Genomic DNA, 56,364 nt, shown 5'->3' with positions numbered 1-56,364 from the left:
TGTTCTCCTGGAGATCGACGATGACCTGGAAGGTGCCGTCGGCGGCCACGAAGCGCTCGAGGTCGCGCATGGACTCGAGAAGCACCGGCTGGCTGCGGTCGGTCGTCCGGTCGGAGAACGGATTGTCGAAGGTGGGCAGCACGTTGACGGCACGCAGCCCGAGGCAGGACGCGACCAGCAGCGCGAAGACGACCCCCACGAAGATCAGCAGCCGTGCGAACCCGCTGGGTCCGCGTTGCACGGCCGGATATTCGCTGGTGGGGTCGGGCTCGGGGTCAGGGGAGGAGGGGGCGGGCGAGTCGGCCATGTCTAAACGGTACGGAGCGGGTACGACATTCAGCGACCGGAGCACCCGCTCGGGCGGCTCAATGTGCGAAAGCGTTCAAACCGGTAAGTTTCTGGCCTATCGACAGCTGATGGATCTCCGAGGTCCCCTCGTAGGTCAGCACGCTCTCCAGGTTGCTGGCGTGCCGCATCACCGGGTACTCCGCGAGGATCCCGTTGCCGCCCATGATCGTCCGGCACTGCCGAGCGATCTTGATGGCCTCCCGCACGTTGTTCAGCTTTCCGACACTGATCTGCTCCGGCCGCAACGGCCCGTTCAGCCGGTCCCGCCGGCGACCCAGATGCAGCGCCAGAAGGAACCCTTTCTGCAGCTCCAGCGTCATGTCCGCGAGCTTCGCCTGAGTCAGCTGGAAACCCGCGATCGGCCGGCCGAACTGCTCCCGCGCGCCGGCGTAGTCGAGCGCGGTGTCCAGGCAGTCCCGGGCCGCCCCGAGCACACCCCAGATGATGCTGAGCCGGGCCTCGGTGAGGCAGGACAGCGGCGCCATCAGACTGCGGGCGCCGGGCAGCCGGGCGCTCTCCGGCAGGCGTACCCCGTCCAGGACGATCTCGCCGGTGCTGGACGCGCGCAGCGACATCTTGTGGTTGATCTCGTGGGCGGTGTAGCCGGCCACGTCGGTGGGGACCACGAATCCGGCCACCCCCTTGTCGGCCCGCGCCCAGATGATCGCCACGTCGGCGATGGGCGCGTTGAGGATCCAGGTCTTCACACCGTCGACGATCCAGTCGTCGCCGTCCTTGCGGGCTCTGGTGGACATGCCGGTCGGGTCGGAGCCGTGGTCGGGCTCGGCCAGCCCGAAGCAGCCGATCGCCCGGCCGGACGCCAGCGCCGGCAGCCAGGCGAGTTTCTGCTCCTCCGAGCCGTAGCGCCAGATCGCGTACATGACCAGGGAACCCTGCACCGAGACCAGCGAGCGGATCCCGGAGTCGGCGGCTTCCAGTTCCATGCAGGCCAGACCGAGGGCGACCATCGACGCGCCGGCGCAGCCGTACCCGGTCAGGTGCATCCCGAACAGGCCGGACTTGCCGAACTCGACGGCCAGGTCACGGATCGGGGCATCGCCGTTCTCATACCACTCGGCCACGGCCGGACGCACGTGATCGTCGGCGACGCGGCGGGCCAGAGCGCGGGCGTCGCGCTCGTCGTCACTCAGCAAATCGTCAAGATCCAGCAGGTCAAGCGGTCGAACACCCATGTGGCCAAGCTAACCGGCGGGCGTCCAACATCGACAGAGCCGGATGCGATCAGCTCTCCAGGACCAGCACTCGCGCGTGAATCTCCTTGCGCTGCTGCAGGGCCGCGCGCAGCGCGCGGTGCAGGCCGTCCTCCAGGTAGAAGGCGCCCTGATACTCCACGACGTGCGGGAAGAGGTCGCCGTAGAAGGTGGAGTCCTCGGCGAGCAGTTTGTCCAGCGCCAGCTCGCGCTTGGTGGTGATGAGGTCGGCCAGCCAGACCTTGCGCGGCGGAATCTCCGCCCACTCCTTGAGAGTGGTCTGGTGATCGGGGTACGGGGCTCCGTCCCGGACCGCTTTGAAGATCACGGCGGCTGCCCTTTCCGTGAGAACCGTATGCCAGCGTAACCCCGGGCCGGTCAGACCTCGCCCGCCGAAGCCCATCGGCCATGATGCACCACGGAGTCCACCGGGCGGTGCCCACGCCGTAGTGACGGTGACCTCTTGTCCGCGCCCCGGTAGCCGATCGTGAGCGCCCCGATCGGGCGATACTCCGGCGGAACCCCGAACTCCTGCTTGAAGGTGTCCACCCGGGCGGCGGGCAGGCCGATGAAGCAGGATCCGAGGTCCTCGTTGACCGCGGTGAGGTGCATGAGCAGGGCGGCGAACCCGGTGTCGATGTCCCAGAACGGGGCCGGCCAGCGCGACTCGTCCCGATCCGTCCAGCCTTTGTCGGGCTGAGCGTAACGCTCCAGATAGGCCGATTTGTTGGAGAGCGCCACGATGATCAGCGGGGCCGTCCGCATCCGCGCCAGCCAGCCCTCGGCCGGGCCTCCGGTCTCGGCGGTCGCCGCCCAGAACCGCTCCCGGTCGGCCGGCTCGGTGAGCACGAGGAAGCCCCAGCCTTGCGAGAAACCGGCCGACGGCGCCCGCAGCCCGTGCCGGACGATCTTGTCGACCAGCTCGGGCGGAATCGGGCGATCCGGGTCGTAACCGCGCATCATCCGTCGGCGGCGGACGACCTCGTCGAACTCCATCAGGCGACGGTGGGCCGGATGCCCCAGGACGTCTCCCAGGTCTCGCCCGGCGCGAGGACGACCAGGTCACGGCCGGTCCGGAAGGCGTCCGGCGGGCACGTCATCGGCTCCACCGCGACGGACCGGCGGAACCGTTCGCCGTGCAGGGTGTCGGCGGTGAAGACCTGCCAGTAGCGGTACTTGGCGTCGGCCCAGACCACGATCTTGCGGTCGGAGGCCGGGTCGGCCAGGGTGACGGCGGTGATCCCGTCGGCGTCGAAGTCGATGTCCCCGAACGTGGTGTCCAGCACCAGGTCACCGATCCGGCGCGGTTCACTGAAGTCGAACTCGGTCCCGGCGATCTTGGAGGCGCCGATCGGCAGCAGCCGGTTGTCGGCCAGCAGCCGCGACTTGGCCGGCACGTGGAGCACGGTGTCCTCCACGGTCACGCCGGGCAGCCGAAGGTACGGGTGCACCGAGTAACCCCACGGGGCGTCCGACTCCGAGGTGTTCACCACCTCCTGCACCGCCCGGAGACCGTCGGCCGACACCGACCAGCGGTTGCGCAGCCGCAGCGTCCACGGGTAGCCGACCTGGGCGGGCACCTCGTACTCCACGGTGACGGCGTCGGCGCTCTGCTCGACCGCGTGCCAGCGGGACCAGTTGACCAGGCCGTGGATGGCGTTGTGCCGGGCCGGCTCGGTGAGCGCGAGCTGGTACGACCGCCCCTCGAACTCGTACTTCCCGTCCCGGATCCGGTTGGGCCAGGGCGCGAGGATCTGTCCGGCCGAGCCGGGCGCGATCTCGTCCTCGCCGAAGCCGTCCAGCAGTTCGGCGCCGTCGACGGAATACGACCGCAGCGTGCCACCGACCTCGGTGACGACGGCACGGTGGCCCGCCGCCTCGATCGACCACTGGATCCCGGACTTCGCGGCTGACTCTGCGCTCATACCCGCGACACTATCCGGCGCCTGTCCGGGCTGTTTCAGGCCGGTAGCGGATCAGCGCGGGCGAGGCGCACGCCAGCACGACGGCGAGCACGGCGGACACGAATCCGCCGCCCACCCAGGAGACGCCGACACCGGTCAGGTCGGCGGTGACCCCGGCCCGCAGGTCGCCGAGGCGCGGTCCGCCGGCCACCACCACGGTGAACACGCCCTGCAAGCGGCCGCGCAGCCGGTCCGGCGCGAAGGTCTGCATGATGGTCTGCCGGTAGACGGCGCTGACCAGGTCGGCCGCGCCGGCCAGAGCGAGCAGCGGCACCATCACCCACAGGCTGTCGGCCAGCCCGGAGAGCCCGATCGCCACACCCCAGCAGACCACCGCGACCACCAGGGCCAGCCCCTGCCGGCGGACCCGGCTGATCCAGCCCGAGGTGAGGCCGCCGATCATCGAGCCGATCGCGATGGCGCTGTACAGCCAGCCGACCGCCGAGCCGCCACCGAACTCGACGGCGACCGCCGGGAACAGCGCCCGGGGCATGGCGAACACCATGGCGATCAGGTCGATGACGAAGGAGAGCAGCAGCACCGGCTGGGTGACCAGGAACCGCAGGCCGGCGAGGATGCCACGCAGGCCGGCACTCGGCTTCTCGTCGTCCTCGCCCCGGGCGGCCGGTGGGATGGCCGGCAGTTTCCAGGTGGCCCAGAAGGTGACGGTGAAGAGCAGGACGTCCACCGCGTACGCCACGATCACGCCGCTGCCGGTCGACCAGACGCCCATGATCAGGCCCGCGGTGAGCGGCCCGAGCACCCCGCCGGCCGTGATGGTCGTGTAGTTGAGCGTGTTGGCCGCCGGGACCAGCCGCTCCGGGACGATCCGCGGCACGATCGCCTGCCGGGCCGGGGAGCTGACCGCGAAGCCCGCCGACTGCACCGCGGTGAGCGCCAGCAGCAGGTGGCCGTTGCGGGCCCCGAGCACGGCCTGGGCCAACAGCGCCAGCGTGGCGGCCCAGGTGATCACCGAGCTGCACAGCAGCAGCTTGCGCCGGTCCACCACGTCGGCGACCGCGCCGCCCCACAACCCGAAGATCAACAACGGGACCAGCCCGGCCACCCCGAGCAGGCCCACCCAGGTGGTCGATCCGGTGACGGCGAACATCTGCACCGGTACGGCCACCGCGGTGAACTGGAAGCCGAAGTACGACGCGCCGTTGCCGATCCAGGTGCGCCGGAACGTCGGCAGGCCCAGCGGCCGCGTGTCGATCATCCAGGACCGCGGCTCCCGGGTCGTCTGGCTCAAGGCGCCAGCCTCTCCACCACCCAGCCGTGATCGGCCGCCCGGTAACGGAGCCGATCGTGCAACCGGCTGCTCCGGCCCTGCCAGAACTCCACGGCGTCCGGCCGCACCAGCAGGCCACCCCAGTGCGGCGGCGCCGGCACCGGCCCGTCACCGAACCGCTCGGCCGCCGCGGCCAGGCGCTCGTCCAGCGCCTCCGGGCCGGGCAGCACCGACGACTGCGGGCTGGCCCAGGCGCCGAGCTGGGAGCCACGCGGCCGGGACGCGAAATACTCCTCGGTCTCGTCGCGTGACACCCGCTCGACCGGCCCGGTCACGATCACCTGGCGCTGCATCGGAAACCACGGGAAGACCAGGCTCGCGTACGGGTTCAGCTCCAGCTCCCGGCCCTTCCGTGACGCGTAGTTGGTGAAGAAGACGAAACCGCGTACGTCGTACCCCTTGAGGAGAACGGTCCGCGCCGAGGGACGCGCCCCGGAGTCCGCGGTGGCCAGGATCATCGCGTTGGGCTCCGGCAGGCCGAAGGCCGCCGCGTCGGCGAACCAGAGCGCGAACTGCTCCGGCCAGGTCGCGGCCATGGCGGTCTCGGCCAGCGGCGGCCACTCCCGGTAGTCACGGCGCATCCCGGCGGGTGACGGTGTTTCGGCGCCCATCCAGGCCCCCTCGCTCTCGGCGCATCCCCCCGGCGCAAACTACTGAGGTGACCCCGGAGATGTGAAACGACCGTAAGTCGCCCGCCGCGAAACGTCAGTTGAACCAGGATGGGTGTCATCGAGAGCACAACCGCGATGGGTCGACCATGCCGTTACCCGGCGGGCAAGATGAATCACCCACCGCAGTTCGGTTCCACAGGGAGTGCCGTGACCGACTTCAAGCCGGGGCTCGAGGGCGTCATCGCGTTCGAGACCGAGATCGCCGAGCCCGACCGGGACGGTGGCGCCCTGCGGTATCGCGGCGTCGACATCGAGGACCTGATCGGCCAGGTGTCCTACGGCAACGTCTGGGGCCTGCTGGTCGACGGGAAGTTCGGGCCGGGGCTGCCACCGGCCGAGCCGTTCCCGGTTCCCGTGCACTCCGGCGACATCCGGGTGGACGTGCAGTCCGCGGTGGCGATGCTGGCGCCCTACTGGGGTCTGTCGCAGATGCTCGACATCAGCGACGAGCAGGCCCGCCGTGACCTGGCCCGGGTGTCGGTGACCGCGCTGTCCTTCGTCGCCCAGGCGGCCCGCGGGCTGGGCCTGCCGGCCGTCCCGCAGAAGGACATCGACAAGGCCGAGACCATCGTGGAGCGGTTCATGCGCCGGTGGCGTGGCGACCCGGACCCACGGCACATCAAGGCCGTCGACGCGTACTTCATCTCCTCCTGTGAGCATGGTCTCAACGCGTCCACGTTCACCACCCGGATCGTCGCCTCCACCGGCGCCGACGCGGCCGCCTGCATCTCCTCAGGCATCGGCGCGCTGTCCGGCCCGCTGCACGGTGGGGCGCCCACCCGGGTGCTGCACATGATCGAGGCGGTCGAGCGCAGCGGCGATGCCGCCGGTTATGTGAAGGAGCTGCTGGACCGCGGTGAGCGCCTGATGGGCTTCGGCCACCGGGTCTACCGCGCCGAGGACCCGCGTGCCCGCGTGCTGCGCCGGATCGCCAAGGACCTGGGCGCCCCGCGCTACGAGGTGGCCGAGGCGCTGGAGCGGGCCGCCCTCGCCGAGCTGCACGAGCGCAAGCCGCAGCAGGAGCTGTGGACGAACGTGGAGTTCTGGGCCGCCGTGGTGCTCGACTTCGCCGAGGTCCCGGCGCACATGTTCACCTCGATGTTCACCTGTGCCCGGGTGGCCGGGTGGAGCGCGCACATCCTGGAGCAGAAGAGGCTGGGCCGGATCCTGCGGCCGAGTCTGCGCTATGTGGGACCTGAGCCACGCAAGCCGCAGGAGGTCGAGGGCTGGGATCAGCTGCTACCGCATAATGTGTGATCGTGGCTGACATCCGGATCCCTGACGCGATCAAACCCGTCGACGGCCGTTTCGGCTCGGGCCCGAGCAAGGTCCGTCCCGAGGGTGTCGAGGCGCTCTCCGCGGTGTCCCGCACCTTCATGGGCACCTCCCACCGGCAGGGCACGGTGAAGGACCAGGTGGCCCGGCTGCGCCGCGGCCTGGCCGAGTTCTTCTCGATCCCGGAGGGCTACGAGGTGGTCCTCGCCAACGGCGGGACCAGCGCGTTCTGGGAGGTCGCCACGTTCGGCCTGGTCCGGGAGAAGGCTCAGTTCGCCGAGTTCGGCGAGTTCGGCGCCAAGTTCGTGCAGGCCGTGACGGACGCGCCGTTCCTGGCCGAGCCGACCGTGCACCGCGCGCCCGGCGGGCAGGCCGCCTACCTGACCGCCGAAGCCGGCGCCGACGTCTACGCCACCGTGCACAACGAGACTTCCACCGGCGTGGCCGTCCCGGTCCGCCGGGTCGAGGGCGCCGACCCGGGCGCGCTCCTGCTCGTCGACGCCACCTCGGGCGGCGGCAGCCTCGACATCGACGTCCGGGAGACCGACGTCTACTACCTGGCCCCGCAGAAGGCGCTCGGGTCGGACGGCGGGATCTGGCTGGCCCTGATGTCGCCGGCCGCGATCGAGCGGGCCCACCAGATCAAGGCCTCCGGGCGGTACATTCCGCAGTTCCTGGACCTGGTCACCGCGATCGAGCAGTCCCGGCTGGAGCAGACCTACAACACTCCGGCGCTGGCCACCGTCTTCCTCGCCGCCGAGCAGGTCGACTGGATGAACGCGCAGGGCGGCCTGTCCTGGGCGGTCAAGCGCAGCGCGGAGAGCGCGGCGGCGATCTACGGCTGGGCCGACAGTTCACCCTTCGCGCAGCCGTTCGTCACCGATCCGGCGCTGCGCTCGACCGCGGTGGCCACCGTCGACTTCGAGGGTGTGGACGCGGCGGCCATCGCCAAGGTGCTGCGCGCCAACGACGTGGTGGACACCGAGCCGTACCGGAAGTTGGGCCGCAATCAGCTCCGCGTCGCCCTCTACCCGACCGTCGACCCGTCCGATGTGACGGCACTCACCGCGTGCATCGACTACGTGGTCGAGCGGCTCGTTTGACCCGATCATCCGGTGGGGGTAATGACGGGCTTCACTGCTGTTGACGGCGCTTCATGCGTACCGATAAGGGTTGAATGGAGGCCTTCGGTGCAGCAGGAAGATCATCTGCGCTGGTCAGCAGTTTGACGGCGTGGCATACCCCCATTGGGTGACCGATGGGCGTACCGTGTTCCGAAACGCGCCCGGGTGAATGACTCTCGGGAGCACAGGCCAACGCGACGAGACGGAGGCAACGCATGCGGCCGGTACGCTTCGTCGCCCTCTCTGAAGACGGTCAGGCTCTCGTGCTCGCCGACGAGGTCGGGCGCCTGCTGGCTCTGCCGATCGACGAGCGGGTGTCCGGTGTCCTCACCGAGGGCCCCGCGGCGCCGGGCACGGCCGTGGCGGTGCTCACCGCCGAGTCGGCGCCCTCGCTCTCCCCGCGCGACATCCAGGCCCGCATCCGGTCCGGCGAGTCCGCCGAGGATGTGGCCCGCATCGCCGGTGTGCCGGTCGACCGGGTCCTGCGCTATGCCGGCCCGGTGCTGCAGGAGCGCGCCATGCTGGCCCAGCACGCCCGCCGCACCCGGCTGAAGACGTCTGATTCGGGTCAGCCGCTGGCCGAGGTGGTCGACGGCCGTCTCGCGCAGCACGGCATCGACACCGAGAAGATCTCGTGGGACGCGTTCCGTAAGGACGACGGCACCTGGCGCATCGTCGCCACCTGGCCGTCGGGCAAGGCCACCGCCCAGGCCATCTGGGACATGGACAAGGGCCGTCAGGTGGTGTCGCCCCACGACGACATGGCTCAGTACCTGTGCGCCGAGCGCCCCACCCAGATCCTCGGGCAGGAGCCCGCTCCCGAGCGTGGCGGGCACGGCCTGCCCGGTCCGGCCCGGAGCGGCGAGCCGAGCCGCGGCGGCCACGGCCTGCCCAGCTCCGACTCCGCCCCGGCCCGCTCCCACCGTGATCCGATCCGTGCCGGCCGTGACGCTCTGCTGGCCTCGCTGGACCGGCCGCTGGAGAGCTCGTCCGGCCGCGGCCTGGATTCGCCCGGCCGCCGCCCGGTCGCCGGTGGCGCCGCGGCGCTGCTCGGCGGTGGTTCGGGTTCCGCCTTCGACGACGACGCGGACCTGCCGAAGGAGGTGCCGGCCGTGCCGTCCCTGGCGGTGCTGCGCCCGCGCCGCACGGTGGGTCAGGCCGCCCCGGCCAACAACGAGTCGGAAGAGAGCAACAAGCCGCGCAAGCGGCTCCCGAGCTGGGATGACGTGCTCTTCGGCGGCGGCCCGGCGGCCCGCGAGTCGTCCTGACCGGCACGCGTCTGTTCGTTGCGGTCTTCCCCTCCGAGGAGGCCCGCGATCACCTGCGCCGTCGTCTGCCGGCGCAGGCCGCCCGCCGCCCGGACAAGTGGCATGTGACGCTGGCGTTCCTCGGTGACGTGCCGGAGGCGCCGGTGGTGGAGACGCTGTCGGCGGTTCCGGCGCCCGGACCGTTGACTCTGCGCGTCGCCGGGAGCGGGCGGTTCGGCTCGGTCGTCTGGGCCGGTCTCGTCGGTGATCTGGAGCCGCTGCTGGCCTTCCGCGAGCATGTCCGGGTCGCGCTGGCCGGCGCCGGTTTCCCGATCGACGGGCGGCCGTTCCAGCCCCATCTGACGATCTCCTACCGCTTCGATCGCCGGGTGTCGGCCGCGCTCGCCGACTACGCCGGACCGTCCTGGCAGGTCAGTGAGTTCTCCCTGGTCGGCAGCGTGGACGGGGAGTACCACCGGCGCTGGTCCGGTCTCCTCTGACTACGGGCGGTGTTGCGCGGCTCACTTAAGATCTTGACCGCAGCGGGAACCGCTATGGAGGAGGATCCATGCCCCGAGGAATCTGGTTCGCTCGCGCCGGGGCGGCACTGCTCGCCTCGACGGCAGCGGTCACCACACTCGCCGCTCCGGCGAACGCCGCGTCGGTCGGCACCGTCCGGGTGGCCGAGTTCGACGCCGTCGACCGGGTCGAGTTCCGGGCCGGCAGCGGCAAGGCCAACCGGCTGGTGATCACCTGGTCCGGCAACAAGATCACCCTCGACGACCGGTACCGGATCAAGCCCGGCAAGGGCTGCAGGACGGTCAAGGGCGACTCGACCAAGGTGCGCTGCACCGTGACCGAACCGGCGGACGATTCCGAGGAGAACTACCTCTACGCCGTCCTCGGTGACAAGAACGACGTGTTCCACAACAAGAGCGACAAGCATGCGATCGCCTACGGCGGCAAGGGCGACGACGTGCTGTACGGCGGATCCGTCCAGGACGCTTTCAGCGGTGGTTCCGGCGCCGACAAGCTGTTCGGCGGCACCGGCGACGACTACATGGCCGGTGAGAGCGGCAACGACGTGCTCCGCGGCGGCCTCGGCGACGACGTGACCGAGGGCGGCACCGGCCGCGACTACCTCAACGGCGGCGAGGGCGGCGATCTGATCTTTCCGGACGGCGGCAATGACAACGTCTACGCCGGTGACGGTGACGACCGGGTCTTCGAGAGCACCGGCAACGACACGGTCGACGCCGGTCTCGGTGACGACACCGTCGAGGGCGGCCCGGGCGACGACGTCGCTTACGGTGACGCCGGCGCCGACAAGCTGTACGGCGGGCTCGGCCGTGACAAGCTCTACGGCGACGACGGCGACGACCTGCTGAACGGCTCCCGCGCCCGGATGAACGGCACCGTCTACGACACCGTGGCGGACCTGCTCGACGGCGGCGCCCACACGGCCGGAGACACCGCCGAGATCGTCTCCGGCGACACCACGGCCGGCTGCGAGAAGATCGTCACGGTCGGCTGACGGACCGGCTTCGTGCCGGGGTGATCCGCCGGTCAGGAGCCGGCCGGCCGCCGGATGATCAGTCCGGCCAGCTCCAGCTCGGCCTCGACCCGGGCCCGTTCGCGGTCCAGGGCCGCGCCGGTCAGCGACTGGAGCCGCTCCGGCACGTTCAGGCGACGGCACGCCAGTCCCAGATAGGTGTCGTAGGCGAGCATGACGGCGGCGTAGAGCGCGTCCGACTGCAACGCGATGCCGCCGCGCCGCTGCTGGTCGAGACGGCGCAGCTCGTACGCGATCCGTTCGATCGGCGGCAGGCGCAAGGCGGCCAGGCGGCTCTGGTCCCAGCTCTTCATGCCGCGTTCGAGGCGCCGCAGGATGGCCCGGTCGTCGCGGCCTCGCGGGCCCCGGTCGGCCCGGCGGCGGACCCGGCGGGCCAGGTGGCGGCTGCCGCCGTGGTCGCGGCCGTTGCGGTCGCGCAGTTCGCGGCGACCGCGGCGGGTGAACATGCGGCGCAGGTCCGAGGTCGTGCCGCTGAGCATGATGGTGGCGGCACACGGCAGGATGAGCAGCGCCGACAGCGCCGCCGAAAGCACAGCAAGGTGCGCAATCGCCACGGTTAGACGCTAGGCCCTGACCGGCCGGGCCGGAATACCCGTTTGGCTGAGCGGGTCTGCCTACCTTGCGCGGATCCCGGAATTTTCCGGGATCCGCGGGATTCGTCAGACGCCCACGCCGGATCCGGAGCGCGCGAGCGGTTCGGCGTGCGGGCGCGACGAGTTGCGCGGCTGCTCCGGCACCGCAACCGGGGCGGCGGCCGCCGGGCTCTCCAGCCGGATCCGCGGGCGCGGCCGCACCTCGACCCGCAGCTTCTCGCCGCTGGCCCGCAGTTGCCAGATCAGCGCGCCGACCGCCGCCGCGAAGCTGACCAGCCCGGCCGCCCAGATGCTCGACGGCACCCCGAAGTGCTCGCCCCACCAGCCGGACAGCGTCGCCCCGATCGGTGTCGTCCCGAGGAAGACCAGCACGTACAGGGCCATGACCCGGCCACGGAACTCCGGATCGACGCCCATCTGCACCCGGTGGTTCGCCCCCTGGGCCAGGTAGATCGAGAAGAATCCGGTGGGCACCAGCAGCAGCGCCGCCACCGCGAAGTTGGGCGCGAACCCGACGGTGAACTCGAACACCCCGAAGAGCAGCGCCGCGCCGATCACCTTGTAGACGCCGGGACGGGTGCGGCGGCGGGTGCCGGCCAGCGCGCCGCCCAGTGAGCCGATGGCAAGACATGTGGTGAGCAGGCCGAACGACGACGGCCCGGCGTGGAACTCGATCTTCGCGAGGGAAGCCAGGGTGACCGGGAAGTTGAAGCCGATCATGCCGATCACGGCCATCATGCCGATCGGCAGCAGCAGGTCGTGCCGCTTGCCGACGTAGCGCAGACCGTCGATCACGCGGGCGCTGCCGCCGGCCCGGCGGTCGGTCCGGTGCAGGTCGGCGGGCCGCATCCGCAGGTAGGTGAAGACCGGCGCGACCGACAGCACCGTGGAGATCAGGAACACGCCCGGCGTGGAGAGCACCGCGAGCAGCACGCCGGCCAGCGCCGGACCGCTGATCCGGGCGCAGTTGAAGGTGGCCGCGGAGAGCGCCAGGGCGTTCGGCAGCAGCCGCAACTCGACCAGCTCGGAGACGAACGCCTGCCGGACCGGCGTCTCGACCGCGTTCGCGATGCCGAGGATCAGCGCCGCCACGAAGACGTGCCACAGTTCGACCACCCCGGCCGCGACCAGCAGCGCGAAGAGGACGGCGAAGACGGCGAACGCGGCGTTCGCCGCGATGAGCAACTTGCGCTTGTCGTACCGGTCGGCCAGGCGGCCGCTCCAGAGGGTCAGCACCATCACCGGTACGAACTGAAGCGCCGTGACCATGCCCAGCGCCCCGGGCGAGTTGCCGGAGAGTTCGAGCACCAGCCAGTCCTGGGCGGTGAACATCATCCACACTCCGACCAGCTTCACCAGCTGCCCGGTGGCGAACAGGCGGTAGTTCGGAACCCGCAGGGATCGGAAGGTGGTGTTCAGCACTGCCCGCACGCGGTATGCGCCCCCTCAGTCGTCGTACGCGTCATCGTCACGTGACGAAGCGGAACGACCCGGGGGCCGGGTAGGTCAGCCCCGGGCGACTCGCTGCAGGATCTCCGCAGCGCGCACCAGGGTGTCCCGTTCCTCGGGAGTGAGCCGGTCCAGTTGGGCGGCGAGCCACTCGTTACGGGCCCGCTCATGCTGCGCGTAGACCGCCCGGCCCTCGTCCGTGGCGGCCAGGATCACCTGGCGCCCGTCGGTCGGATGCGGTGTACGCGCGACGAGCCCGCGCTCCTCCAGTTTCCCCACGATCTTCGTCATCGTCGGGGGCTGGACGCGCTCCACGTCGGCGAGCTCACGCGGAGTCAGCGCGCCGGCCAGTTGGAGGCTGGTCAGCGCGGAGAGCTGACTGAACGTCAGGTCACCCACCGGGCGTGCCTGCCGGACCCGTCGGCTGAACCGGATGATCGCATCCCGCAGCGTCTTGGCCAGCGATTCCGCTGTCGTGCGCTCCGTCGTCACCACCCGCTCCATCACGATACTTAGCCTAGCTAATGAGCATGGCTAACGACATTGATTACCCGTATGACAGCCGTCACCGGGCACGCTAGCGCACCCGGTGACGGACGAGAATCCTCTACAGGAGCCAGGACTCCAGCGGCCCCCTGGTGAAGTACAGGACGAACAGGGCGGCGATCCCGTACATCAGCGGGTGGATCTCCCGCGCCCGGCCGGTGAACACCTTCAGCACCACGTAGGTGATGATCCCGGCCCCGATGCCGTTGGAGATCGAGTAGGTGAACGGCATCAGCGTGACCGTCAGGAACGCCGGAATCGCGATCGTGTAGTCCGACCAGTCGATCTGCCGAACCGTGGTGATCATCAGGAAGCCCACCACCACCAGCGCGGTCGACGCCGCCTCGAACGGCACCACCTTCACCAGCGGCGCGAAGAACATCGCCACCAGGAACAGCACACCGGTGACCACGCTCGCCACACCGGTACGGGCGCCTTCGCCGACGCCGGAGGCGCTCTCCACGTACGACGTGTTGCTGGACACACTGGCCGCGCCGCCGGCCGCCGCGGCGACCGAGTCGACGAGCAGGATCTGCGTGGTCCGGGGCGGCATGCCCTCGCTGTCGAGCAGCTCACCCTCCTGGCCGACCGCGACCATCGTGCCCATGGTGTCGAAGAAGTCCGTCACCAGCAGCGTGAAGACGAACATCAGCGCCACCAGAGGACCGGCCGTCGACCACGAGTCGAGCACGTTGAACTCGCCGATCAGCGACAGATCCGGCGTGTCGATGATCTGCTCGGGCAGCTTCGGCACGTTCAGCGACCAGCCGCCCGGCTTGACCACCGCCGGGCCGAGGTTCGCGATCGCCTCCACGATGATCGCGATCGCCGTGGTGCTCAGGATGCCGATCAGGATCGCGCCCTTGACCTTGCGGACGAACAGCACCAACGTGATCATCAGGCCGATCACGAAGACGAACGTGGGCCAGGTCACCAGCTTGCCGCCCAGGCCCAGCTCGACCGGGACGGTGGTGTTCGCGGCATCCGGCACGCGGTGCACGAACCCGGCGTCCACCAGACCGATGATCATCAGGAACAGGCCGATGCCCACCCCGATCGCGGTCTTCAGCTGCGTCGGCACCGCCTTGAACACCGCGGTGCGCAGCCCGGTCAGCACCAGGACCCCGATCAGCAGGCCCTCGACCACCACGAGGCCCATCGCGTCGGCCCAGGTCATCTCCGGCGCGATCTCGAACGCCACCAGAGCGTTCACGCCGAGGCCGGCGGCCAGCGCGAGCGGGAACCGGGCGACCACACCCATCAGGATGGTCATCACGCCGGCGACCAGCGCGGTACCGGCCGCGAGAGCCGCGATCGGCAGCTTCGCGCCGGTCTCGTCGGCGCCTCCGGCCAGGATCAGCGGGTTGAGCACCACGATGTAGGCCATCGTGAAGAAGGTGACGATGCCGCCACGGATCTCTCGGCTCAGCGTCGAGCCACGCTTGGATATCTCGAAGAACCGGTCGACGGCGCTCTTCGCCGTGCCGTTGGCCGGTTCGGCCTCTACAGACATGGGACCTTCCGAAAGATGGCTAACGAGTGAACGCGCGCATGCTTTCAGATGCGACTACCTCGGTAAAAGCGGTGCGATGTTACAACTCTCACGCGCTGCGCCGATGCGATCCGTTATGGCCGTACCCTGACGGAGTGAGTGATCTGTCTCCCGCCACGCACACCGGCGACCCGTTGCCGGTTCTCACCGTGGTGACCGGGACGAAACCGCGGCCCGCGCCACTCGACCCACCGATGATTCCCTTCGCCCTGGCCGGCGTCGCCGCCTTCGCAGTCGCGACATTGGTCACATGGCTCGCCGAGGTGCCCGACCTGTGGTTCCAGACCAGTCTGGCCGGCCTGCTGTGGGGCATTCCGGGCACCCTGACCATGGTCGTGCACGACCGGAACAGGCGACGCCGCCGGGCGCTGACCCACCCGGAGTTCACCGTCGACGGCTGACCTAGCTGTGGCCGTAATCCTCGGCCGGCTCGCCCGACTCCACCGAGCCGTGCCCGCGGCTGACCGCCACTGCCTCGACCTCGCTGTCGTCATACACCGTCGGCAGTTCGTCGACCGGCTGCTCGGCCGCGCTGAGCAGCGCCTCCGAGTGCGCGCCGCAACCGTGGTCGGCGCTGACCGCCCGGCCGTCGTCAGGCGCATACAGGTTTCCGCAGACGCCGAACATCTGCCGCAGCGTGCCGGCCAGCGGAAGGTAGAAGCCGCAGGTGCCGCAACGGGCGTTCCGCGGGGCGGCCGCCGAGATCGGCGCCTCCGGGCCTCCGTCCCCGTCATACCACCGCTGGGCCGTCTCCATCCGGCCGTCCTTGGACATCACCCGGGAACGGCCCAGGCCCAGCTCCCAGGAAACCTCCTCGACGGCGGCGTCGTCACTCAGCACGTAGCCCGGGGTGAGGCGCTCGTCGTCCGGCGCGGTCGGCATCAGATCGCCGACACCCAGATCGCCGGGCTGCACCCGCTCGTTCCACGGCACCCAGCCGGGGGCGAGCAGCGCATCCGGCCCCGGCAGCAACACCGTCTCGCAGACCGTGACGTGCCGGCTGCGCGGGACGCGGGTCACCGTCACCGCCCAGCGCCAGCCCTTGTAGCCGGACAGATGACTTTCGAAGAAGTGAGTCACGACACGGTCGCCCTCGGCGATCGCTTCGAGATGCTCGCCGATGTCGTCGGGGTCCACTTCGGTGATGGCACCACGGGCCACCCCGACGGCATCGGCACAGACCTGGTCGAGTCGGGCGGCGCGGGTGGTGGTCCTGGAGGTCACCCGCCCATTGTTGCCTACCGAACCCGGTGGTCCGCAACGACTCCCCAGATAGACCGGCGCGGAACGGGACGCGGGTCGCCCACATCAGTCAGGATGGTTCCCATGCCGCTGCTTCCCACACTCGGACGCACCGTCGGCACCGGCGTCAAAGCCGCCCGATTGCTGGTGCGTGGTTCGGTGCGCGGCGGCGCCTGGGCCACCCGCCGTGTCGGCTCGGCCCGCGCCCGCGGAGCGGCCAACGAGGTCGGCATGATCCGGCTCTTCGACCTGCACGCCGTCTCGTGCGCAGGCGACGCGCTCATCGCCATCGGCCTGGCCGGCACCATCTTCAGCGTTCCGCTCGGCGAGGCGCGCAGCAAGGTCGGGCTCTACCTGCTCATCACCATGGTTCCGTTCGCACTGCTGGCGCCGGTCGTCGGGCCGCTGCTCGACCACTTCCGCCACGGCCGGCGTTACGCGCTGGCCGCCACCTTCCTCGGCCGCGCCTTCCTGGCCTACGTCATGGCCGACAACCTGCTCGGCTGGGGTCTCTATCCGGCGGCTTTCGGGGTGCTCGCGCTGTCCCGGGCGTATGGTGTGGCCCGCTCCGCGGCCGTGCCACGTCTCCTGCCGGAAGGCGTCGGACTGTCCCAGGTGGGCGCACGGGCCAGCGTCTACGGCACCTTCGCGGGCATCCTGGTGGCGCCGATCGGCCTGCTGGCCTTCAAGTTCGGGCCACAGTGGCCGCTGCGGGTCGCCACGCTCATCTTCCTCATCGGCATGGTCATCTCGCTGCGCCTGCCGCCACGCGCCGACTCCGACCCGCCCGAGGAACTCCCCCGAGCCTGGCACACCGTGCTGCGCATGGGCCGCGGCCCGGAACGCCCGCTCTCCGGCCCGCTGGTCGTCGCCACCCTGATCGGCAGCACCAGCCTGCGCCTGCTCTACGGCTTCCTGCTGCTCTTCCTCACCTTCGCGATCATGGGCGGCCAACTGACCACCTCGGTCCTCGGCACGGAACTCAGCCGCGGCGCAGCGGTCGGCCTGGTCGGCGCCGCCCTGGCCCTCGGCACCTTCATCTCCACGGCCGCCGGCACCGGCCTGCGCATCCGGCGGCCCCTCGCCCTGCAGTCCAGCGGCCTGATCATCACAGCCGGTGTGGCGGTGCTCACCACGATCTTCTACAACCTCGCGATGGTCACCCTGCTGGCGCTGCTCACCGCGATCTTCAGCGGCATCGCCAAACTGGCCGTCGACGCCAGCATCCAGGAGCGTGTCCCGGAACGGCAGCGGGCCACCGCCTTCGCCCACTCGGAGACGGCCCTCATGCTGGCCTGGGTGGCCGGCGGCGGTCTCGGCATCATCCCGTTCGACGGTCGCCTCGGCATCGGCTTCGCCGCCCTGCTGGCCGTCCTGGCCGCGGTCCGGGCCGCCTGGTCCGCCGCCCGGCTGCACAACGAGCGCCTCCTCGGCCGCCCGGACGCCCTCTCCCCGGACAACCCGGACGCCGCCGGTTCTCCCGACTCTTCCGGTTCTCCCGGTTCTCCCGGCTCCCCGGGTGCCCCCGGCTTCCCCGACGACGAAGCCACCACCCGCCTCGACCCCGATGCCGCCCGGACCGGCCCGGGCACCCGCCGCCCTTCACCGAGCGCCGATCCAGGCACCCGCGGGTCCGCCCGCCACGCCGACCCGGATGCCCACCGGAACTTCGGGGCCGCCACCCGGGACACCGATCCGGACCCGCTGTGGACAGCCTTCGACGCCGACGAGCAGACGTCCTCCCGGCCGCGGCGCCCCAACCCGGCCGCGCCCGCCGCCGACCCGAGCCGCCGTCCCGGCTCGAAGCCACCACGCACCAGCAGCAGCCCGACGTCCCGCACCCGGAAGGTCGCCCCGTCCACCCCCACCCCGCGCCGCTCCACCGACGCCCAGGACGGCGACACTCAGCGCCTCGACCCCGCGCCGGCAGACCGCCGATGGTGGGGTGGCAAACGCAAGACCACACCACCGAACCCCGCCCCCGAACCGGACCGGACCGCCCCACCACCGGCCCGCTCCGAGAACTGGGACGACAGCATCCTCGAGGACTGGAACGACCAGCCCCCGCCCCGCCGCCCGGCCGCTCCCCCCGGCTTCCACGTCTACCGACCGTCCTCCGCCGAACACGACGACGACCCGGATTCCTGAGCTCTCTCCCCGATGCTGACGACGGACGGCCGCAAGCCGCGCCCATCGCCCGACGCCGGTCCGGCGAAGTCGCGGCGGCCCCCGGCACCCGGCACCCGGCACCCGGCACCCGGCACCCGGCAAAGCCTGACGGATGGCGGCAAGCCGCACGCACGAGCGCGGGCACCCGGCAACAGCCTGACGGATGGCGGCGAACCGCACGAACGAGCTCGGGCACCGAAGAACCAGTGATGAGGAACCGTGACCGAATACCCGCTCTTGATCGTCACCGCGGTGACCGCTGAGGCCGATGCCTTTCGCGCCCGGCTCGATCCGGGTCGCACCGTCGTCGAAGCGGTCGGCGTCGGCCCGGCAGCAGCAGCCGCCGGCACCGCCCGCCTGCTGGCCACCGGTCACTACCGGGCGGTGATCAGCGCGGGCATCGCGGGCGGTTTCCCCGGCCGGGCCCCGGTCGGCAGCCTGGTGATCGCGACCCGCAGCATCGCCGCCGATCTGGGCGCCGAATCCCCAGACGGCTTCCTGCCGATCGAGGAGCTCGGTTTCGGCAGCAGCCTCCTCGACACCGACCCGGCGCTGCTCAAGGCGCTGCGAACCGCCCTTCCCGAGGCGATCATCGGTGATGTCCTCACGCTCGCCACGGTCACCGGCACGGCGGAGACCGCCGAACGCCTGGCCACCCGCTTCCCGGAGGCCGCCGCCGAGGCGATGGAGGGTCACGGTGTGGCCGTCGCCGCCTCCGGCGCCGGCCTACCGTTCGCGGAACTGCGCGCCATCTCCAACCCGATCGGCCCCCGCGACCGCGCCGCGTGGCGCCTGGCCGATGCTTTCGCCGCGCTCGGATCCACGGCCCCAGCCCTCGACACGCTTCCCTGACCAAGGCATTTTCCGGTACGCGTGACACCGTGCCGCATTTCCGGGTCGTCCCGCCCAGCCGGCGCGATCTCGCTGCCCACTCCCGCCCGTGCCGCACCCGCCGGGCTGAGATCGGTGGTCCCGCACGGAACGGCGATCCACTCCGGCCGGCCCCAAGCCCTGACCCTGCTGGCCGAATCGCCCGCCCGCCTGGCGCCCCGCCGCCCTGCCACCCTGCCACCCTGCCACCCTGGCGTCCTGGCGTCCTGGCGTCCTGGCGTCCTGGCGTCCTGGCGTCCTGCCGTCCTGGCGTCCTGCCGTCCTGGCGTCCTGGCGTCCTGGCGTCCTGCCGTCCTGCCGTCCTGCCGTCCTGCCGTCCTGCCGTCCTGGCGTCCGGTGGGCGGAGGGCCGGCGTGCGGGGCGATGTGTGCTCGGAGAACGTGACACCCGTAGTGGGTGTGACGACACCCGTTGCGGGTGTCACGTCTGCGGAACACCGATGGCCGAGATCCGAGTCCCGTCTCCCCGGACGGGGATCCGTTCCTGCGTGCGCTGCCAGCCGGGGAACGTGGCGGTGGTTCCGTGTGGCGGCCGGCCGGTGCCGCACGGTGAAGTTCACGTCAGCGGCGGTCGCCGAGGAGCCATCACCGGCCGGGCCGGGTCGCTTCGCCGGTCTTGCTCAGCGACGAGCGCACCGTTCACGCAATGCCGTCTACATGCGCAACCGCCGCAGCGGACGGGTCTTCACCGGTCCTGGACCGCCGATCACCGGCGGGCCGTCTACATGCGCAACCGCCGCAGCGGACGGGTCTTCACCGGTCTTGGACCGCCGATCACCGGCGGCAGGTGCGGGTGGCCGTCGGCCGGGCCGGCCCGGGTGACCACCGACCTCAGCCCGGCGGGCGCGGCACGGGCCGGCGCCGGCAGCGGGGTCGCGCCGACCGGACGGGACGGCACCGAAGGAACGGGACGGGGTCACGCGTACCGGAGACGGGCAACGGCCGGGAGGGGGCAGGCGCTCGCGGGGTGGCCTGCGAGGGCGAGGTGGTTTGCGGTGGAAGCGGCCTGATCGCGGGTTTTCACGCATCCTGATCATGAAGTCGGCCGAGTGGATCGTTTACACGGAAGCTGTTGCTGTCGGCGACCGTGCGCGGCATGCTGCGCTGAACAGGCATGTGACCGGGACCATACCGTCGGCAGCGAAGCGAGGATCGATGGACGACGTCACCATGTCGGCGGGGGCGCGGGCCCGGTTGATCGGCGCCGGTTATGCCGCGCAGGGTCTCGGGTACGCGACCGTGGTGACGGCGTTGCCGGCGTTCAAGGACCGGCAGGGCATCGACGACGGGTTCGTCTCGGCGATCCTGTTGCTGGTGTGTGTGGCGGCGGCGGGTGGCTCGGTGCTGGCGGACCGGATCGCCGCCCGGTGGGGCAGCCGGTACGCGCTCGCCACCGGCCTTCTGATCGTCGGGCTGGGCCTGGCGGGGACCACGTTCCGGTCGCCGAACGCGGTGTTCGCGGCGATCCTGCTCGCCTACGGTGTGGGGCTCGGGGCGGTGGACGCGTCGCTGAGCATGCAGGGCGTGCTGGTGCAGGCCCGTCTCGGCCGCAGTGTGATGAGCCGGTTGTTCGCCGCCTACACGGCCGCGGCGATCGCGGCGGCGCTGCTGATGTCGGCGGTGCTGGCCGGTGGCGCGGGGGCCGCGGTGGCGGTGACGGTGGCGGCGGTGTTCGCGATCCTGGTCGGGCTGGTGGGCTGGCGGCTGTTCGAGCCGGGGCGGACGCTGCGGTCGGACGTCGCCCACGCCGGGGGCGGGCGCAGCGTACGCCCGGTCGTTCTGGTCTGCGGGATGTTGATCTTCACGGCGTTCCTGGTGGACTCGGCGGTCAGCACGTGGAGTTCGGTCTACCTGAGTGATTCGCTGGCCGCGGCCGCCTCGGTGGCGCCGCTGGGCTACGCCGCCTATCAGGGTGCGGTGCTGGTGAGCCGTCTGGTCGCGGATCACATGACGCCGCGGGCCGGGCGGGTGCCACTCGCGGTCGGTTCGCTGGTGGTGTGCGGCATCGGCTGTGGACTGGTGGTTCTGCTGCCTGCCGTGGGGGCCGCGGTGACCGGGTTCGCGATCGCCGGTATCGGGGTCGGGGTGCTGGTTCCGCTGGCGTTCAGCGCGGCCGGCGAGGCGGCGATGGCCAGCAGCGACGAGGTGATCGCCAAGGTGAACCTGTTCAACTACGGCGGTGCGCTGGGTGGTGCCGTGCTGCTGGGGGCGCTGTCCGAGCCGATCGGGTTGCGGTGGGCGTTCCTGATCCCGGTGGTGGCGGTGATCGCTACTCTCCCGCTGGCGCGGCGGCTGCGGAATCTGACAGTGGCCGAACCGGCGGTCGACAAAGCGGAGGCATAAGCTTTGGCCGTGCCGAAGCTGGTGGATCACGACCTGAGACGGGCGGAGCTGCTGGCGGCCACCTGGCGGGTGGTCCGGTCCCGCGGGGTCGAGGGCACCACCACCCGGGCGATCGCCGACGAGGCGCGCTGCTCGCTCAGCGTGCTGGCCCATTTCCTGGGCGGCAAGGACGACATCCTGGTGGCCGCGCAGAGGGCGGTCTACGACCGGATCGTGGAGCGGGCCTTCCGGATCGGCGGCGATCTGTACGGTCTGGACGCGCTGCGCGCCGCCTTGGAGGCGGTGTTGCCGATCGACGAGGAGCGGGCCGCCGACGCGCATGTGAACGTGGCTTTCGCCGGGGCGGCGCTCTCCCATCCGCGGCTGGCCGATTCGCGCCGCGCGTCGCACCGGGAGATCCGCGGCCATCTGCGGACGTGTCTGCGCGAGGCGCGGGAGCTGGGCGAGCTGCGGGCGGGTGTCGACGACGAGGCCGTGATCGACGATTTCATCATCCTGGTGGAGGGCAGCACCCTGCTGAGCCTGGTGGACGGCTGGGCGGAGGAGGGACGCGCCGAACGGCTGTCCCGCCTCGCCGCCGGTTTCATCGATCAGCTGCGTGGCTGAGCCGCGATCAGATCCCGATACCAGAACCAAGAATCCTTTTTCGTACGCTCGAGCGTCGCAAAATCAACGTAGATGAGCCCGAATCGCTCGTCGTATCCGGCTGCCCACTCGAAGTTGTCGATCGCGGACCACACGTAGTACCCGTCGACCCGTACCCCGGCGGCGATCGCGTCGCCGACCGCCCGCAGGTGGGCGTCCAGATAGGAGATCCGCCGCTCGTCGGGTACCCGCCCGTCCGCACCGGGCGGCGCGTCGTGGAACGACGCCCCGTTCTCGGTGATGATCACCGGGGGCAGCGCCGGATACCGGTCACGAAGGGTCACCAGGATCTCGGTGAGCCCGGCGGGCACGATCGCCCACCCGAAGTCGGTCCGCTCGTCGCTCTTGACCGGCACCGGCGAGAACGGCATGCCGGACGGAATGTCCACTTCGAGCACGCCGGAGTAGTCCTTCCCGGCCCGCGGCGCCTCGATCATCGTCGGCTCGTAGTAGTTGACCCCGTAGAAGTCGAGCCGTGCCTTGATCAGCTCGAGGTCCCGGTCGAGCTGGGCGTCCGGCACTGCGACGGCGGCCCGGATCAGCTCGTCCGGGTAGTCGCCGAGCAGGATCGGGTCGGAGAAGGTCCAGTTGGTGAGCGTGGAGAAGACGGTGGCCGCCTCGATGTCGGCCGGGTCGTCGCTTGCCGCCGAGACCGGGAAGTGCTGCCCGGCGACGCCTACCGAACCGGCCCCGTGCTCACGCAGGACCCGCACCGCCAGCCCGTGTGCGAGCAGTTGGTGGTGTGCCGCCGGCAGGGCCCCGAGTCCGAGTCCGCGGGCCGGGGCGTGGTCGGTGAGCGCGTACCCGTAGAGGGTGTGCACGTTCATCTCGTTCATGGTGATCCAGTCCCGGACCCGGTCGCCGAGGCGTGACACGACGGTGCCGGTGTAGTCGGCGAGCCGGTGGGCGGTGTCCCGGTTCATCCAGCCGCCCGCGTCCTCGAACTGCTGCGGAAGGTCCCAGTGGTAGAGCGTCGGCACCGGCCGTACCCCGGTGCTGAGCAGCTTGTCCACGAGCCGGTCGTAGAAGTCGAGGTCGCCGGCGAGGACTCGGGTCCAGGAGAGGGAGAACCGGTAGTCGTGCACCCCGGCTTCGGCGATCAGGTCGATGTCGGAGGCGTACCGGTGGTAGTGGTCGATCGCCACCCGGGCGTCCTGGCCGTGCCGGACGGTGCCGGGCCGGGCGGTGAAGGTGTCCCAGATGCTCGGGCCTTTGCCGCCCGCGTCGGCCGCGCCCTCGATCTGGTACGCCGAGGTGGACATGCCGAACCGGAAACCGGGTGGGAACTGGGGGTACAAGGTGGTCCTTTCAGCGCAGCGCCCGCAGGCGGGGCAGGAGGGCCAGCGCGACCAGCGCGACGGCCGTGGTGAGCAGGTAGAGGGTGGGGTAACCGCCGAGCGCCGTGACGACGGGCGCGGCGAGGACCGGGGCGATCAGTTGCGGCAGGGTTCCGGCGATGTTGGCGACGCCGAGCATGGTGGCCCGGGTCTCGGCGTCCGGCAGGACGTGGGTCATCACCGCCATGTCGACCGCGATGTACGCCCCCCAGCCGACCCCGACCAGCACCGACGCCCCGATGACCACTGCCACGACGGGCACCATGGCCATCAGCGCGGTGCCGAGGGCGAGCAGGATCGCCCCGGCCGCCACGAACACCTTGCGCCGTTCCCAGCGGTCGGACAGCACTCCCCCGGCGAATCCGGCGACGCCCGCGAAGAGCACGTTGACGACCGTCACGACGAGCACCCAGGTGGCCGCGTCGGCGACTTTCACCTGGTCCGACAGGTAGTAGAGCAGGTACACCAGGACCAGCGCGTTGACCAGGTTGAGCAGGAAGCGGATCAGCCACGCCCAGGCGAACTGCCCACCCGGCCACACCCAGTGGAACCTCGCGCGGGCCGTCACGACCGGCGCCTCCCGGTGGATGAGCAGCAGCGCTCCGCCGAGCGCCGGGACGGCGATCGCCACCGCGACGTAACCCCAGGATCCGGCGCCGACGGCCACCGCGATGGCGGTGCCGAGGACCACGCCGACGATCTGCGCCACCCCGAAGAGGGCGCCGACCGTGCCGCGCTGGTTCTCCGGCACCCGGTCGCCGATCATCGCGGCCAGCGCGGCGAGTGGTCCGTTCAACCCGGCCTGGACGAGGATCCAGCCGGCGACCATGATCGCGGTGGTGTCCGCACCGGAGAGGACGAGCAGTCCGGCGATCCCGGTGACGGTTCCGGCCAGGAAGACCGGGCGCCGTGCCCGCAGCCGGTCGGAGAGGATTCCCCACAGCGGGTTGGCGACCATGGAGACGGCCGCTCCCCAGGCGGTGACCAGGGCGAGCAGCGCCTCCTTGCCGTCGTCACCGGCGAGGCGGGCGGCCTGTTCGGGCAGCAGGATCTGGATCGGCCCGAACCAGCCGGCCGCGATCCCGATCATGGCGAGCGCGTAGGCCGTCATCCAGCGACGGCCCACGCGTTCCTGGACCAGGGTCACGCACGGGCCCCTTCCCACATCACCGTGTACGCCTCGGCGCCGCGCAGCAGCTGCGACCTGAGCAGCGGACCGTCGGCTCCGGCCTGGTTGATCAGGTCGGTGACCCAGTCGGCGTACAGGCCGTACTGGGCGACGCCGTCGGTGTTGAGGTCGAAGGTGCGGCTGCCGTAGACCTGTCTGGTGACGGTGGTGCCGTTGATCGCGGTGAACGGGTAGGTGAGCGGGCTGGATCCGGCGTTCAGGCGGGGGGCGGCTTGCGGTCCCAGCCCGTTCACGTCGGTGCCCACCCCGTACCCGGTGATCTTCGATCCGTTGGCGAGGGCCCGGTGTGCGCGCCATTCGCCGAGGAAGGTGCCGGTGTCCTGGCCGTCGTCGGTGGCCGAGAACGCGTAGCTGGCGACGAACCCGCCGAGCCCGAGCAGGCGGTTGATCATGGCGGGATCGGACCAGGTGTGCACCGAGGTGACACCGGGGTAGCCGGCCTGCTCGGCGAGGTCGAGGACCGCCGACGCGGTCTTCACCCCCATGTGGTCGATGTGGATGATCATGCCGCGGGCCATCATCGCTTTGACGAGGTACGTGCCGAGCTCGGTCAATCCGCGCGTGTTGCAGATCTTCCCGCTCGGGTAGACCGGCAGGACCGTCCCGGCCGGCAGGCTGACCCCGAGTTCCAGCAGCTTGGCGATGTCGTCGCTGACCAGCGGCTGCTCGTTGTCGGACGGCCCGGTGCAGCTGGTGGCCTGCCACCAGTGCCCGGTGGAGATCAGGTTGCCGACGTTGACGGCCGCGCCGGTGACGCCCTCGTCGAAGCGGGTGCCGCCGAACGCGTTGTCGAACTTGTGCACCGGGTAGAAGCTGCTGACGCCCATGCTCTCCAGCTCGTCGAGCCCGGCGTCGATGTCGGCGGTGGTGCACTGCGGCACACCCTTGATCTCCCGGCAGCCGAAGATCTCCGAGTTCTCCACGCCGATGGTGACCGCGAGTTTGCCCTGGGCGGCGATCTGCCGAACCTGCTGCGGCGTGGTGGCCAGCCGGAACCAGCCCTTGCCGGGGCCACCGCTGCGGGCGTCCACATAGTCCTGCATCTTCCGCAGGTAGGTGGACTGGGCCCGGATCTGGTCCATCTCGTCGCAGGAGGTGTGCTCGGGCGTCAGCTCGCAGATCACCCGGTTGGCCACCAGCAGCACGTTGTGCACCCGCTGCCCGGACTTCCAGGCGCGCTCCAGGCTGCGGAAGTAGGACGCCTCGTGGAGCATCGTGTCGTGCTGTGGCCAGTCCCCGAAGGTGGGCCAGCCGTCCTCGGCCGAGTTGATCGGGTCGGTGCCCGCGATGATCGCCTCGAGCAGGGCGCCCCAGCCGAGGGTGGCGTGCGAGGCGCAGCCCTTGAGCGCGACCGGGGCGCCACCGGGGGCGTACGCGTCCCCGCAGTGCAGGGCCCCGCCGAACGCCTCGGCCGCGGTGATGTGGGAGTGCGCGTCGATCCAGCCGACCAGCCGGCCCTGCGCGTCGACGCCGGCGGCCGGGGTGCCGCTCACCCCGGTGGCGATGTCCGGGATCGGGGCGCAGCCGGTGGCCGGGGTGAACGTGAAGGTGCCGCTGCCGGCGCCGAGGCCGCCCAGGTGGTTGCCCATCTGCTGACCGGTGGCCGTGGCGACCAGCCGGTACTGGCCGTCGGCGGCGCTGACCGTCCAGTCGGCGCGGTCGCCGTACTCGGAGCCGGCCCAGACCCAGCCGAGAACGCTCTGGTAGATCGGCGCGCCGGTCGAGTCCCGCACCTGGTAGCGGCCGAGTTGGGTGGCTTCGAAGCGGAATTTCTCGGCGTTCGACGCGGTGCTGGTGAACCCGTACCCGACGCTGTCCTTGAAGACGTATTTGCTGGAGGTCTTGAGGGTGACGCAGGCACCCTCCAGATCGTTTGCCGGCGCCCAGTTCGCGGCTCCGTAGGCGGGGGCGGGCAGCCCACCGACGAGGCCGAGCACCAGGACGCCCGCGACCAGGGAACGAGTCACGCGGCACCCCCTTGGTAGATCAATTGATCCGACAAGGCGGAGTGTAAGAACGGTCACACCTCAGAGGCCAGAGGGATACGTGAATATTTTTCTCTGGCGGCAGATGAGAAGTAGCGTGGTGGACGTGGCGCTCTCTCTGGCGGTCTCCCCGTGCCCCAACGACACGTTCGTCTTCCACGCCCTGATCCACGGGCTGGTGTCCGGCGCCCCGCCGATCGATCTGACCTTCGCCGACGTCGACGTCACCAACACGGCCGCGCTCGACGGCGCCTTCGACCTGGTCAAGGTGAGCTACGCGGCGCTGCCCTGGCTGCTCGGCGACTACGAGCTGCTGCCCTGCGGGGGCGCGCTCGGGCGGGGCTGCGGCCCGCTGGTGCTGACCCGGGACCGCGCCGACCTCAGCGGCGCGACCGTGGCGGTGCCCGGCGACCGCACCACCGCCTACCTGCTGTTCCGTCTCTGGGCCGCCGATCAGCGGCCGGCCCGGATCGAGGTCGTCCCGTTCCACCAGATCATGCCGGGGGTCGCCGAGGGCCGCTTCGACGCCGGCCTGGTGATCCACGAGGCCCGCTTCACCTATCCGAGGTACGGTCTGTCCGCCCTCGTCGACCTCGGCGAGTGGTGGGAACGCGACACCGGCCTGCCGATCCCGCTCGGCGCCATCCTCGCCAAACGCGGGACCGTCGACCCGGCCGCCGCCACCGGCTGGATCCGCGACTCGCTACGGCACGGCTGGCGCGACCCGGCCGCCAGTCAGGACTTCGTCCTCGCCAACGCGCAGGAGATGGAGCCGACCGTGGTGAAACAGCACATCGAGCTCTACGTCAACGAATTCACCCTGGAACTGGGCGAAGACGGACTCGCCGCCGCCGACACCCTGCTCGGGCGCGCGGCGGCGGCGGGTCTGACGCCTGCGGTGCCGTCCTTCCGGTAAGCGCGTTGCCTAGATCTCGAACTCGCGGGCGACCGCGTGCACCAGCTGCGCGATCTTCAGCGAGGTCTTCTTGTCGGGGTAGCGCCCACGCTGCAACGACGGCTGCACCGTGCTCTCCAGCACCTTGATCATGTCTTCGATCATGCTGGCCAGCTCGTCCGCCGGGCGGCGGCGCAACTCGGCCAGCGAAGGCGGGGCGTCCAGCAGCTTCACGCCGAGAGCCTGCGCGCCCTTACGGCTGTCGACGACGCCGAACTCGATCCGCTGGCCCGTCTTCAACTCGGTGACGCCAGACGGAAGCGCGCCCTTGGGCAGGAACACGTCACCACCCTCGTCACTGGTGACGAAACCGAATCCCTTCGTCGCGTCGTACCACTTCACTCGACCCGTGGGCACCGCTGACCTCAACTTCACTCAATGGACACAACCGCTCACGGCTAGGCTATCCACAGGAGCGCTCGGACCCAACTGCAATCTCACTCAGCAACGCCGGAAACGCGGTGAGATCGGACAGCACGTGAGACGCCCCGGCCTCCCACAGCTCCCGCTCGGAGCACGGGCCGGTGACCAGCCCGACCCCGGGGACGCCGGCGGTCCGGGCGGCCACCATGTCGGCCACGTGGTCACCCACATACCACCGCACCCCGTGCTCCACCAGCGCGGCCGCCTTGCCCTCGGCGAACAGGTCGCCGGCCAGCTCGTCGGCCCGCAGACCCAGGTGGTCAAGGTGCAGACGGGCCAGCCGGCCCAGCTTCGAGGTCACCACCACCACCCGCAGCCCGGCCGCCCGCACCGCCGCGAGCGCCTCGACGGCGCCCGGCATCGGCAGGCTCGGGGCCACGGCGTGGTCCGGGTACAGACTCCGGAACGTGGTGACCGCGTCCTCGACCGACTCCTCGGGGAACCAGTACCGCAGCTCGGTCCGCAGCGGCGGACCGAGCCGGGACACGGCCAGGTCGGCGTCGACGTGCACGCCGGTCGCGAGGGTGAGCGCCCGGTACGTCTCCCGGATACCGGGCCGGGAGTCGATCAGGGTCATGTCCAGATCGAACCCGACCGCGGCCCTCACGGGTGGCGGCTGGCGGCGCGGTAGCTCAGGCTCTCCACCGGCAGCGGGAAGGTCAGGTCGTCACCGAACGGGGACGGGGCGGCGGCACGGTCGGAGATGAGCTCGGACACGTGCATCTTGCCCGACATGTCCACACCACGCGCGCCGGCGACCTCGTTCGCCGGTGTCGACGTCCCCGCCGTCTTGGCCTTCGCCACTTTCGGTCCTCCTCGCAATCGAGGTCCGGCCACGCCCGGACCGGACACCATCGTCCCATGAACGTTAGCGTTGAAGACGATGGCCACCACATTCGCCGATCAACTCCGGTCGCTGCCCGACGAAGCGCTGGGCGCGCTCATACAGCTGCGCCCCGACCTCGTCGTGCCGGTGCCCGCCGACATCTCGGCCCTCGCCGTACGCGCACAGTCCCGTAACTCGGTCGCCCGCTGCCTGGACGGCCTCGACGAGTTCACCCTCGCCGTCCTCGACGCGGCCCGCCTGAGCCGGGCCGACGACACCGCCCTGACCTCGGTGGACGCGATCCTCGCACTGGTCGCGAGCGTCCCGGAGGAGGACGCCCGCCTCGCGGTCGACCGGCTGCGGGTCCGCTTCCTGCTGCACGGCCCGCCCGAGGCGCTGCAGGTCGTCGGCGCGGTCGACGAGGTCACCTCCCCGTACCCCGCCGGGCTCGGCCGGCCCGCCGACTACCTGGACGCGCGGGCCGCCGCGCTCTGCGCCGACCGGGCGAAGCTGCGCCGTACCGTGCTGGCCGCGCCGCCCGGCGCCCGCGCCGTGCTGGACCGGCTCGCCGCGGGTCCCCCGATCGGGGCGCTCAGCCGGGACTCCGTGGCCGAGCCGGTGAAATGGCTCGTCGAGCAGCACGTGCTGGTCCCGGTCTCGGAGGCGGGCCGCGCCCCGCACCCGGACGGCGACCTCGTCGAGTTGCCCCGCGAGGTGGGCATGCTGCTGCGCCGCGACACCGGGCCGCTCGGCCCCCTGCGGCCGGGCGCGCCCGTCCCGGACGGCCCGTCCCGCGACCCGCGGGCCACCGACTCGGCCGGCGCCGGGCAGACCATGGAGGCGGTCCGCGCCACCGAGGCGATCCTCGAGGCCCTCGCCGCCGAACCGGCCGCCGTGCTGCGCGCCGGCGGCCTCGGCGTACGCGACCTGAAACGGCTGGCCAAGGCGGCCGGCATCGACGAGGCAGGCGCCGCGCTGCTGATCGAGACGGCGTACGCGGCCGGCCTGCTCGGCGAGTCCGAGGTCGCCCCCGCCCGGGCCACCACGCCGGCACAGGACGTGTTCCTGCCCACCGGGGCGTACGACCTGTGGCGTGCCACCGGAGTCGCCCACCGCTGGGCCGCCCTGGCCCGCGCCTGGCTCGCCATGACCCGGCAGCCCGGACTCGTCGGCCGCCGCGACGAACGGGACCGGCCGGTCAACGCCCTCGCCCCGGACACCGAACGAGCCGGCGCCCCACAGGCCCGCCGGGAAGCCCTCGGCACCCTCGCCGACCTCGCGCCCGGCGCCGCGCCGGGCGTCGACGACCTGCTCGGGCTGCTGTCCTGGCAGGCCCCACGGCGGGCCCGCGGGCGGGAGGCGGCACACCGGGACGCGTACACCGGCGCCGCGCTGCTGGGGATCACCGGATTGGGGGCGCTCACGTCGTACGCCCGGGTGCTGCTCGCCGACGGGGAGACGGACGGTGGTGACCCGCTCGGGGTGCATCCGGAGGATGCGCACGCCGACGCCGTGCGCGCGCTGGACCGGCTGCTGCCCGCCCCGGTCGATCATGTCCTGGTGCAGGCCGACCTGACCGTCGTGGTGCCCGGCCCGCCCGAGCCGGAGCTGGCCGCCGAACTGGACGTGCTCGCCGAGCCGGAGTCGGCCGGCGGGGCGAGCGTCTTCCGGGTCACCCCGGCCAGTGTCCGGCGCGCCCTCGACATCGGCTATCAGGCCGCCGACCTGCACGAGTTGTTCCGCCGCCGGTCCCGGACCCCGGTGCCGCAGACGCTGACCTACCTGATCGACGACGCGGCCCGCCGGCACGGCGGCCTGCGCAGCGGTTCGGCCGGCTCCTACCTGCGCAGCGACGACGAGGCGCTGCTCGCCGAAGTGTCCGGCGACAAACGGCTCGGCACCCTCGACCTGCGCCGCATCGCGCCGACCGTGCTGGTCAGCCCGCGCCCGGTGGCCCGGCTGCTGGGCGCCCTCCGCGAGGCCGGGTACGCCCCGGTCGCCGAGGACGCCGGCGGCGCGACCGTGCTGACCCGGCCGAAGGCTCGCCGGGCGCCCACCCGCACCGCCCGGGTTCCGGAGCAGTCCGGCCCGGTGCTGGTCGGCCCGCGTCTCGCCGGAGTGGTGGAGCAACTGCGGCGCGGCGACATCGCCACCCGTGCCGCCCGCCGCGCCCCCGTCACGGTGCGCGCCGCGCACGGCCAGGCGGTGCCCGGTCTGACGGCCGTGCAGCAGCACACGCAGGCCATGGCGGTGCTCCAGCAGGCGGTCCGCGACAGGGCCCGCGTCTGGGTGGGGTACGTCGACTCGCACGGCGCCACCCTGTCCCGCCTGGTCCGCCCGGTCTCCCTCTCGGCCGGCTACCTACGGGCCGAGGACGAACGAGGCGAGAGCCTGCACACCTTCGCCCTGCACCGCATAACCGCCGCCGTCACCGAGGAGTAACCCTTCCGAGGGATTGGCAACAGACAAGCTGCTTGGCGACACTAGTCGCCAAGCAGCTTGTCGTAACGGCCAAGGGGAGGGCAGCGCAATCACACGGGCAGCCAACCAGTACGACACCACGTCCAAACGCATCGTCAACACCGACCCCACCCTCTTCGGGCGGGTCTTCGACATCGATGTGCCACCGGGCGCGCAACCCGGCGCCACCGAGCTCAACCTCGCCCGCGTTCACGCCGACCGACGCAACGCCGATCTGGTGCTGACCGGCGACGACCGGGTCGTCCACCTCGAATTCCAGCGCCGTGCCGATCCCACGATGGCGGACCGCATGTTGATCTACCGCAGCCTGCTGCGTGTCGAACCGGGCTGTACGGGCAAGCCGATCCAGCAGCATGTCGTCGTCCTGGATCGCGGCACGTCGCCGAGCCGTATCGACGAGCCCGGGTTGACCTTCGAGTTCGATACCCACTACGCCCGCGACATCGATCCGGTGAGGGCGCTGGCCGAGCCGTTGACCGCGCCGTGGGCGATCCTCGCCGCGGCCCGCGACGACGACGAACGAAAGGCCCGTCTCGCGACGGTGCTCATGGCCGTGGCGTCCGCCGGATCGGAGTCACTCGCCCGGGAACTGACCCGGGCCGCACTCACCTTTGCCGCCATCGCGATGAGGCGGGAAGATATCAAGGACGTTCTGAGGGAGGCCGCGATGCCAGCCGACATGATCCGGGACACCGAGTTCGCGCAGGAACTCATCGACGAGGGCCACGCCGAAGGGCGGCTCGAAGGCCGGCTCGAAGGTCGACGTGAGGGGCAGCGGCAGGCAACAGAGATGCACATCGTCAAGGTGCTCGAACACCGGGGCGTCGGTCCCCGGATGGCGAAATTGATCGCCGAGGTGCTCATCGCGCGGGATGAGACCACGTCGGTCGAGCGGGCAGCCTTCGAAGAGTTGGACGAACTCATCGCCCTAGCGGCGGCACGGTGACTTCTGCCGGGTCGTGCGCCCCCGTATTGCGCACGACCCGGCACCAGTAACACGCTCCAGGGCCACAAAATGTTGCAATCGATTTCGGTCAACCGGTAAAGCTTGTGTCGTGCCTGGTCAGGCCCTCGCCGCAGGTGTCGCCACGGACGCGTGGCACACTGGAGGGTCGGTTTTTCCCAGGTTCGAAAGGCGTACGCGTGAGCGGCGGACCACTGATCGTGCAGTCGGACAAGACCCTGCTCCTGGAGGTGGACCATCCGGACGCGCAGGCCTGCCGGATGGCGATCGCGCCGTTCGCCGAGCTGGAGCGGTCCCCGGAGCACGTGCACACGTACCGGTTGACCCCGCTGGGCCTGTGGAACAGCCGGGCCGCCGGGCACGACGCGGAGAGCGTGGTCGACGCGCTGATCAAGTTCTCCCGTTACCCGGTTCCGCACGCGCTGCTGGTCGACGTCGCCGAGACGATGGACCGCTACGGCCGCCTCCAGTTGCTGAACGATCCGGTCCACGGTCTCGTGCTGCGCGGTCTCGACAGGTTCGTGCTGATCGAGGTGGCGAAGTCGAAGAAGCTGGCCGGCATGCTCGGCGAGCGGATCGACGACGAGACCATCGCGGTGCACGGCTCCGAGCGCGGCCGTCTCAAGCAGGCGCTGCTCAAGCTCGGCTGGCCGGCCGAGGACCTGGCCGGTTACGTCGACGGCGAGGCGCACCCGATCGAGTTGGCGCAGGACGGCTGGACGCTCCGGTCGTACCAGCAGGAGGCTGTCGACGGTTTCTGGGCCGGCGGCTCCGGGGTGGTGGTTCTGCCCTGTGGCGCCGGTAAGACGCTGGTGGGCGCGGCCGCGATGGCGACGGCGAAAGCGACCACGCTGATCCTGGTGACGAACACGGTGGCGGGCCGGCAGTGGAAACGGGAGCTGCTGGCCCGCACCACCCTGACCGAGGAGGAGATCGGCGAGTACAGCGGGGAGCGCAAGGAGATCCGCCCGGTCACCATCGCGACGTACCAGGTGCTCACGTCCCGTCGCGGCGGCGCTTTCACCCACCTCGACCTGTTCGGCGCTCGTGACTGGGGCCTGGTCGTCTACGACGAGGTGCACCTGCTGCCCGCGCCGATCTTCCGCTTCACCGCGGACCTCCAGGCCCGGCGTCGTCTCGGCCTCACCGCGACTCTGGTACGCGAGGACGGTCGCGAGGGTGACGTGTTCTCGCTGATCGGCCCGAAACGCTACGACGCCCCGTGGAAGGACATCGAGGCGCAGGGCTGGATCGCCCCGGCCGAGTGTGTCGAGGTCCGCGTGACCCTCACCGAGGCCGAACGGATGGCGTATGCGGTGACCGAGGCCGAGGAGCGTTACCGGGCCGCGGCCACCGCCCGTACCAAACTGCCGGTGGTGAAGGCCCTGGTCGACAAGCATCCCGGTGAGCAGGTGCTGGTCATCGGGGGTTTCCTGGACCAGTTGCACCAGCTGGGCGAGTTCCTGGACGCCCCGATCGTGCAGGGCGCCACCACGAACAAGGAGCGGGAGCGGCTGTTCGACGCGTTCCGGGACGGAACGCTTCGGACCCTGGTGCTGTCGAAGGTCGGCAACTTCTCGATCGATCTGCCGGAAGCGGCGGTGGCGATCCAGGTGTCCGGCACGTTCGGCTCCCGTCAGGAGGAGGCCCAGCGTCTGGGCCGGGTGCTGCGCCCGAAGGGTGACGGCCGTCAGGCCCACTTCTACACGGTCGTCTCCCGCGACACCATCGACACCGAGTACGCCGCCCATCGTCAGCGTTTCCTGGCCGAGCAGGGGTACGCGTACACGATCGTCGACGCCGACGACGTCCTCGGCCCGCCGCTGCCCAAGATCGACTGAGGCGGCCCGGTCAGACGGAGATGATCGGTCCGGGGTGGAGCATCCCGGCGAGCAGGTCGCCGTGCTGCTCGACGCGGTCCAGGGTCTCGGCGGCGCCGCACTGCCAGGAGGGCATCTCGCCGGTGGCCATGGCCATCACCTCGTCCCAGGTGAGCGGGGTCGAGGCGGTGGGTGAGGCCCCGGCCCGCAGCGAGTAGGGCGCGACCGTGGTCTTGAACGCGTTGTTCTGGCTCCAGTCGATGAAGATCTTCCCGGGGCGCAACTGCTTGGCCATCTTCGCGGTGATCGAGCCGGGCACCATCTTCGCCAGTTCCTCGGCGACCCGCCGGGCATAGTCCGACACCACCGAGGAGGACTGGGTTCCGGAGATCGGGCAGCACAGTTGCATGCCCTTCTTCCCGGAGGTCTTCGGATAGGCGGTGATGCCGTCGGCGCCCAGCCGGTCGCGCATCAGCATGGCCACCGCACAGCATTCACGCAGACCGGCGGGCGCGCCCGGGTCGAGGTCGACGACGAGCAGGTCCGGGTCGGCGCCGATCCGCCACTGCGGGGTGTGCAGTTCGATGGCGGCCAGGTTGGCGAGCCACACCAGGGTGGGCAGGTCGTCGACGACCACGAAGTCGATGGTTTCCCGGCCTTTCGTGGAACCGGGTACGGGCAGTCTTTCCAGGCGTACCCAATCCGGGGTTCCGCCGGGTTTGTTCTTCTCGAAGAAGTGCGCCTCGTCGACGCCGTCGGGGTAGCGGATCCGGGTGACCGCCCGGTCCCGCAGGTGGGGCAGCAGGACCGGCGCGACGCGCGTGTAGTAGTCGATGACCTCGCCCTTGGTGAAGCCGGCCGCCGGGTACATGACCTTGTCCAGGTTCGAGAGCTCGACGTCGCAGCCGTCGATGTGCACCAGGAACCGGTCACGAGGCATCGTCAGCGCACTCCCCGGGTCTCTTGTCGTCGCGCAGCCGCAGGAAGCGGGGGAAGCGCAGGCGACGGTCGGGCGTCAGGTTGCCGTAGCGGATCTCGGCCACGAGCTCCGGTCGTACCCAATGGGCGCCTTTGGAATCCTCTCGTGGCACCGCGCCGTCGGCGAAGGGTGAGTCGGTGGCGGCGAGCGGCGCCAGCCGGGAGAGGAGGTCCTTCTCGGCGGCCGCGCCGATGCCGCCGCCGACCCGGCCGCGGAAGGCCAGGCCGCCGGGGGTGGGTACGCCGACGAGCAGCCCGCCGAGTTTGCGGGCGCCGGGCCGCCAGCCGCCGATGACGTAGTCGCCGGTCCGGTCGAATTTGACCTTCACCCAGTCCGCGGAGCGCTGCCCGGGCAGGTAGACGGAGTCGGAGCGTTTGGCCATCACGCCTTCGAGCTGGTTCTCCCGGGCGGCGGCCTCGGTGGCCGGGCCGTCGCCGAACGACGGCGGCACCATCCAGCGCGCCCCGGCCAGGTCGAGTTCCTCGAGACGTTCGCGACGGGCCAGGTACGGCAGGCCGGTGTAGTCCATGCCGTCGAGGTACAGCAGGTCGAAGATGAGGTAGGTGACCGGGTGGGTGGCCGCGAGCCGGGCCGCGCGGTTGCGGTCGCGGACGTGCATGCGTTCGGCCAGCGCGGTGAACGAGGGCCGTCCGGCGCCGTCGAAGACCACCATCTCGCCGTCGAGGAGGGTGCCCTCCGGCAGGTGCAGGTCGGCGATCTCCGGGTAGGCGGCGGTGACGAGCGCTCCGGACCGCGCGTAGAGGGCCGGCGGGCCGCCGCTGAAGAGCGCGAGCACGCGTACGCCGTCCCACTTGAACTCGTAGCTCCAGTCCGGGCCCACCGGCAGCCGGCCCGCGGTCGCGAGCATCGGGGTGAGCGGTGATCCGGACACCCGATCACCATAGGCAAAAGCGTTCACCTTACGCAGGCGTCCCAGTGATGCCATTCTGAGAACATGCGAGCGATCTGGAAAGGCGCTGTCTCGTTCGGCCTGGTGTCGATCGCGGTCAAGCTGTATTCGGCGACCGAGGAGAAGGACATCCGCTTCCACCAGGTGCATCGCACCGACGGCGGGCGGATCAAGTACCAGCGCACATGCTCGGTGGACGGCGAGGTGGTCAGCTATGACGACATCGCCAAAGGGTATGACATCGGCGGCGGCGAAATGGTGATCTTGACGGATGAGGATTTCGCCGATCTTCCGCTGAGCACGTCCCGGGCCATTGACGTCCTGGAATTCGTTCCGGCCGAGCAGATCGACCCGATCCTGTTCGCCAAGGCGTACTACCTGGAGCCGGAGGGACAGGCCGCGAAACCGTACGTGCTGCTGCGCGACGCCCTGCGCGACGCCGACCGGGTCGCCATCGTCAAGATCGCGATCCGGCAGCGGGAGCAGCTCGCCACCCTGCGGGTCCGCGACGACGTGCTGGTCCTCAACACCATGATGTGGCCGGACGAGGTACGCACCCCCGAGTTCGGGTTTCTCGACGACGACATCGAGACCCGCCCGGCCGAGCTGGCGATGGCGAGCTCGCTGATCGACTCGATGGCCGGCAGCTTCGAACCGGCCGAGTTCACCGACAACTACCGGGCCGCGTTGCAGGAGGTCATCGACGCCAAGGTGGAGGGCCGCGAGGTGGTCCAGCCGGAGGAGGCCGAGGAGGCGCCGGCCGCGGCGATCGACCTGATGGCGGCGCTCAAGGCCTCCGTCGAGCGCGCACGCCAGGCGCGCGGCGAAAACCCCTCCGAGGGTACGGACGACGCGCCCCCACCCGCGAAGAAAGCGGCCACGCCCCGGAAGAAGGCCGCTCCCGCCAAGAAGGCCACTCAGGCGAAGAGCACCACGGCGAGGAAGACCACGCCCGCAACGAAGGCCACGAAGAAGTCGGCATGACTACTCTTCCTCCATGGGTTTTGCATGCGGGGTGGCTCGATGGCGCTGACGTGGGCGGAGTCTTACCTGGGCCGGGTCCGGGCGAGCGTGGGAGACACCGACACCATCTTCTTCGTCGGCGCCCGGACGGTCGTGCTCGACGACGACGGCAGGCTGCTGCTGATCCAGCGGTCGGACAACCTGCGCTGGGCCATTCCGGCGGGCGCCATGGAGCTGGGCGAGAGCATGGCGGAGTGTGCCGTCCGTGAGTTGTGGGAGGAGACCGGGCTGCGGGCGACGTCGTTGACTCCGTACGCGTTCTACACCTCCTACACCTATACGAACGAGTACCGGCACACGTACCAGCAGGTTCTGATGACCTTCTTGGTGAACTCGTGGGAGGGCGAGCTGCTGCGGCAGACCGAGGAGAGCGTGGACGCCGGGTTCTTCCCGCTGGACGCGCTGCCCGGGCAGCAGTCGTTCGTGATCGACGAGGCGCTCGCCGACCTGGCCACCTTCCAGAAGACCGGCGTCCTGGTGATGAAGTAAGGGTGGGTTAAATCGCGGTGCGGTCTTCTGTCCACTGGGGCAGGATGGCGCTTCGTGAGCACCAAGCGCCGCCGGCTGAGCCTGGATCTGTCCCCGTTACGCACTTCCCGGGACTTCCGGCTCGTCTTCATCGGCGGGGTGGTGACCGCTTTCGGGTCGTTCATCAGTTACGTCACCATTCCGTACCAGGTGGCGAAGCTGACCGAGGACCCCCTGATGGTGGGCCTGATCGGTGTCTGCGAGCTGCTGCCGCTGCTGATCATGTCGTTCGTGGGCGGCGCGCTGGCCGACTACATCGACCGCCGCCTGCTGGTGCGCGGCAGTGAGTTCGCGCTGGCTCTGATCTGCGGCATCCTGCTGATCAACTCGCTGTCCGACGAGCCGCACCTCTGGCTGCTGTACGTGGCGGCGTTCCTGACCGCCGCGGTCGCCGGCCTGCAACGTCCCGCTCTGGACGCGATGCTGCCCCGCCTGGTGAAACCGGAGGAACTGCCGGCCGTCATGTCACTGCATTCGCTGGGCATGCAGTTCGCCCAGCTCTTCGGCATGCCACTGGCCGGCATCCTGCTGGCCAGTTTCGACCTGGCCTGGGTGTACGCGTTCGACCTGCTGACCTTCGCCGTGTCGCTGGTCTGCCTGACCCTGGTGAAGGCGGTCCCGCCGCCGGTGGCCGCCGACCGCCCGTCGCTGAGCAGCGTGGTCACCGGCCTCAAGTACGCGAAGTCCCGCCCCGAACTGCTCGGCACCTACCTGGTCGACATCAACGCGATGTTCTTCGGCATGCCGTCGGCGCTCTACCCGTTCCTGGCGAACAATCTCGGCGGCCCGAAGGTGCTGGGCCTGCTGTACGCGGCGCCGGCGGTCGGCTCGCTGATCGCCACGATCGGCTCCGGCTGGACCGCCCGGGTGCACCGGCACGGCCTGATGGTGCTGATCGCGGCCGCGTTCTGGGGTGTCGGCATCGTCGGCGCGGGCCTCTCCGACACCCTGTGGCTGACCCTGTTCTGCCTGGCCTTCGCGGGCGCCGCGGACATGGTCTCCGGCCTGTTCCGCATGATCATCTGGAATCAGACGATCCCCGACCACCTGCGGGGACGCCTGGCCGGCATCGAGATGCTGTCCTACACCACCGGCCCGCTGCTGGGCCAGCTCCGGGCGGGCGCGATGGCCCGCACCGGGCTGGGCGTCACCGGCTCCATCTGGATGGGCGGCGTGCTGTGCGTCGCCGGCACCCTGGCCCTGGCCGCCGCCCTGCCGAGGTTCGTCCGCTACAACGGCAAGAACGGCATGGCCCTGAAGAAAGCGGCCGACGAGGAGTGGGTGGCCACCGCCGCCGACCGCCGCGTCGAGCGATGAGCACGGCGACGCCGGACCCGGCTACTTCACCTTGACCGCGTCGTACCTGGTCTGCGGCTGCCGAACGCTGCTGCCAGGGTAGACGACCTTCCAGGTACCGGACTTGGTCGCCTTGAACTTCTTGCTGTACTTGCCGCCGGCACCGGTCGTGGCCTGCCCCTTGTACGTGTAGCTCTTGGCGCCGTTGGCCTTGAAGTAGAACCTCAGCACCGCACCCTTGAGGCCGTACGCGGGGCCGTATTTCACCGGGTCGACCTTGAGAACACCGCTGTGGGTCAGCGCGGTGTTCTTCCTGACCGGCTCCGGGGTCGCGTTGTAGGTCAGCGAGGTCGGCCGCTTGACGTAGAACGTGTCGACCCGCTCCACGACGTGGTTGACGTAGTCGTCGTCGGACCACTTCAACTCGGTACGGATGGTGTAACGGCCGGGCCCGTCCAAGCTGCCGCAGATGAAGATGTAATCCGTCAGGTAGGCGTAATCGCCGCTGCGTGAGGACTGGGACGGCCACAGGAAGTCGACCAAGTCGCCGTCCGCTCCCATGACGTCCGCGGAGACGTCGGTGTAGTTCTCCTCGGCCAGCGGGTCGTACACCTTGAAGGTCACCTTCACCCGGTTGGCACAGCCCGCGTCTCCGTCGAGCACGAGGCTGCCGGTCGACAGCGTGATGCCGGCGAGCCTGGGCTGGGCCTGCGCCGGCGAGGCGGCCAGCGCCACGGTGGCGAGCCCGGCGGAAACGGCCAGAGCCGCCGCGGCGCAGCGGCGGGCGAATGACTTACGCATGACTTCCTCTCCCCAACGAACAGACGGTTCCGTTTCGTTGTTACGCGGGGGCATCATCCATGTGCACGGCCGTCCCGTACCAGACCAAGGGCGCAATTCTGCCCTCCGGCATGGGCTATCGCTGGCCGAACGGCCAGGTCGAAAGAGCCGAAACGGCTTTGCCGCTTTCCGGCGCCGAGGCCGTACCTCCTGGTCGACGGTCATCGCAGCCGCGCCACACGGTCGTCCCAGCCGAGCGCCAGTTGCTCCGGCGGGTAGGGGCCGAAGAGCATCGGGGTGCCGTCGAGGTGCCGCTGGGGTTTCTTTCTGAGCCGCCTGTCGGAATCGAACCGACGACCTACGCATTACGAGATCGAAAACCGCAGTCGATCTACTGGCACAAACATCCGTCGACCAGCGGAAACGCTTGTCATGATCTGACAGCGTTCCGCTACATTGGCGGCCCTCGTGCGGACCGATTGCGGACTAATCGATCTTGGGTGTGCCCGGCTCGCCCACCGCTCCGCCTGGCATTACCGGCCGTCTGGCGTTCGGCAACCCGCGGCACCACCACAACCACCATATTCGGTGGCAAGCCGCGAAGCGGCGCGGCAGCAACTACGGCCCGGCCCGCAGGAACCCTGACCTATGGACCATCCGCGCCGCGCTTAGATCTACGATGTGCCTCGAACCCGTAGTATCACCAGTGATACTAAGCGAATATCGTCGGAGATGCGGCGGACCGACTGGTGAAAATCTTGGCGGAGATGCGCCGGAACCCGAACAACGTCCCGTTCGCGGACCTGCTGTTCGTCTGCCGGCACTACTTCGGGGAGCCCCGATCGCAGGGCACATCGCACCACGTGTTCAAGATGCCGTGGCCCGGTGACCCCGGGTCAACATTCAGGACAAGGGCGGCAAGGCGAAGCCGTACCAGGTCAAGCAGGTGCTGACCGCGATCGAGAAGCTGGAGGAGCGAGCATGAGCGTGGCGGACCACTACACCTACCGAGTCCACTGGTCAGCCGAAGACGACGAGTACGTCGGCACCGTAGCCGAACTGCCCTCCGTCTCCTGGCTCGCCGAAGACCGGCTGGAAGCCTTCATCGGCATCAACGCGTCGCCGAAGAGATCGTCGCCGACATGGAAGCCTCCGGCGAAACCCCGCCCGTGGCCATCGCCGACCGCCACTACTCCGGCAAGTTCCAGGTCCGCGTACCCGAAGAGGTCCACCGCCGCCTGGCCATCCGCGCAGCCGAGCAAGGCGTCTCCCTGAACGCGCTAGCCTCCTCCCGCCTGGCCGGCGCCTGACCAACTCAAGAGGCCGTCGTCAAGCCGGCCGATTGCCGCTCAGCTCGCCTACGACGAGCATCAACTGAAGAGGCAACTCTTTGTCGTAGTGACCGACCTGGGCGACGATCCCCCGGGCGCCGGCCTTCCAGAGCTCGATCTCGAAGAACCACCCCGTCAGATACTCGAACATCGAGCCGCCCGGGTCATCCGGCGAAGCGTCGCCGTCGAAGTATGGGCGGATGTCCCTGCGCTCAGGTGGCCCGTAGCGGGATGTCAGCACCTCCGCCAGTTGTGCGCGGTCAGTTTCGAAGGATGTGAGCGCCTGGTCGAAGTCGCCATCCTCGGTCTCCCAGTCATAGAACGACTGGCTCTCGCGAAGATCGACATGGTGGGGTTCAGGCCTACCGCGGTTGTCCATCACGAACGGCTCGGCGAGCAACTGATCAAGCCTGGAGATCCACTCGTCCACGGCAGCGACCCTAGCCGTACTCATCACACGGAGATAGTCCGCACGCCTGTCACTGCGACGTCGTCACCGTGCCTACTTCAGCTGCCCCGGAGCCCGGGCCCGCCTGAGGCATCTCCTGCCCATAGGCACCACACCCGAGAGCCGGCCGGCGCGCCGGCCGATGTCGGCCGAAGGCCGCCACCGGGCGTACTGACCATCTGCGGACCGCGGGCTCCCCGGACACCGTCATCGACCTGTTCAAAAGAAGAACCCCAGGCCGGTGACCTGGGGTTTCTCGTGGAGCCGCCTGTCGGAATCGAACCGACGACCTACGCATTACGAGTGCGTCGCTCTAGCCGACTGAGCTAAGGCGGCAACGGTTAGTCATCTTACTGCATAGACGGACAACCTCTCATCGGGGGAGGATCGTTCGGTGGCCATCGTTCCCCGACAGCGTCCTGCCCAGTCCGAGGCGAATGTGCCGAACCGGCCACGCAGCCTGGATCCGCAGGAGCTCGGGTTCACCCGCAGGGGCCCGATCGGCTGGCTGGCGCCGCTTCTGCTGTTGAGCACCGGGCTGCGCGCCGTTCTGCACCTGTTCTTCGGGGCGTACCTGGACAAGCGTGAGCTCCAGAACGCGCTGGACGGTGATGTCTTCGACCATTCGACGACGGCGACCGGCGAGTTGTGGCTGGACTACGTGGCCGACCTGGGTGACGGTTTCGACGCGACCTATTCGGTGGCGTACCTGTTGTCCCAGGACGAGCTGGAGGTCGACGGCGAGCGGCTGCCCCGCGGCCGGCTGCTGCTGATGGGCGGCGATCAGGTGTACCCGCTGGCCAGCGGCGAGGGCTACGAGGACCGGATGAAGGGGCCGTACCGTGCGGCTCTTCCGGAGGCCCCGGCCGGCGCGCCGCGGCCGACGCTGTTCGCGCTGCCCGGAAACCATGACTGGTACGACGGTCTCACCGCGTTCCTGCGCCTGTTCGCCCGGCGTAAGGACGGCCACATCGGCGGTTGGCGGACCGAGCAGCGGCGGTCGTATTTCGCGGTGAAGCTGCCGGCCAACTGGTGGCTGTTCGCGGTGGACGAGCAGTTCGGGGCGTACATCGACGATCCGCAGTTGCTGTATTTCGAGAAGGCGGCCGAGCGGGTCGGCCCGGACGACCGGGTGATCCTGATGACACCGTCGCCGACCTGGGTGAAGGCGAAGGACAACCCGGACGCGTACGACGCCGTCGACTACTTCATCCGGACCATCGTGGCGCCGACGCAGGCGCAGGTCCGGGTGCTGGTGTCCGGGGATCTGCACCATTACGCGCGGTTCTCCGGCGAGGACCGGGAGTTGATCACCTGCGGGGGTGGTGGGGCGTACACGCTGGGCACCCAGAATCTGCCGGATCACCTCATGGTGCCGCCGAAGGAGACGCTCACCCGCAGCCGGAGCCGCAGCCTCCGGTACGACCTGCGCGGCACCTTCCCGGATCCGCCGACGTCGCGCCGGATGGGGTTGGGAGTGTTCCACCGGGTGCCGCGGCGCAACGCCGGCTTCGCCACACTGCTCGGCGTCATCCACACGCTGACGATGCTGGCGATGGCGGGGGCGGCCAGCCAGGGCGGCAACATCCAGCGGCTGTTCAGCATCCCGTTGGTGCTCATGCTCGTACTAATCATGGCCGGGACCGTCGCGTTCGCGAAACCGGACGGGCACGCACGGCATTGGGTCTTCGGGGTGGCGCACGGTCTGACCCAGATCGCGCTGGCCGTCGGCGGGACGTGGGTGTGGTTGCAGTTCCCGTTCCGGGACTGGCCATGGCCGGGACCTCTGGCGGTGGCCGCTCTCGCGTACGGTCCGTTGATCGCGATCGTCTCAAGCCAGGTGGTGGCGCTGTACCTGCTGATCGCCGCCCGTTTCGACGTGAACCTCAACGAGCTCTTCGCCGGTCAGGGCATCGAGGACGCCAAGAGTTTCCTGCGCATGCACATCACCCCGGACGGCTCGCTCACCATCCATCCCATCGGCGTCGACAAGATCTGCCACGAGTGGGTGGCCGACCCCGACGCCGAGCCCCACGCGCCCTGGTTGCGCCCGGCGACGCCGTTGACCGCACGCCACATCGAGCCCCCCATCGTCGTCGATTCCACCCCAGATCAAACCCGTTGAGGTGTACGCCGTGCGCCGCCCCCACCGGATCCACCCCGTCCCGCCTGTTCCGCGCGAGCCGCTACCCACTCGCGCCCGGCGGCGCGCCCGCCGGGCTGAGCTGCCCACGCACTCCCGGCGGCGAACCTGTCGCGCTGGATCAAGCCGGACACCCGGCCGGTTCCCTACCGTGAGGGCATGAACTCGTACCAGGGCAGTCGTGGCGTCGTGCTCATCACCGGCGCGAGCGCCGGTCTGGGTGAGGAGATGGCCCGGCAGTTCGCCGCCCTCGGCTACGACCTGGCGCTGTGTGCTCGCCGGGTGGACCGGCTGGAGGCGCTGCGCGCCGAACTCACCGGGTCCCGGGTGAGCGTGAAGGCGCTGGACGTGACCGACGACGAGGCGGTTTTCACGGTGTTCCGGGAGTTCGCCGCCGAGTTCGGCCGCATCGACCGGGTGGTGGTGAACGCCGGCCTGGGCAAGGGCGCCCCGCTGGGCACCGGCCGTCCGGACGCGAACCGGGACACCGCGCGGGTCAACTTCCTGGGGGCGTTGTCGCAGGCCGAGGCCGCGTGCGAGATCTTTCGAGCGCAGCACCGGGGCCACCTGGTGATCATCTCGTCGATGTCGGCGCTGCGCGGCATGCGCCGCTCGATGACGACGTATGCCGCCACCAAGGCGGGTGTCGCCGCCCTCGCCGAGGGTCTGCGTTCCGAGCGGATCCCCGGGGTGGACGTATCCGTCATCTACCCCGGTTACATCCGCTCGGAGATGAACGCACACGTCCAGCAGAAGACCCGGTTCATGGTCGACACCGCGACCGGCGTCCGCTCCATGGTCGCCGCCATCGAGAAACGCCGCCCGAAGGCCTACGTCCCAGCCTGGCCATGGGCCCCACTCAGCGTCGCCATGCGCGTCCTGCCACTGTCACTGGTCCGCAGACTGACCTGAAATCCACCATCGGCAAAACCCCCGACCGACCCCGGATCGTCAGTAAAAGCCCGACCACCCAACCCGAGCAACCCAGCCCCCCGGCCAGGGATCGTCAGTAAAAGCCCGACCGGGGGACCCGTGCGGCGTCAGCCGCCCGGGTCGGATCGTGCGGCGCCAGCCGCCCGATCAGGCTCGCGTAGAGCCGGCGTCAGCACGATCGACAGCACCAGCAGCATCGCCACCGCGAGCAGTCCTCGCGAGACCGTGTAATGGTCGCCGAGGAATCCGATCAGGGGTGGCCCGCCGAGGAAGGCGCAGTAGCCGATCGAGGCGACCACTCCGACCCGGGCGGGGGCGCGGGCCGGTTCGTCGGCGGCGGCGCTCATCCCGACGGGGAAGCCGAGCGACGCGCCGAGGCCCCAGAGCAGCGCGCCGGCGAAGGCGACCGGTGCGGACGGCCCGAACACGAAGATCAGCAGCCCGCCCAGGCCGGTCACCGCGAGGGCCCGCAGCACCGGGACGCGCCCGTAGCGGTCCAGCAGGTTGGGCCCGTACCACCGGCCGACCGTCATGGCGGCCAGGAACAGCGCGAACGCGAGTGTGCCGGTCGCCGCCGTGGTGCCGTAGTCGTCGATGAGGGCGATGCTGATCCAGTCGATGCCGGCGCCTTCGGTGAGCGCGAAGGCCAGCACGAACAGGCCGATCAGCAGGGTGCGCGGCTCTCGCCAGGCGGCCAGGGCGCTGAACGATCCGCCGCCGGTCTCGGGTTCGGTCTCGTCGGGCACGAACCCGCGGACCGCCACCACGACCGCGCCGGTGACGATCACGCAGCTGATCACCACATGCCAGGTGACGCCGATCCCGGCTTTGACCACGCCGGCTCCGACCAGTGCCCCGGCGACGGTGCCGACGCTGTAACCGGCGTGGAACCGCGACATGATCGACCGCCCGATGCGGCGTTCCACCACGGCGGCCTGCACGTTCATGGCGACGTCCCACGCGCCGGTGGAGAAGCCGTACAGGTAGAGCGCCACGACCACCGGGACGACGCCGAAGTGGTAGCCGACCGCCGCGGACGCCAGCGACACGCCCAGCATGACCGCCATGGTGCCGACCATGGCCCGCGAGCCGTACCGGTTGACCAGGTGCCCGGCCAGCGGCAGCGACGTGATCGAGCCGGCCGCGATGGCGAGCAGCACCAGTCCGAGTTGTGACGGTGTGAGCCCGAGGTGGTCGCGGATCTGCGGGATCCGGGAGGCGAAGCTCGCCATGGCGACGCCGAGAAAGATGAAGGTGATGTAGACGGAGCGGGTGCTGGACCGCAGCTCCGCCGTCTCGACTGTGCTCAAGCGAGGACCCCGTGTGATCGTGAAAACGTTCTCACCGGTCACGCTATCTAAACTTCGGGGTGTGCAGCAGGGGCCGAAGTGGGATGTCGCGGTGGTGGGGGCGGGCCCGGCGGGGTTGTCGGCGGCGGTTGCGGCGGCGTCCGCCGGGGCGAGAGTGATCGTGCTGGAGCGGGCCCAGCATCCCCGCTACAAGACGTGCGGCGGCGGCCTGCTGGGCGTGTCGATGCGCTTGAGCACGCCCCGGGTGGAGGTGCCCGCCCGGGACCGGATCCATGCGGTGACCTTCACCCACGACGGGCGGCGGAGCTTCACCCGCCGCTCCGCGGACGAGCCGGTCGTGACCATGGTCCGGCGCGATGACTTCGATCACGCCTGGTGCCGGGCCGCGGTCCGGGCCGGAGCGACGGTACGCCAGAACGCCCTGGTCCGGGCCGTCTCGCAGGACGACGGCGCGGCCACCGTGACCCTCGATGACGACAGCGCCGTGACGGCCCGGGTGGTGATCGGGGCGGACGGTTCGGCCGGGGTGACCGCGCGGCATGTCGGTGTCACCTTCGACCAGCAGGATCTGGGGCTGGAGGTGGAGTTGGCGGCGAGCGAGGGCGACCGGGACCGCTGGCGTGGCCGGCTGCTGCTCGACTGGGGCCGGGTGCCCGGCTCGTACGGCTGGCTGTTCCCGAAGGGTGACCAGCTCACCGTGGGCGTGATCATGGCGAAGGGCCGTGGCGCCGAGACCAAGCGCTACCTGCGCGAGTTCGTCGCCCGGCTAGGTTTGGCCGACCGTGTGGTGCTGCGCGACTCCGGTCACCTGACCCGCTGCCGCAGCGCCTCCAGTCCGGTCCGCCGTGGCCGGGTCCTGGTGGCCGGCGACGCGGCCGGGCTGTTGGAGCCGTGGACCAGGGAGGGCATCAGCTACGCGCTGCGTTCCGGCGCCTGGGCCGGCACGGTCGCGGCCGGGGGCGGCGACCTGACCGAGTACGACCGCCTGATCGCGGCGGATCTCGCTCCGGAGATGGCCGCCGGGCGCCGCCTGCTGGGGCTGTTCGGCCGTCATCCGGGGCTGGTGCACGCCGTGATGGCCAGTCCGCTGGGCTGGCGGGCTTTCACCGGGTTCTGCCGGGGTGACTTCTCGATGGCCGGGGTGTTGCGCCGCCGGGCGGTGGCCGCGGCGGTGAGCCTGTTGGGCGGGCGCTCCGGCCGGCCGGGCGGGCCCGGCCGGCCGGAGCACGGCTAACGGGATCGGAGCTGCCAGGGCGCCCATTGGACCGGCGCGGCGAAACCACCGCGCCGGGCGTCCCTGGCCCCGACCGGGGAGAGTGGTCCTTCCCGGCCGGATTTCACTCCGGAGCCGATCAGCCGGGTCTCGAACCAGGACCCGCCCAGCCCTCGGCGTACGCGTTCCCACAGCCCGCCTTCGATGAGCGCGTCGACGTGGGTGCGCAAGCGATCGATGAGGACTTTCGGGTCCTCGTCGCAGGTGTCGCAGGTGCAGGCCGGCAGCGATTCCTCCCACCATCGGCCGAGGCGCAGGCGTAGACCGGGGCCGGTGAAGTGGACCGCCAGCGGGGCCGCGGTGGGCATGTGGGGGATGAGCCGGACGGTCCGCGCGAGCGCCTCGTCGAGCCCGAGCGGTTCCTTGCTCTCCCGGCGTTCCACCTGGTAGCGCTCGGTGAGCTCGTCCAGCAGGGTTTCGGCCGCCTCGTGCAGCGTGGCGAAGCGGTCGGGGTCGGTGGTGTCCGGGTTGCCGTCCACCACTGCAGTATGCCGCGCTCGGCCCGCGGCATCCGGATGCTCCGGAGGAAGGTGAGTCATTCGTCGAAACCGAAGTCTCCGGCCTTGACTCCGGCCACGAACGCGTCCCACTCCTCCTTCGTGAAGTCGAGGGGTGCGACGCCGAGGTTCTTGCTGTCACGGATCAGGAATCGGTTCCCGATCCTGGCAACCTCGACACAGGTGCCGGTCGAACATCGTCCGCTCCGGCGCCACCGTGGCTCTTCCGTCGGTTTGATCATATGTGTGCACCTCCGTGACGGTTCGGAATCCACGGTATGCGAATGAACCGGACCCGGCCGGGCGCGTGCATGAATGAAAATGAGAAAATGCCGCTTATCCCACTGAATGTGAGATATGCGGCGGCAATTTAATACGATAAAACTGTTTTGCGAATACTTTTGGCCGGCCCGCTCTGCAAGAACGTGAGGTGCAGAGCGGGCGGGCCGACGACTTCAGAAGCGGAACTCGCCCGCGGCCACGCCCTCCACGAAGGCGTTCCACTCGTTCTGGTCGAAGCTGAGCGGGGCGGCCTCGGGGTTCTTCGAGTCGCGGATCAGGTACTGGTCGTTCACCTTGGCGACCTCGACGCAAGTCGACGTTCCGCACCGGCTGCTCTTACGCCAGGCGGGCACGTTCATCTCGTTGTGCATTGGGGACCTTTCAAAGGAATCATGTCATGTCATCAAAATCGTCTACCGGGACGGCCGGTCCGTATCGGCGCGCTCCAGCTCCTTGATCCGCCGTTCGATGAATTGGATCGTGTCCGCCTCATCCGCGGCCTCCTGCCAGACCCGGTCGTATCGCGCGCGGTGTTTCGCGGCCATCTCCTGGTCCTCGACCATTTCGTCATCCAGGCCGGTCTCTCTGTACAACACCTCGCCGCCGCCCAGCACGAGCAGGTCGAAGCTGGCGTTGTTGGTGACCGAGGCATCGAGTGAGAACGGCACCATCCGGACCCTGATGGAACCGTCCTCGGTATGCTTCTTCAGGTCGCGCAACTGCTCCGCGAAGACCGCCGGCCCGCCGACGGCGCGGCGGAGCACGGACTCGTCGACCATCAGCAGGATCTGCACGTCCCCGGCGCGGCCGAGCAGAGCCTCACGACGTTTCGTTCTGGCTTCGACCCGCCACCTGCGCTGGTCCTCGTTCAACTCGTCCTCATACCGGGCCATCAGCGCGGTCGCGTAGCCGCGAGTCTGCAGAGGGCCAGGTATGTAATAGATCGAGTAGGAGCGGATCTCCGCGGCCTCACTCTCGTACTCGATCAGTTTACGCAGGTCGTCGGTGAGGGTGTCGCGGAATTCCGGGGCCTGGTACCACGCTTTTCGCTGTCGGGTACGGGCGACACGGGCATCGGCGAGCAACGCGGCGACCGCCGCCTTGTCCTTGATTCCGAGGTAGTTCAACAGCGGTTTCAGATCGTTCGCGGAGATGCTGACATCGCCCCGCTCGATTCTGATGACCTTGCTGTGCGACCACTCCATCTCTTCGGCGACCTGATTTTGGGTGAGCCCGGCTCGCTCTCGCGCTTCACGAAGCGCGAGACGTACGCGCCGACGCGCGATGGTCGGCGAGTCACCCTCGGTCATGAGTCCTTCATCGTCGAAGTGTAGTGACGCTCTGTAGCGGCCGAGTCTTGGCCTGCGACCTCGCTGTCTGCCATCTGGCAATCAGCGAGGTCGCGGAACATCCTAGTACTGTCCTATCAGAACGACGGCTGCCGGGGGCGGTTTTGATCGAATAGCAACATCACCCGAGAGATTCTCGTGAACCCGCAGGTCACGCCGCTGCCAATCCGTAACCCCAGGGTGTGCGCCGAGTGTCCTCCATGGCCCGGCGCAAGGCTCGGCTCACCTGATTGAAGACCCTCGCGTCGGCGGACGAGTAGAGCACGACCGCGGTGCCCCGATACTGCGCGTGAAGCTCCCACCGCCCTGGCTCGCGCCAGAGCATGGCTACACCCGGTACTGCCAGGCCGAGAAGGACGAGCACATAGATCGCCGGATCCGGCAGCAGAACCCAGCCTGCTACCGCGGCGGCGAGGACTCCCGCGGCGAGGGCCGGGGCGTACGGGCGGATGCGAGAGGGCGCCTGCACCAGGCCGACGTTGCGCAGGTCGGAAACGGCGAACACCTGCGGGGCGGATTGGGGATGCCAGACGAACTGATCATCGGACACCAGGGCGTCCGGACCGCGATAGTAGATCCGTGTGCGCATGGCGAACTCCTCTTCGCTTTTCCTGCGAGGAGGGAAGGAGCGGGGCCACCATTGGCGCGAGAGACCCATTCCCGCCTCGTTCGAGTCGCAACGAACGAAGCCTCAGAGGCGGACAACGGCACCCGTTTGCCGCCGGGTGCCGTTGCTTGTCTCTCCCTCCAACTCCGCCCTTTGTTGCTCTCCTTGCAGTGAAGCACGCCACCCGGCAGTCCGCCATCACTCAATCTGCTATGTCGCAGATTGCGAACAAGCCGCTCAAGGCCGGTTTGGGCGCTTCATCGGCGGTGATCGAGGCGTTTGCCCGGCGAGAGGACCGGGTAGGCCAACCCCGAACATGGAGACGAACCTGTATTTCCGCAGGTGGGAGGGCGAAGACCGAATGGAGACCCGATTGAGTGTCGCGGGCCAGGCGGTGCAGCCGATTCTGGTGATGTTCCCGCTCGGCCTCTTCGCGATGGCGGTTATGTTCGATATGGCGGATTTGCTGGGTGGACCTACCATCCTGGGCGCCCTGGCGTACTGGAACATCGTGGCCGGTCTGATCGGCGGCACGCTCGTGACGGCGGCCGGCACCGTCGACGTGATGTTCGCCCGCCGCTCCCGGGACCGCCGCCTCGGCGTGCTGCGCGGCCTGCTCAACGTGGGTGTGCTCGTGGTGTTCGCGGTCATCGCCATGCTGCGCGTCCGCGAGCCCGAGCGGGTGGTGAGCGGCGGCCTGTTCGCCGTCGAGCTGCTCGCCCTGGCGCTGGCCGGGTTCGGCGCGTGGTTCGCCGGAGAGGTGGCCAACGGCCGGTCGCCCGCGTTTGCCCGGGCCGCGGTCGGGAACCGGAACTACTGACGGAACAAACCCCCGGCAGCCGGAAGGAGCCCGACCATGACCGCATCGATCAAGGGAAAGCGTGTGGCTTTCCTGGCGACCGACGGGGTGGAGGAGATCGAGTACACCGAACCCCGTAAGGCCGTGGAGAACGCCGGTGGCCGCGCCGAACTCCTCTCGATCGAGGACGGCGAGATCCAGGCGGTCAACCACCTGGACAAAGCCGGGACGTACCGGGTGGAGAAGAACGTGCGCGAGGCAGACCCCGCCGACTACGACGCCCTCGTGCTGCCCGGCGGCGTCGCCAACCCCGACTTCCTGCGCGCCGACGCGGACGCCGTCCGCTTCGTCCGTGAGTTCGTCACCACCGGCAAACCGGTCGCGGCGATCTGCCACGGGCCGTGGACACTGGTCGAGGCGGGCGTGGTCGACGGCCGCACCCTGACCAGCTGGCCCAGCCTGCGCACGGATCTGGTGAACGCGGGCGCCACCTGGGTCGACGAGCAGGTCTTCGTGGACGACGGGTTGATCACCAGCCGGAAGCCAGACGACCTGCCCGCCTTCTGCGAGGCGCTGCTCGACGCGATCTGATCCGAGACGCCGGCGCCGCAGTTGGCGGCAGTGCTCGCCGGCGGGCTCCGCCCGGCATCGGAGCGTTGATTGAAACACCACCGCCGGGCTTCGTGCTCGACCCGCTTACGGCGAGAGCCTGCTCGTACAGAGGGATGGCACGACCCAGGCCACCCGCAGCCTGGCAGGCGCCGGCGAGGTTGTTGACCGAGGTCAGAGTGTCGGGGTGATCGTCGCCGAGAACCCGGCGCCGATCGGCGAGAGCCTGCTCGAACAAAGGGATGGCACGACCCAGATCACCCGCCGACCGGTAGGCGTAAGCGAGGTTGTTGACCGAGGTCAGAGTGTTCGGGTGATCGTCACCGAGAACCCGGCGCCGATCGGCGAGAGCCTGCTCGAACAAAGGGATGGCACGACCCAGATCACCCGCCGACCGGTAGGCGTAAGCAAGGTTGTTGACCGAGGTCAGAGTGTCGGGGTGGTCATCGCCCAGAATCCGCCGCCGATCGGCGAGAGCCTGCTCGAACAGGCCGATGGCACGACCCAGATCACCCGCCGACCGGTAGGCGCCGGCGAGGTTGTTGACCGAGGTCAGAGTGTCGGGGTGGTCATCGCCGAGAACCCGCCGCCGGTCGGCGAGAGCCTGCTCGAACAGGAGGATCGCCGCACGCACGTCACCCTGGCCCTCCAGGAACAACCCGTGTCGGTTGTTGAGGAACGCGGTCGTGGTGACAAGGTCGTTGTCGGCTGCCTGCGAGGCGGACCTCGTCGCGGCGTTCAGGTGGGGTAGCAGACGACGCCACCGCGGCCACTCGGCCGGATCCTGCCAGTCCGGCAGCACCGCGGCGAGCGCCCTCAGAGCAGCCATGTGCGCGGCGGTGATGTCATCGGCCTGCCGATACGGATCACCGGAGTCCGGGGTACGGGCGACCGCCTGCACCAGGCGGTGCACCGAGATCGTCCCCACCCCCGCATTGAGAGTGATCATGTTGTAGGCCGCCAGCCGGCCCAACGCCCGCCGGGTCGCCGGCTCACCCTCCCCGATACCGTCGACCAGGCCACGAGCGATGTCGTCCGGGGCATACCAGGCCAACACCCGCAACAGCCGCTCCGGCAGATCATCACCACCCGCCCTGAGCGCGTCGAGGGTGACCCGCCAGATCCGCGCGACCGTACGCTCGGCTCTACGGTTCTCACCCCCGTCACGGAACATGTCCGCCGGATAGGTCTCCCACAACCGCAGATAGTCCCGCCCGCCGGTACCGGTCTCGGCCATGTACGCGCCGGCCTGCTCCACCGCCAGCGGCAGCAACCCCAGCACGGTACAGACCGCTTCCGCCTCAACCCGGTCGACGGCGACACCATCACGCGCGGCGAGCCCCGTCAGCAACTCGACCGCCGCATCCACCGGCAGCACATCCAACCGGAGCGTGGACACCAGCCGCGGCCAGCCGGTCGCCCGGCGACTGGTCAGCACCATCCGCCCGCCCACCCGATCCGGAGCCACCCGGGCGAACAACCCCGCCAGATCCCCCGGATCCGTCACATTGTCCAAAACCAGCAGCCACCCCGCATGAACGGCCAGCCAGCCCAGCGCCCGCTCGCGCAACGCCTCCGACGGCAACACCTGCGACAACCCCGGCTGCAACGCTCCCGCGAACGCCACCAAACCGGCATCCACACCCGCCGCACTGTCCGCGGTGATCCACCACACCGGCGCGAACCGATCCCGATGACCGGCCGCCCAATGCGCGACCAGAGTGCTCTTACCGATCCCACCCAGCCCGTGGACGGCCTGCACCAGCACCAGCGGATCAGCAACAGCCGCATCCAGCAGCCGCAACTCCTCACCCCGGCCCAACAACAAACCATCAGCCATCGGCAGATGACACATCCCGGCCGGCGCCGGCACCTCCGCCACGGGCGTCAACGCCTCCGCCGGCACCATCGCACCGTTCTCGATCGCCTGCTGAATGATCAACGCGTCCGCACCAGCCGACACGACCCCCGAACTGTCGCCGCCGATCGTCACCGACGACCCCGGCGAGGTCGGCAAATCAGGCGCGGGCCAGCGCCACGACCAGCGGCTCACCTCTGATGCTGCGTGATCTGCGCACCGTCACCAGTCGAGATGATCCCGGAATTGTCGCCACCGACGTTGACTCCCGGACCAGACGGGGGCGGAGACGACGAACCCGGACGGGCCAGCACCACAGCCGCGATCGCCACAACCAGACTCGCCACCCCGGCCAGCCAACTCGCGGTCTCGACACCCTCGGAGCCGAACAACCACGCTGACACCCCGAGCCCAGCAGCGGCCACCACACCAACCACCAAGATCACCCAGTGTCGCGCTCTCATCACGACATCATCGCCCCCACCGCAACTCGAAACCATCAACCGACCGCCCAATCCACACCGGACTCCCTGACCGCCAGGCGGTTCCAGGTCAGCAGTTGGTCTCATCGATGACTACGGTCGTTTCATGGCGCATGACAGCGGTCGGAGCCGGCGTGGCACGCCTGAGGAGCGCGAGGCGGCAGCAGCGAAGTACCGGGAAGCGATCGAACGACTCCAGAGGACGGCGTACTGGAATCTGCGATCGTCCATCGCCGGCCTGTGCGTCTTTCTCGGGTTCTTCGGTGCCCTGTCCATCTATCACGGTGGGAACGACGGCGCCCGGCTCGCGCCGACCCTGGTGTGCGTTCTCGGCGGGATCTGCGGCGCGGGTGTCTACTTCAGCCGGCCGTATCCGCGGGTGGTTCGCTGGCTTCTGCTGGCGGCGGTCTCGCTCACCGGTTTGGGGCTGGCAGGCCTGGCGATCGTGGTGGGAAATGGCTCCTGATCGTTGCGGGCGGCCGTTTGACGACAGGCGGCTCAATGGGGAAAGCCCAGGTCGTCGACCTGGGCTTTCATTCTTCAATCGGCGCGGTCCAGGCGCTTGGCCAACAGGTTTTCCCCGTGCAGGAAATCGCCCGTGTCGTGGAAACCGTTTCGCCGGTAGAGCGCCCAGGCGTGTTCGTTGCCCGCCTTCACCGCCAGCCGAACCGTTTCCGCCCCCGTCTGCCGGGCCCACCGCTCGACCGCGTCCAGGATGTGGTCGCCCACGCCCCGGCCACGCCCCGCCGGCGCCACGTACATCGAGATCAGCTCCACGACGCCGTCCTGGTCGGTGGGCATGCCGCTGGCCATGCCGACAGGCTGCCCGTCGAGCGTCGCCACCACGTTGTACGAGCCGGGGACGGCCAGCCGGGAACGCCAGCGTTCCTCACGGTCGCCATCGCCCTGCCAGTCCGCCAGCCGGGCGCAGAAGGCCTGCGGCGCCTCCGTCAGCGCGGCCAGCCGCAGTTCCCGCCAGATCTTCCAGTCGCCCTCGTCGAGCGCACGCGTTTCAATCATGGCCGAAGGCTGCCGTAGATCCATGGACGAATACAATGCGTTAATGACCGAGACGTGCCCGCAGTGTGACGGGGAGCTTCGGCCTCTCGGGTTCTTCCTGTGTCTTCGCAAGGAGGATGAGAAGCGGGTCTGCCGTACCCCGTTTCGGTGCCTCGCCTGCCGGCGGGTGTGGAGCCGCTGGGCCGACCGGGCCGACCCATTGGAGCTGGACGAACTGCTGCCGCCTCGGAGATGACCGGCCTACTCGGCGTTGTAGTGGGCGTCGTGGGCCTGGCGTGGGGCGCACGCCGAGGCACGACTGCAGGAACAGCGGGATCCGTCGGCATCCATGCGAACGACGACCGCGTCCTTCGGCACGCTGTGGGCCACCACCCGGCCGTCGCCCTCGGGGGTCGTCACGCGGGACCCGATGGCCGGGGCCGAGGCCTGGAACTGTTGGTACAGCGGGTGCTCATATTTGAGACAACACATCAGGCGGCCGCACGCGCCGGAGATCCGCAACGGGTTCAGAGGGAGATCCTGATCCTTCGCCATGCGGATGGTGACCGGCTCGAAATCGGTCAGGAAGGTGGCACAGCACAGGTCGCGGCCGCATGAGCCGATGCCGCCCTGGACCCGGGCCGAGTCGCGGGCCGAGAGCTGGCGCAACTCCACCCGGCAGTGCAGGGTGGCGCCCAGGTCGCGGACCAGCGAGCGGAAGTCGACCCGGTGCGGGGCGGTGAAGTAGATCGTGGTGCGGGCGCCGCCGTTGCCGGGCTGGTCCATGACGTGGTCGACGGCGACGACCTTCATCGGCAGGTCGTGGGCTTTGATCAGCTTCTTGGCGGCGACCTTGGCCTCGGCCTTGCGTTTGCGGAGCTGCTCGTCGCGGCGCAGGTCACGGTCGTCGGCGAGGCCGGCGACCTTGGGGAACCCGGAGGTGTCCTCGTCGACCCATTGCGGTGCCCAGACGCACTCCGCCACCTCGGGACCGTCGTCGGTCGGGACCAGGACGCGGTCGCCGACGGCCGGGGTGAAGCCGGCTGGATCGAGGTAGTAGAGGCGGCCGTACCGGTTGAAGCTGACCGCGCACAGCATGCCCATGCGATCAACCCTACGACGGTTCGCAAGCTGCACCAAATGCCGGGTTTGAACTACCCGCGCGGGTTGTCGCATAGATGCCGCGCAACCGGCCTCATCGACCCTCGTTGGCCAGTCCCGTAGACGCCGCACGCCTCGAAAGGACTTCCCATGAACCCCGCCAGGTCGGTGGCCGCAAGTGTCGTCACGCTCGGGTTCCTGACCACTCCCGCGCCGGCCTACGCTGTGCCGGCTACCTGCGAACAGCCGGCACCGTATGCCGCACAGTCGGCGGCTGAACTGCTCCGGATCGATCGGCTCGAGCTCGGTGCGGCGCCCGGGATCGCCAACCTGCGTGGGGCCGAGCCGGACTCCGGTGAGGGCGGCCCACAGGCCGGGAGCGGCGGCAGTCCGGCGTCGGATGCCGGTGGCGGAAAGACGGACGCTCATCGTAGGGGCAGCGCGACGGGCTCCGGCGGGCCGGGCGCCGCGGGCACGCCTGGGACCGCAGGGGCGGGCAGGCCAGGTAAGGCGAGCTCCGGCGGGCCGGGCATGGCCGACTCCGGCGGGTCCGGCGCGGCAATCGGGTCCAGTGGGCCCGGCGCGCCCGATTGGTCCGGCGCGGCCGGCGGGAACGGCACGGCCGGCGGGAACGGCACGGCCGGCGGGAACGGCACGGCCGGCGGGAACGGCACGGCCGGCGGGAACGGCACGGCCGGCGGGAACGGCACGGCC

Annotated in this window: 56 protein-coding genes, 1 tRNA gene and 1 pseudogene (1 of these 58 only partly in view); 24 read left to right on the top strand and 34 right to left on the bottom strand. The window is 70.0% G+C overall.

Annotated elements, in window-relative coordinates; genetic code table 11:
* The 7 genes in view from AB0I88_RS07550 to pdxH are tightly spaced (at most 58 nt apart) and all read right to left on the bottom strand, a layout consistent with a single transcriptional unit that may run on beyond the window.
* Nucleotides 1-307 carry the 5' portion of a DUF4230 domain-containing protein gene (locus AB0I88_RS07550; protein ID WP_361019746.1) on the bottom strand. The gene continues 416 nt to the left of window position 1, outside the view, so 307 of the gene's 723 nt are visible here — the first part of the coding sequence; it begins with the start codon at nucleotides 305-307; its stop codon lies off the left edge, out of view.
* 58 nt (nucleotides 308-365) lie between these two features.
* The gene (locus AB0I88_RS07545) at nucleotides 366-1,541 is read right to left on the bottom strand and encodes an acyl-CoA dehydrogenase family protein (protein ID WP_361019743.1); all 1,176 of its coding nucleotides are present in this window, start codon (nucleotides 1,539-1,541) and stop codon (nucleotides 366-368) included.
* A gap of 49 nt (nucleotides 1,542-1,590) precedes the next feature.
* Nucleotides 1,591-1,887: a type II toxin-antitoxin system VapB family antitoxin gene (locus AB0I88_RS07540; RefSeq protein WP_361019740.1), complete on the bottom strand. Its 297-nt coding sequence runs from the start codon at nucleotides 1,885-1,887 to the stop codon at nucleotides 1,591-1,593.
* A gap of 50 nt (nucleotides 1,888-1,937) precedes the next feature.
* Nucleotides 1,938-2,555 carry a nitroreductase family protein gene (locus AB0I88_RS07535; RefSeq protein ID WP_361019737.1) on the bottom strand — a complete coding sequence of 206 codons (618 nt, stop codon included), beginning with the start codon at nucleotides 2,553-2,555 and terminating at the stop codon, nucleotides 1,938-1,940.
* Entirely contained in the window at nucleotides 2,555-3,484 is a 930-nt protein-coding gene (locus AB0I88_RS07530) for an aldose 1-epimerase family protein (protein ID WP_361019734.1), read from the bottom strand. Before AB0I88_RS07530 ends, AB0I88_RS07535 begins: the two co-directional genes overlap by 1 nt.
* A 10-nt stretch (nucleotides 3,485-3,494) precedes the next feature.
* Nucleotides 3,495-4,742: an MFS transporter gene (locus AB0I88_RS07525; RefSeq protein WP_361019948.1), complete on the bottom strand. Its 1,248-nt coding sequence runs from the start codon at nucleotides 4,740-4,742 to the stop codon at nucleotides 3,495-3,497.
* A 29-nt stretch (nucleotides 4,743-4,771) separates the two neighbouring features.
* Nucleotides 4,772-5,425 carry a pyridoxamine 5'-phosphate oxidase gene (pdxH, locus tag AB0I88_RS07520; protein ID WP_361019731.1) on the bottom strand — a complete coding sequence of 218 codons (654 nt, stop codon included), beginning with the start codon at nucleotides 5,423-5,425 and terminating at the stop codon, nucleotides 4,772-4,774.
* A 207-nt stretch (nucleotides 5,426-5,632) separates the two neighbouring features.
* Here pdxH and AB0I88_RS07515 point away from each other — a divergent pair, with 207 nt between their 5' ends.
* From AB0I88_RS07515 to AB0I88_RS07495, 5 genes are all read left to right on the top strand, one after another.
* Nucleotides 5,633-6,742, top strand: a complete 1,110-nt coding sequence (locus AB0I88_RS07515) for a citrate synthase 2 (protein ID WP_361019728.1) — start codon at nucleotides 5,633-5,635, stop codon at nucleotides 6,740-6,742.
* 2 nt (nucleotides 6,743-6,744) lie between these two features.
* A complete protein-coding gene (serC, locus tag AB0I88_RS07510) occupies nucleotides 6,745-7,863 on the top strand; it encodes a phosphoserine transaminase (protein WP_361019725.1) in 1,119 nt (372 codons plus the stop codon).
* A gap of 236 nt (nucleotides 7,864-8,099) precedes the next feature.
* The gene (sepH, locus tag AB0I88_RS07505) at nucleotides 8,100-9,152 is read left to right on the top strand and encodes a septation protein SepH (protein ID WP_361019722.1); all 1,053 of its coding nucleotides are present in this window, start codon (nucleotides 8,100-8,102) and stop codon (nucleotides 9,150-9,152) included.
* A complete protein-coding gene (gene thpR, locus AB0I88_RS07500) occupies nucleotides 9,149-9,631 on the top strand; it encodes an RNA 2',3'-cyclic phosphodiesterase (RefSeq protein ID WP_361019946.1) in 483 nt (160 codons plus the stop codon). Before sepH ends, thpR begins: the two co-directional genes overlap by 4 nt.
* Nucleotides 9,632-9,699: 68 nt before the next feature.
* A complete protein-coding gene (locus AB0I88_RS07495; protein ID WP_361019719.1) occupies nucleotides 9,700-10,665 on the top strand; it encodes a calcium-binding protein in 966 nt (321 codons plus the stop codon).
* Nucleotides 10,666-10,697: 32 nt separating this feature from the next.
* On the opposite strand, the gene AB0I88_RS07490 is transcribed toward AB0I88_RS07495, so the two are convergent.
* From AB0I88_RS07490 to AB0I88_RS07475, 4 genes are all read right to left on the bottom strand, one after another.
* The gene (locus AB0I88_RS07490) at nucleotides 10,698-11,258 is read right to left on the bottom strand and encodes a hypothetical protein (RefSeq protein ID WP_361019716.1); all 561 of its coding nucleotides are present in this window, start codon (nucleotides 11,256-11,258) and stop codon (nucleotides 10,698-10,700) included.
* A 105-nt stretch (nucleotides 11,259-11,363) separates the two neighbouring features.
* Complete coding sequence (locus AB0I88_RS07485) at nucleotides 11,364-12,728, bottom strand: MFS transporter (RefSeq protein ID WP_361019713.1); 1,365 nt, start codon at nucleotides 12,726-12,728, stop codon at nucleotides 11,364-11,366.
* A gap of 75 nt (nucleotides 12,729-12,803) precedes the next feature.
* Nucleotides 12,804-13,250 (bottom strand): MarR family transcriptional regulator, encoded by a 447-nt coding sequence (locus AB0I88_RS07480; RefSeq protein WP_361019944.1) that lies wholly within the window; start codon nucleotides 13,248-13,250, stop codon nucleotides 12,804-12,806.
* Between the two features lie 103 nt (nucleotides 13,251-13,353).
* Nucleotides 13,354-14,805: an NCS2 family permease gene (locus tag AB0I88_RS07475; RefSeq protein ID WP_361019710.1), complete on the bottom strand. Its 1,452-nt coding sequence runs from the start codon at nucleotides 14,803-14,805 to the stop codon at nucleotides 13,354-13,356.
* Nucleotides 14,806-14,939: 134 nt separating this feature from the next.
* On the opposite strand from AB0I88_RS07475, the gene AB0I88_RS07470 reads away from it, so the two are divergent.
* Entirely contained in the window at nucleotides 14,940-15,245 is a 306-nt protein-coding gene (locus tag AB0I88_RS07470; protein WP_361019707.1) for a DUF2530 domain-containing protein, read from the top strand.
* A 1-nt stretch (nucleotide 15,246) separates the two neighbouring features.
* Here AB0I88_RS07470 and AB0I88_RS07465 read toward each other — a convergent pair whose 3' ends face one another.
* Nucleotides 15,247-16,116: a DUF3027 domain-containing protein gene (locus AB0I88_RS07465; protein ID WP_361019942.1), complete on the bottom strand. Its 870-nt coding sequence runs from the start codon at nucleotides 16,114-16,116 to the stop codon at nucleotides 15,247-15,249.
* Nucleotides 16,117-16,170: 54 nt separating this feature from the next.
* On the opposite strand from AB0I88_RS07465, the gene AB0I88_RS07460 reads away from it, so the two are divergent.
* Together AB0I88_RS07460 and AB0I88_RS07455 are read left to right on the top strand one after the other, a co-directional pair.
* Entirely contained in the window at nucleotides 16,171-18,234 is a 2,064-nt protein-coding gene (locus AB0I88_RS07460) for an MFS transporter (RefSeq protein WP_361019704.1), read from the top strand.
* Between the two features lie 240 nt (nucleotides 18,235-18,474).
* A complete protein-coding gene (locus AB0I88_RS07455; RefSeq protein WP_361019701.1) occupies nucleotides 18,475-19,107 on the top strand; it encodes a futalosine hydrolase in 633 nt (210 codons plus the stop codon).
* Between the two features lie 759 nt (nucleotides 19,108-19,866).
* Here AB0I88_RS07455 and AB0I88_RS07450 read toward each other — a convergent pair.
* A complete protein-coding gene (locus AB0I88_RS07450; RefSeq protein ID WP_361019698.1) occupies nucleotides 19,867-20,043 on the bottom strand; it encodes a hypothetical protein in 177 nt (58 codons plus the stop codon).
* 257 nt (nucleotides 20,044-20,300) lie between these two features.
* Here AB0I88_RS07450 and AB0I88_RS07445 point away from each other — a divergent pair, with 257 nt between their 5' ends.
* Nucleotides 20,301-21,488 carry an MFS transporter gene (locus tag AB0I88_RS07445; RefSeq protein WP_361019695.1) on the top strand — a complete coding sequence of 396 codons (1,188 nt, stop codon included), beginning with the start codon at nucleotides 20,301-20,303 and terminating at the stop codon, nucleotides 21,486-21,488.
* A 9-nt stretch (nucleotides 21,489-21,497) separates the two neighbouring features.
* The gene (locus tag AB0I88_RS07440; protein ID WP_361019692.1) at nucleotides 21,498-22,094 is read left to right on the top strand and encodes a TetR/AcrR family transcriptional regulator; all 597 of its coding nucleotides are present in this window, start codon (nucleotides 21,498-21,500) and stop codon (nucleotides 22,092-22,094) included.
* On the opposite strand, the gene AB0I88_RS07435 is transcribed toward AB0I88_RS07440, so the two are convergent.
* From AB0I88_RS07435 to AB0I88_RS07425, 3 genes are read right to left on the bottom strand one after another with little or no spacing between them, the layout of a single operon-like run.
* Nucleotides 22,079-23,431 (bottom strand): GH1 family beta-glucosidase, encoded by a 1,353-nt coding sequence (locus AB0I88_RS07435; RefSeq protein ID WP_361019689.1) that lies wholly within the window; start codon nucleotides 23,429-23,431, stop codon nucleotides 22,079-22,081. The two genes, AB0I88_RS07440 and AB0I88_RS07435, sit on opposite strands and share 16 nt — an antisense overlap.
* Nucleotides 23,432-23,441: 10 nt before the next feature.
* The gene (locus tag AB0I88_RS07430; protein WP_361019686.1) at nucleotides 23,442-24,617 is read right to left on the bottom strand and encodes an MFS transporter; all 1,176 of its coding nucleotides are present in this window, start codon (nucleotides 24,615-24,617) and stop codon (nucleotides 23,442-23,444) included.
* Nucleotides 24,614-26,626, bottom strand: a complete 2,013-nt coding sequence (locus AB0I88_RS07425; protein ID WP_361019683.1) for a hypothetical protein — start codon at nucleotides 26,624-26,626, stop codon at nucleotides 24,614-24,616. The genes AB0I88_RS07430 and AB0I88_RS07425 overlap by 4 nt, the downstream gene beginning before the upstream one ends.
* 124 nt (nucleotides 26,627-26,750) lie before the next feature.
* Between AB0I88_RS07425 and AB0I88_RS07420 the strand changes: the two genes are divergently transcribed.
* Complete coding sequence (locus AB0I88_RS07420; RefSeq protein ID WP_361019680.1) at nucleotides 26,751-27,560, top strand: 1,4-dihydroxy-6-naphthoate synthase; 810 nt, start codon at nucleotides 26,751-26,753, stop codon at nucleotides 27,558-27,560.
* A gap of 9 nt (nucleotides 27,561-27,569) precedes the next feature.
* On the opposite strand, the gene AB0I88_RS07415 is transcribed toward AB0I88_RS07420, so the two are convergent.
* The 3 genes from AB0I88_RS07415 to AB0I88_RS07405 are packed head-to-tail and all read right to left on the bottom strand — an operon-like array spanning nucleotide 27,570 to nucleotide 28,826.
* Nucleotides 27,570-27,956 carry a cold-shock protein gene (locus tag AB0I88_RS07415; protein WP_361019678.1) on the bottom strand — a complete coding sequence of 129 codons (387 nt, stop codon included), beginning with the start codon at nucleotides 27,954-27,956 and terminating at the stop codon, nucleotides 27,570-27,572.
* Nucleotides 27,957-28,002: 46 nt separating this feature from the next.
* Nucleotides 28,003-28,629 (bottom strand): HAD family hydrolase, encoded by a 627-nt coding sequence (locus AB0I88_RS07410; RefSeq protein ID WP_361019675.1) that lies wholly within the window; start codon nucleotides 28,627-28,629, stop codon nucleotides 28,003-28,005.
* Nucleotides 28,626-28,826, bottom strand: a complete 201-nt coding sequence (locus tag AB0I88_RS07405) for a hypothetical protein (protein ID WP_361019673.1) — start codon at nucleotides 28,824-28,826, stop codon at nucleotides 28,626-28,628. The genes AB0I88_RS07410 and AB0I88_RS07405 overlap by 4 nt, the downstream gene beginning before the upstream one ends.
* A gap of 79 nt (nucleotides 28,827-28,905) precedes the next feature.
* Between AB0I88_RS07405 and AB0I88_RS07400 the strand changes: the two genes are divergently transcribed.
* From AB0I88_RS07400 to AB0I88_RS07390, 3 genes are all read left to right on the top strand, one after another.
* The gene (locus AB0I88_RS07400; protein WP_361019670.1) at nucleotides 28,906-31,290 is read left to right on the top strand and encodes a helicase-associated domain-containing protein; all 2,385 of its coding nucleotides are present in this window, start codon (nucleotides 28,906-28,908) and stop codon (nucleotides 31,288-31,290) included.
* Nucleotides 31,291-31,303: 13 nt separating this feature from the next.
* Nucleotides 31,304-32,275, top strand: coding sequence for a hypothetical protein (locus tag AB0I88_RS07395; RefSeq protein WP_361019667.1), 972 nt, complete (start codon nucleotides 31,304-31,306; stop codon nucleotides 32,273-32,275).
* 197 nt (nucleotides 32,276-32,472) lie between these two features.
* Complete coding sequence (locus tag AB0I88_RS07390) at nucleotides 32,473-34,134, top strand: DNA repair helicase XPB (protein ID WP_361019664.1); 1,662 nt, start codon at nucleotides 32,473-32,475, stop codon at nucleotides 34,132-34,134.
* A gap of 10 nt (nucleotides 34,135-34,144) precedes the next feature.
* Here AB0I88_RS07390 and ligD (AB0I88_RS07385) read toward each other — a convergent pair whose 3' ends face one another.
* Nucleotides 34,145-35,053: a non-homologous end-joining DNA ligase gene (gene ligD, locus AB0I88_RS07385; RefSeq protein ID WP_361019661.1), complete on the bottom strand. Its 909-nt coding sequence runs from the start codon at nucleotides 35,051-35,053 to the stop codon at nucleotides 34,145-34,147.
* Entirely contained in the window at nucleotides 35,043-35,960 is a 918-nt protein-coding gene (gene ligD / locus AB0I88_RS07380) for a non-homologous end-joining DNA ligase (protein WP_361019940.1), read from the bottom strand. Before ligD (AB0I88_RS07380) ends, ligD (AB0I88_RS07385) begins: the two co-directional genes overlap by 11 nt.
* Before the next feature lie 87 nt (nucleotides 35,961-36,047).
* On the opposite strand from ligD (AB0I88_RS07380), the gene AB0I88_RS07375 reads away from it, so the two are divergent.
* The 3 genes from AB0I88_RS07375 to AB0I88_RS07365 are packed head-to-tail and all read left to right on the top strand — an operon-like array spanning nucleotide 36,048 to nucleotide 38,870.
* Nucleotides 36,048-36,986: a Ku protein gene (locus AB0I88_RS07375; RefSeq protein ID WP_361019659.1), complete on the top strand. Its 939-nt coding sequence runs from the start codon at nucleotides 36,048-36,050 to the stop codon at nucleotides 36,984-36,986.
* Nucleotides 36,987-37,025: 39 nt separating this feature from the next.
* Nucleotides 37,026-37,514, top strand: coding sequence for an NUDIX domain-containing protein (locus tag AB0I88_RS07370; RefSeq protein ID WP_361019656.1), 489 nt, complete (start codon nucleotides 37,026-37,028; stop codon nucleotides 37,512-37,514).
* Nucleotides 37,515-37,568: 54 nt separating this feature from the next.
* Nucleotides 37,569-38,870 (top strand): MFS transporter, encoded by a 1,302-nt coding sequence (locus AB0I88_RS07365; protein ID WP_361019653.1) that lies wholly within the window; start codon nucleotides 37,569-37,571, stop codon nucleotides 38,868-38,870.
* Nucleotides 38,871-38,891: 21 nt separating this feature from the next.
* Here AB0I88_RS07365 and AB0I88_RS07360 read toward each other — a convergent pair whose 3' ends face one another.
* Nucleotides 38,892-39,650 carry a hypothetical protein gene (locus AB0I88_RS07360; protein WP_361019651.1) on the bottom strand — a complete coding sequence of 253 codons (759 nt, stop codon included), beginning with the start codon at nucleotides 39,648-39,650 and terminating at the stop codon, nucleotides 38,892-38,894.
* A 1,121-nt stretch (nucleotides 39,651-40,771) separates the two neighbouring features.
* Here AB0I88_RS07360 and AB0I88_RS07355 point away from each other — a divergent pair.
* Nucleotides 40,772-40,939 carry a toxin-antitoxin system HicB family antitoxin gene (locus tag AB0I88_RS07355; protein WP_361019648.1) on the top strand — a complete coding sequence of 56 codons (168 nt, stop codon included), beginning with the start codon at nucleotides 40,772-40,774 and terminating at the stop codon, nucleotides 40,937-40,939.
* Between the two features lie 19 nt (nucleotides 40,940-40,958).
* Here AB0I88_RS07355 and AB0I88_RS07350 read toward each other — a convergent pair whose 3' ends face one another.
* On the bottom strand, nucleotides 40,959-41,390 hold the full coding sequence (locus AB0I88_RS07350) for a hypothetical protein (protein WP_361019646.1): 432 nt from the start codon (nucleotides 41,388-41,390) through the stop codon (nucleotides 40,959-40,961).
* Nucleotides 41,391-41,667: 277 nt separating this feature from the next.
* Nucleotides 41,668-41,744, bottom strand: a tRNA-Thr gene (locus tag AB0I88_RS07345).
* Between the two features lie 58 nt (nucleotides 41,745-41,802).
* Between AB0I88_RS07345 and AB0I88_RS07340 the strand changes: the two genes are divergently transcribed.
* Together AB0I88_RS07340 and AB0I88_RS07335 are read left to right on the top strand one after the other, a co-directional pair.
* Nucleotides 41,803-43,533, top strand: a complete 1,731-nt coding sequence (locus tag AB0I88_RS07340; RefSeq protein ID WP_361019644.1) for a metallophosphoesterase — start codon at nucleotides 41,803-41,805, stop codon at nucleotides 43,531-43,533.
* Between the two features lie 177 nt (nucleotides 43,534-43,710).
* Entirely contained in the window at nucleotides 43,711-44,463 is a 753-nt protein-coding gene (locus AB0I88_RS07335) for an SDR family oxidoreductase (protein WP_361019641.1), read from the top strand.
* A 128-nt stretch (nucleotides 44,464-44,591) separates the two neighbouring features.
* Here the strand turns inward: AB0I88_RS07335 and AB0I88_RS07330 are convergent, their stop codons facing one another.
* The gene (locus tag AB0I88_RS07330; protein WP_361019639.1) at nucleotides 44,592-45,794 is read right to left on the bottom strand and encodes an MFS transporter; all 1,203 of its coding nucleotides are present in this window, start codon (nucleotides 45,792-45,794) and stop codon (nucleotides 44,592-44,594) included.
* Between the two features lie 61 nt (nucleotides 45,795-45,855).
* Here AB0I88_RS07330 and AB0I88_RS07325 point away from each other — a divergent pair, with 61 nt between their 5' ends.
* Nucleotides 45,856-47,028, top strand: a complete 1,173-nt coding sequence (locus tag AB0I88_RS07325) for a geranylgeranyl reductase family protein (protein ID WP_361019637.1) — start codon at nucleotides 45,856-45,858, stop codon at nucleotides 47,026-47,028.
* On the opposite strand, the gene AB0I88_RS07320 is transcribed toward AB0I88_RS07325, so the two are convergent.
* The 5 genes from AB0I88_RS07320 to AB0I88_RS07300 form a co-directional block, all read right to left on the bottom strand.
* A complete protein-coding gene (locus AB0I88_RS07320; protein WP_361019635.1) occupies nucleotides 47,025-47,546 on the bottom strand; it encodes a DUF6226 family protein in 522 nt (173 codons plus the stop codon). The genes AB0I88_RS07325 and AB0I88_RS07320 overlap by 4 nt on opposite strands.
* A 56-nt stretch (nucleotides 47,547-47,602) precedes the next feature.
* Nucleotides 47,603-47,806 (bottom strand): DUF397 domain-containing protein, encoded by a 204-nt coding sequence (locus AB0I88_RS07315; RefSeq protein ID WP_361019633.1) that lies wholly within the window; start codon nucleotides 47,804-47,806, stop codon nucleotides 47,603-47,605.
* Between the two features lie 213 nt (nucleotides 47,807-48,019).
* On the bottom strand, nucleotides 48,020-48,217 hold the full coding sequence (locus tag AB0I88_RS07310) for a DUF397 domain-containing protein (RefSeq protein WP_361019630.1): 198 nt from the start codon (nucleotides 48,215-48,217) through the stop codon (nucleotides 48,020-48,022).
* 42 nt (nucleotides 48,218-48,259) lie between these two features.
* Entirely contained in the window at nucleotides 48,260-49,156 is an 897-nt protein-coding gene (locus AB0I88_RS07305) for a helix-turn-helix transcriptional regulator (RefSeq protein WP_361019629.1), read from the bottom strand.
* A 190-nt stretch (nucleotides 49,157-49,346) separates the two neighbouring features.
* Entirely contained in the window at nucleotides 49,347-49,784 is a 438-nt protein-coding gene (locus AB0I88_RS07300) for a DUF6232 family protein (protein WP_361019626.1), read from the bottom strand.
* Nucleotides 49,785-50,163: 379 nt separating this feature from the next.
* Between AB0I88_RS07300 and AB0I88_RS07295 the strand changes: the two genes are divergently transcribed.
* Nucleotides 50,164-50,622 (top strand): DUF2231 domain-containing protein, encoded by a 459-nt coding sequence (locus tag AB0I88_RS07295; protein ID WP_361019623.1) that lies wholly within the window; start codon nucleotides 50,164-50,166, stop codon nucleotides 50,620-50,622.
* A 36-nt stretch (nucleotides 50,623-50,658) separates the two neighbouring features.
* Nucleotides 50,659-51,192, top strand: a complete 534-nt coding sequence (locus AB0I88_RS07290; protein ID WP_361019620.1) for a type 1 glutamine amidotransferase domain-containing protein — start codon at nucleotides 50,659-50,661, stop codon at nucleotides 51,190-51,192.
* Here the strand turns inward: AB0I88_RS07290 and AB0I88_RS07285 are convergent.
* Entirely contained in the window at nucleotides 51,131-53,263 is a 2,133-nt protein-coding gene (locus AB0I88_RS07285) for a tetratricopeptide repeat protein (RefSeq protein ID WP_361019617.1), read from the bottom strand. The two genes, AB0I88_RS07290 and AB0I88_RS07285, sit on opposite strands and share 62 nt — an antisense overlap.
* A gap of 393 nt (nucleotides 53,264-53,656) precedes the next feature.
* Here AB0I88_RS07285 and AB0I88_RS07280 point away from each other — a divergent pair, with 393 nt between their 5' ends.
* A complete protein-coding gene (locus AB0I88_RS07280) occupies nucleotides 53,657-54,016 on the top strand; it encodes a hypothetical protein (protein WP_361019615.1) in 360 nt (119 codons plus the stop codon).
* Between the two features lie 74 nt (nucleotides 54,017-54,090).
* Here AB0I88_RS07280 and AB0I88_RS07275 read toward each other — a convergent pair whose 3' ends face one another.
* The 3 genes and pseudogenes from AB0I88_RS07275 to AB0I88_RS07265 all read right to left on the bottom strand — a co-directional run.
* On the bottom strand, nucleotides 54,091-54,570 hold the full coding sequence (locus AB0I88_RS07275; protein WP_361019612.1) for a GNAT family N-acetyltransferase: 480 nt from the start codon (nucleotides 54,568-54,570) through the stop codon (nucleotides 54,091-54,093).
* Between the two features lie 240 nt (nucleotides 54,571-54,810).
* The gene (gene ricT, locus AB0I88_RS07270) at nucleotides 54,811-55,653 is read right to left on the bottom strand and encodes a regulatory iron-sulfur-containing complex subunit RicT (protein WP_361019609.1); all 843 of its coding nucleotides are present in this window, start codon (nucleotides 55,651-55,653) and stop codon (nucleotides 54,811-54,813) included.
* Between the two features lie 422 nt (nucleotides 55,654-56,075).
* A pseudogene (locus AB0I88_RS07265) lies at nucleotides 56,076-56,364 on the bottom strand (hypothetical protein); the annotation flags it as partial.

The organism is Actinoplanes sp. NPDC049802 (genome assembly GCF_040656595.1).
Taxonomy (GTDB): Bacteria; Actinomycetota; Actinomycetes; order Mycobacteriales; family Micromonosporaceae; genus Actinoplanes.
Note: the sequence above shows the minus strand (reverse complement) of the source record. Positions and strands in the feature narration are given on the sequence as shown.

Coding starts and splice junctions, on each gene's coding strand:
- ligD (WP_361019940.1), bottom strand. CDS start 35,960: ATGCTCGCGACCGCGGGCCGGCTGCCGGTGGGCCCGGACTGGAGCTAC.
- AB0I88_RS07305 (WP_361019629.1), bottom strand. CDS start 49,156: ATGACCGAGGGTGACTCGCCGACCATCGCGCGTCGGCGCGTACGTCTC.
- AB0I88_RS07480 (WP_361019944.1), bottom strand. CDS start 13,250: ATGGAGCGGGTGGTGACGACGGAGCGCACGACAGCGGAATCGCTGGCC.
- AB0I88_RS07375 (WP_361019659.1), top strand. CDS start 36,048: ATGCGAGCGATCTGGAAAGGCGCTGTCTCGTTCGGCCTGGTGTCGATC.
- AB0I88_RS07360 (WP_361019651.1), bottom strand. CDS start 39,650: ATGCGTAAGTCATTCGCCCGCCGCTGCGCCGCGGCGGCTCTGGCCGTT.
- AB0I88_RS07475 (WP_361019710.1), bottom strand. CDS start 14,805: ATGTCTGTAGAGGCCGAACCGGCCAACGGCACGGCGAAGAGCGCCGTC.
- AB0I88_RS07275 (WP_361019612.1), bottom strand. CDS start 54,570: ATGATTGAAACGCGTGCGCTCGACGAGGGCGACTGGAAGATCTGGCGG.
- AB0I88_RS07355 (WP_361019648.1), top strand. CDS start 40,772: ATGGAAGCCTCCGGCGAAACCCCGCCCGTGGCCATCGCCGACCGCCAC.
- pdxH (WP_361019731.1), bottom strand. CDS start 5,425: ATGGGCGCCGAAACACCGTCACCCGCCGGGATGCGCCGTGACTACCGG.
- AB0I88_RS07445 (WP_361019695.1), top strand. CDS start 20,301: ATGGACGACGTCACCATGTCGGCGGGGGCGCGGGCCCGGTTGATCGGC.
- AB0I88_RS07300 (WP_361019626.1), bottom strand. CDS start 49,784: ATGCGCACACGGATCTACTATCGCGGTCCGGACGCCCTGGTGTCCGAT.
- AB0I88_RS07530 (WP_361019734.1), bottom strand. CDS start 3,484: ATGAGCGCAGAGTCAGCCGCGAAGTCCGGGATCCAGTGGTCGATCGAG.
- AB0I88_RS07545 (WP_361019743.1), bottom strand. CDS start 1,541: ATGGGTGTTCGACCGCTTGACCTGCTGGATCTTGACGATTTGCTGAGT.
- ricT (WP_361019609.1), bottom strand. CDS start 55,653: ATGGGCATGCTGTGCGCGGTCAGCTTCAACCGGTACGGCCGCCTCTAC.
- AB0I88_RS07525 (WP_361019948.1), bottom strand. CDS start 4,742: ATGATCGACACGCGGCCGCTGGGCCTGCCGACGTTCCGGCGCACCTGG.
- AB0I88_RS07310 (WP_361019630.1), bottom strand. CDS start 48,217: ATGCACAACGAGATGAACGTGCCCGCCTGGCGTAAGAGCAGCCGGTGC.
- AB0I88_RS07370 (WP_361019656.1), top strand. CDS start 37,026: ATGGCGCTGACGTGGGCGGAGTCTTACCTGGGCCGGGTCCGGGCGAGC.
- sepH (WP_361019722.1), top strand. CDS start 8,100: ATGCGGCCGGTACGCTTCGTCGCCCTCTCTGAAGACGGTCAGGCTCTC.
- AB0I88_RS07280 (WP_361019615.1), top strand. CDS start 53,657: ATGGCGCATGACAGCGGTCGGAGCCGGCGTGGCACGCCTGAGGAGCGC.
- AB0I88_RS07400 (WP_361019670.1), top strand. CDS start 28,906: ATGGCCACCACATTCGCCGATCAACTCCGGTCGCTGCCCGACGAAGCG.
- AB0I88_RS07535 (WP_361019737.1), bottom strand. CDS start 2,555: ATGGAGTTCGACGAGGTCGTCCGCCGCCGACGGATGATGCGCGGTTAC.
- AB0I88_RS07315 (WP_361019633.1), bottom strand. CDS start 47,806: ATGATCAAACCGACGGAAGAGCCACGGTGGCGCCGGAGCGGACGATGT.
- AB0I88_RS07495 (WP_361019719.1), top strand. CDS start 9,700: ATGCCCCGAGGAATCTGGTTCGCTCGCGCCGGGGCGGCACTGCTCGCC.
- AB0I88_RS07335 (WP_361019641.1), top strand. CDS start 43,711: ATGAACTCGTACCAGGGCAGTCGTGGCGTCGTGCTCATCACCGGCGCG.
- AB0I88_RS07295 (WP_361019623.1), top strand. CDS start 50,164: ATGGAGACCCGATTGAGTGTCGCGGGCCAGGCGGTGCAGCCGATTCTG.
- AB0I88_RS07290 (WP_361019620.1), top strand. CDS start 50,659: ATGACCGCATCGATCAAGGGAAAGCGTGTGGCTTTCCTGGCGACCGAC.
- AB0I88_RS07460 (WP_361019704.1), top strand. CDS start 16,171: ATGCCGCTGCTTCCCACACTCGGACGCACCGTCGGCACCGGCGTCAAA.
- ligD (WP_361019661.1), bottom strand. CDS start 35,053: ATGCCTCGTGACCGGTTCCTGGTGCACATCGACGGCTGCGACGTCGAG.